Source organism: Rhodospirillaceae bacterium, from assembly GCA_018660465.1.
In the GTDB taxonomy this organism is placed as follows: domain Bacteria; phylum Pseudomonadota; class Alphaproteobacteria; order Rhodospirillales; family JABJKH01; genus JABJKH01.
The window spans coordinates 1-57,671 of the sequence record JABJKH010000004.1 but is presented as its reverse complement, the minus strand read 5'-3'; the positions used below and the strand labels follow the sequence as shown (position 1 = coordinate 57,671).

General features: G+C 51.3%; 54 protein-coding genes (1 of these 54 running past the window's edge). 37 read left to right on the top strand and 17 right to left on the bottom strand.

All coding sequences use genetic code 11. The annotated features are described in order from the left end of the window. Both HOM51_00835 and HOM51_00830 read left to right on the top strand, forming a co-directional pair. On the top strand, positions 1-354 hold the 3' portion of the coding sequence (locus tag HOM51_00835) for a hypothetical protein (GenBank protein MBT5033038.1). 192 nt of this gene lie to the left of the window's left edge; only the last 354 of its 546 coding nucleotides appear in the window; its start codon lies beyond the left edge, outside the window; the stop codon is at positions 352-354. Further along, complete coding sequence (locus HOM51_00830) at positions 351-1,712, top strand: hypothetical protein (protein ID MBT5033037.1); 1,362 nt, start codon at positions 351-353, stop codon at positions 1,710-1,712. Before HOM51_00835 ends, HOM51_00830 begins: the two co-directional genes overlap by 4 nt. 1 nt (position 1,713) lies before the next feature. Here HOM51_00830 and HOM51_00825 read toward each other — a convergent pair whose 3' ends face one another. Next, a complete protein-coding gene (locus HOM51_00825; protein ID MBT5033036.1) occupies positions 1,714-2,688 on the bottom strand; it encodes an OmpA family protein in 975 nt (324 codons plus the stop codon). A gap of 152 nt (positions 2,689-2,840) precedes the next feature. Between HOM51_00825 and HOM51_00820 the strand changes: the two genes are divergently transcribed. The 11 genes from HOM51_00820 to HOM51_00770 all read left to right on the top strand — a co-directional run bounded on the left by HOM51_00820 (position 2,841) and on the right by HOM51_00770 (position 12,665). After that, positions 2,841-3,413, top strand: coding sequence for a hypothetical protein (locus tag HOM51_00820; GenBank protein ID MBT5033035.1), 573 nt, complete (start codon positions 2,841-2,843; stop codon positions 3,411-3,413). A 24-nt stretch (positions 3,414-3,437) separates the two neighbouring features. After that, on the top strand, positions 3,438-4,337 hold the full coding sequence (locus tag HOM51_00815) for a hypothetical protein (GenBank protein ID MBT5033034.1): 900 nt from the start codon (positions 3,438-3,440) through the stop codon (positions 4,335-4,337). 16 nt (positions 4,338-4,353) lie between these two features. After that, positions 4,354-4,746: a hypothetical protein gene (locus tag HOM51_00810; protein MBT5033033.1), complete on the top strand. Its 393-nt coding sequence runs from the start codon at positions 4,354-4,356 to the stop codon at positions 4,744-4,746. A 1-nt stretch (position 4,747) separates the two neighbouring features. Then, a complete protein-coding gene (locus HOM51_00805; GenBank protein ID MBT5033032.1) occupies positions 4,748-5,284 on the top strand; it encodes a hypothetical protein in 537 nt (178 codons plus the stop codon). Further along, positions 5,281-5,889, top strand: a complete 609-nt coding sequence (locus tag HOM51_00800) for a hypothetical protein (GenBank protein MBT5033031.1) — start codon at positions 5,281-5,283, stop codon at positions 5,887-5,889. The genes HOM51_00805 and HOM51_00800 overlap by 4 nt, the downstream gene beginning before the upstream one ends. A 4-nt stretch (positions 5,890-5,893) precedes the next feature. Beyond that, positions 5,894-7,015, top strand: a complete 1,122-nt coding sequence (locus HOM51_00795) for a hypothetical protein (GenBank protein MBT5033030.1) — start codon at positions 5,894-5,896, stop codon at positions 7,013-7,015. A gap of 15 nt (positions 7,016-7,030) precedes the next feature. Then, positions 7,031-7,969 (top strand): hypothetical protein, encoded by a 939-nt coding sequence (locus tag HOM51_00790; protein ID MBT5033029.1) that lies wholly within the window; start codon positions 7,031-7,033, stop codon positions 7,967-7,969. A gap of 35 nt (positions 7,970-8,004) precedes the next feature. Next, positions 8,005-8,757, top strand: a complete 753-nt coding sequence (locus tag HOM51_00785; GenBank protein ID MBT5033028.1) for a hypothetical protein — start codon at positions 8,005-8,007, stop codon at positions 8,755-8,757. A 100-nt stretch (positions 8,758-8,857) separates the two neighbouring features. Further along, positions 8,858-10,435, top strand: coding sequence for a S8 family serine peptidase (locus HOM51_00780; protein ID MBT5033027.1), 1,578 nt, complete (start codon positions 8,858-8,860; stop codon positions 10,433-10,435). 8 nt (positions 10,436-10,443) lie between these two features. Next, entirely contained in the window at positions 10,444-11,094 is a 651-nt protein-coding gene (locus HOM51_00775; protein MBT5033026.1) for a hypothetical protein, read from the top strand. Next, entirely contained in the window at positions 11,091-12,665 is a 1,575-nt protein-coding gene (locus HOM51_00770) for a DUF4384 domain-containing protein (GenBank protein ID MBT5033025.1), read from the top strand. Before HOM51_00775 ends, HOM51_00770 begins: the two co-directional genes overlap by 4 nt. Before the next feature lie 2 nt (positions 12,666-12,667). Here HOM51_00770 and HOM51_00765 read toward each other — a convergent pair whose 3' ends face one another. Then, the gene (locus tag HOM51_00765; GenBank protein MBT5033024.1) at positions 12,668-13,576 is read right to left on the bottom strand and encodes a hypothetical protein; all 909 of its coding nucleotides are present in this window, start codon (positions 13,574-13,576) and stop codon (positions 12,668-12,670) included. Positions 13,577-13,656: 80 nt separating this feature from the next. Beyond that, positions 13,657-14,604, bottom strand: coding sequence for a hypothetical protein (locus tag HOM51_00760; GenBank protein ID MBT5033023.1), 948 nt, complete (start codon positions 14,602-14,604; stop codon positions 13,657-13,659). A 357-nt stretch (positions 14,605-14,961) separates the two neighbouring features. On the opposite strand from HOM51_00760, the gene HOM51_00755 reads away from it, so the two are divergent. From HOM51_00755 to HOM51_00740, 4 genes are all read left to right on the top strand, one after another. Next, on the top strand, positions 14,962-15,522 hold the full coding sequence (locus tag HOM51_00755) for an OmpA family protein (GenBank protein ID MBT5033022.1): 561 nt from the start codon (positions 14,962-14,964) through the stop codon (positions 15,520-15,522). A gap of 90 nt (positions 15,523-15,612) precedes the next feature. Then, positions 15,613-16,038, top strand: coding sequence for an OsmC family protein (locus tag HOM51_00750; GenBank protein ID MBT5033021.1), 426 nt, complete (start codon positions 15,613-15,615; stop codon positions 16,036-16,038). 10 nt (positions 16,039-16,048) lie between these two features. Then, positions 16,049-16,585: a hypothetical protein gene (locus HOM51_00745; protein MBT5033020.1), complete on the top strand. Its 537-nt coding sequence runs from the start codon at positions 16,049-16,051 to the stop codon at positions 16,583-16,585. A gap of 60 nt (positions 16,586-16,645) precedes the next feature. Further along, on the top strand, positions 16,646-17,542 hold the full coding sequence (locus HOM51_00740) for a diguanylate cyclase (GenBank protein MBT5033019.1): 897 nt from the start codon (positions 16,646-16,648) through the stop codon (positions 17,540-17,542). On the opposite strand, the gene HOM51_00735 is transcribed toward HOM51_00740, so the two are convergent. Next, positions 17,539-18,792 carry a D-amino acid dehydrogenase gene (locus HOM51_00735; GenBank protein ID MBT5033018.1) on the bottom strand — a complete coding sequence of 418 codons (1,254 nt, stop codon included), beginning with the start codon at positions 18,790-18,792 and terminating at the stop codon, positions 17,539-17,541. The genes HOM51_00740 and HOM51_00735 overlap by 4 nt on opposite strands. Positions 18,793-18,802: 10 nt before the next feature. After that, complete coding sequence (locus HOM51_00730) at positions 18,803-19,609, bottom strand: SDR family oxidoreductase (protein MBT5033017.1); 807 nt, start codon at positions 19,607-19,609, stop codon at positions 18,803-18,805. Between the two features lie 129 nt (positions 19,610-19,738). On the opposite strand from HOM51_00730, the gene HOM51_00725 reads away from it, so the two are divergent. The 4 genes from HOM51_00725 (at position 19,739) to HOM51_00710 (ending at position 22,681) form a co-directional block, all read left to right on the top strand. Further along, positions 19,739-20,638, top strand: coding sequence for a haloalkane dehalogenase (locus tag HOM51_00725; GenBank protein MBT5033016.1), 900 nt, complete (start codon positions 19,739-19,741; stop codon positions 20,636-20,638). 56 nt (positions 20,639-20,694) lie between these two features. Then, positions 20,695-21,738, top strand: coding sequence for an MBL fold metallo-hydrolase (locus tag HOM51_00720; GenBank protein MBT5033015.1), 1,044 nt, complete (start codon positions 20,695-20,697; stop codon positions 21,736-21,738). 163 nt (positions 21,739-21,901) lie between these two features. Next, the gene (locus tag HOM51_00715) at positions 21,902-22,444 is read left to right on the top strand and encodes a hypothetical protein (protein ID MBT5033014.1); all 543 of its coding nucleotides are present in this window, start codon (positions 21,902-21,904) and stop codon (positions 22,442-22,444) included. A 36-nt stretch (positions 22,445-22,480) separates the two neighbouring features. Then, on the top strand, positions 22,481-22,681 hold the full coding sequence (locus tag HOM51_00710; protein ID MBT5033013.1) for a hypothetical protein: 201 nt from the start codon (positions 22,481-22,483) through the stop codon (positions 22,679-22,681). Between the two features lie 2 nt (positions 22,682-22,683). Here HOM51_00710 and HOM51_00705 read toward each other — a convergent pair whose 3' ends face one another. From HOM51_00705 to HOM51_00695, 3 genes are all read right to left on the bottom strand, one after another. Continuing rightward, positions 22,684-23,295, bottom strand: a complete 612-nt coding sequence (locus HOM51_00705) for a tetratricopeptide repeat protein (GenBank protein MBT5033012.1) — start codon at positions 23,293-23,295, stop codon at positions 22,684-22,686. After that, positions 23,292-23,531, bottom strand: a complete 240-nt coding sequence (locus tag HOM51_00700; GenBank protein ID MBT5033011.1) for a hypothetical protein — start codon at positions 23,529-23,531, stop codon at positions 23,292-23,294. Before HOM51_00700 ends, HOM51_00705 begins: the two co-directional genes overlap by 4 nt. An 81-nt stretch (positions 23,532-23,612) precedes the next feature. Beyond that, positions 23,613-25,574: a sodium:solute symporter gene (locus HOM51_00695; protein MBT5033010.1), complete on the bottom strand. Its 1,962-nt coding sequence runs from the start codon at positions 25,572-25,574 to the stop codon at positions 23,613-23,615. Between the two features lie 464 nt (positions 25,575-26,038). On the opposite strand from HOM51_00695, the gene HOM51_00690 reads away from it, so the two are divergent. Next, complete coding sequence (locus HOM51_00690) at positions 26,039-27,511, top strand: CBS domain-containing protein (protein MBT5033009.1); 1,473 nt, start codon at positions 26,039-26,041, stop codon at positions 27,509-27,511. On the opposite strand, the gene HOM51_00685 is transcribed toward HOM51_00690, so the two are convergent. Next, positions 27,508-28,305 carry a hypothetical protein gene (locus tag HOM51_00685; GenBank protein ID MBT5033008.1) on the bottom strand — a complete coding sequence of 266 codons (798 nt, stop codon included), beginning with the start codon at positions 28,303-28,305 and terminating at the stop codon, positions 27,508-27,510. The genes HOM51_00690 and HOM51_00685 overlap by 4 nt on opposite strands. Before the next feature lie 203 nt (positions 28,306-28,508). Here HOM51_00685 and HOM51_00680 point away from each other — a divergent pair, with 203 nt between their 5' ends. From HOM51_00680 to HOM51_00625, 12 genes are all read left to right on the top strand, one after another. Next, entirely contained in the window at positions 28,509-29,234 is a 726-nt protein-coding gene (locus tag HOM51_00680) for a hypothetical protein (protein MBT5033007.1), read from the top strand. A gap of 65 nt (positions 29,235-29,299) precedes the next feature. Continuing rightward, the gene (ettA, locus tag HOM51_00675; GenBank protein MBT5033006.1) at positions 29,300-30,982 is read left to right on the top strand and encodes an energy-dependent translational throttle protein EttA; all 1,683 of its coding nucleotides are present in this window, start codon (positions 29,300-29,302) and stop codon (positions 30,980-30,982) included. Between the two features lie 4 nt (positions 30,983-30,986). Next, positions 30,987-31,970 (top strand): lysophospholipid acyltransferase family protein, encoded by a 984-nt coding sequence (locus tag HOM51_00670; protein MBT5033005.1) that lies wholly within the window; start codon positions 30,987-30,989, stop codon positions 31,968-31,970. A 155-nt stretch (positions 31,971-32,125) separates the two neighbouring features. Then, a complete protein-coding gene (locus tag HOM51_00665; protein ID MBT5033004.1) occupies positions 32,126-33,091 on the top strand; it encodes a metalloregulator ArsR/SmtB family transcription factor in 966 nt (321 codons plus the stop codon). 21 nt (positions 33,092-33,112) lie between these two features. Continuing rightward, the gene (metF, locus tag HOM51_00660) at positions 33,113-34,054 is read left to right on the top strand and encodes a methylenetetrahydrofolate reductase (GenBank protein ID MBT5033003.1); all 942 of its coding nucleotides are present in this window, start codon (positions 33,113-33,115) and stop codon (positions 34,052-34,054) included. A 14-nt stretch (positions 34,055-34,068) separates the two neighbouring features. Continuing rightward, complete coding sequence (gene metH, locus HOM51_00655) at positions 34,069-37,764, top strand: methionine synthase (GenBank protein MBT5033002.1); 3,696 nt, start codon at positions 34,069-34,071, stop codon at positions 37,762-37,764. 98 nt (positions 37,765-37,862) lie between these two features. Continuing rightward, a complete protein-coding gene (locus tag HOM51_00650) occupies positions 37,863-41,393 on the top strand; it encodes a PAS domain S-box protein (GenBank protein MBT5033001.1) in 3,531 nt (1,176 codons plus the stop codon). A 96-nt stretch (positions 41,394-41,489) separates the two neighbouring features. Next, complete coding sequence (locus HOM51_00645) at positions 41,490-42,443, top strand: hypothetical protein (GenBank protein MBT5033000.1); 954 nt, start codon at positions 41,490-41,492, stop codon at positions 42,441-42,443. A gap of 8 nt (positions 42,444-42,451) precedes the next feature. Next, positions 42,452-43,684 (top strand): beta-propeller fold lactonase family protein, encoded by a 1,233-nt coding sequence (locus HOM51_00640; protein ID MBT5032999.1) that lies wholly within the window; start codon positions 42,452-42,454, stop codon positions 43,682-43,684. Positions 43,685-43,746: 62 nt separating this feature from the next. Then, entirely contained in the window at positions 43,747-43,935 is a 189-nt protein-coding gene (locus HOM51_00635; GenBank protein MBT5032998.1) for a hypothetical protein, read from the top strand. A 17-nt stretch (positions 43,936-43,952) separates the two neighbouring features. Continuing rightward, positions 43,953-46,721: an ATP-dependent DNA helicase gene (locus HOM51_00630; GenBank protein MBT5032997.1), complete on the top strand. Its 2,769-nt coding sequence runs from the start codon at positions 43,953-43,955 to the stop codon at positions 46,719-46,721. Then, positions 46,718-47,605 carry an NAD(P)-dependent oxidoreductase gene (locus tag HOM51_00625; protein ID MBT5032996.1) on the top strand — a complete coding sequence of 296 codons (888 nt, stop codon included), beginning with the start codon at positions 46,718-46,720 and terminating at the stop codon, positions 47,603-47,605. The genes HOM51_00630 and HOM51_00625 overlap by 4 nt, the downstream gene beginning before the upstream one ends. Positions 47,606-47,822: 217 nt before the next feature. Here HOM51_00625 and groL read toward each other — a convergent pair whose 3' ends face one another. The 5 genes from groL to HOM51_00600 form a co-directional block, all read right to left on the bottom strand. Beyond that, complete coding sequence (gene groL, locus HOM51_00620) at positions 47,823-49,475, bottom strand: chaperonin GroEL (GenBank protein MBT5032995.1); 1,653 nt, start codon at positions 49,473-49,475, stop codon at positions 47,823-47,825. A 30-nt stretch (positions 49,476-49,505) separates the two neighbouring features. Beyond that, positions 49,506-49,850, bottom strand: coding sequence for a co-chaperone GroES (groES, locus tag HOM51_00615; protein MBT5032994.1), 345 nt, complete (start codon positions 49,848-49,850; stop codon positions 49,506-49,508). A 117-nt stretch (positions 49,851-49,967) separates the two neighbouring features. Then, positions 49,968-51,638 (bottom strand): glycosyltransferase family 39 protein, encoded by a 1,671-nt coding sequence (locus tag HOM51_00610; protein MBT5032993.1) that lies wholly within the window; start codon positions 51,636-51,638, stop codon positions 49,968-49,970. Positions 51,639-51,641: 3 nt separating this feature from the next. Continuing rightward, positions 51,642-52,364, bottom strand: coding sequence for a TVP38/TMEM64 family protein (locus tag HOM51_00605; GenBank protein MBT5032992.1), 723 nt, complete (start codon positions 52,362-52,364; stop codon positions 51,642-51,644). Then, positions 52,361-53,122: a glycosyltransferase family 2 protein gene (locus tag HOM51_00600; GenBank protein MBT5032991.1), complete on the bottom strand. Its 762-nt coding sequence runs from the start codon at positions 53,120-53,122 to the stop codon at positions 52,361-52,363. Before HOM51_00600 ends, HOM51_00605 begins: the two co-directional genes overlap by 4 nt. A gap of 261 nt (positions 53,123-53,383) precedes the next feature. Here HOM51_00600 and HOM51_00595 point away from each other — a divergent pair, with 261 nt between their 5' ends. The 3 genes from HOM51_00595 (at position 53,384) to HOM51_00585 (ending at position 55,997) form a co-directional block, all read left to right on the top strand. After that, positions 53,384-54,064 (top strand): TIGR00153 family protein, encoded by a 681-nt coding sequence (locus tag HOM51_00595; GenBank protein MBT5032990.1) that lies wholly within the window; start codon positions 53,384-53,386, stop codon positions 54,062-54,064. Positions 54,065-54,093: 29 nt separating this feature from the next. Continuing rightward, the gene (locus HOM51_00590; protein MBT5032989.1) at positions 54,094-55,359 is read left to right on the top strand and encodes an inorganic phosphate transporter; all 1,266 of its coding nucleotides are present in this window, start codon (positions 54,094-54,096) and stop codon (positions 55,357-55,359) included. A gap of 116 nt (positions 55,360-55,475) precedes the next feature. Continuing rightward, on the top strand, positions 55,476-55,997 hold the full coding sequence (locus HOM51_00585) for a DUF1993 domain-containing protein (GenBank protein ID MBT5032988.1): 522 nt from the start codon (positions 55,476-55,478) through the stop codon (positions 55,995-55,997). 32 nt (positions 55,998-56,029) lie between these two features. Here HOM51_00585 and purE read toward each other — a convergent pair whose 3' ends face one another. Genes purE through HOM51_00570 form a run of 3 tightly spaced genes read right to left on the bottom strand, consistent with a single transcriptional unit; the run spans position 56,030 to position 57,643 of the window. Further along, the gene (gene purE / locus HOM51_00580; protein ID MBT5032987.1) at positions 56,030-56,524 is read right to left on the bottom strand and encodes a 5-(carboxyamino)imidazole ribonucleotide mutase; all 495 of its coding nucleotides are present in this window, start codon (positions 56,522-56,524) and stop codon (positions 56,030-56,032) included. Between the two features lie 48 nt (positions 56,525-56,572). Continuing rightward, positions 56,573-57,007 (bottom strand): VOC family protein, encoded by a 435-nt coding sequence (locus HOM51_00575; GenBank protein MBT5032986.1) that lies wholly within the window; start codon positions 57,005-57,007, stop codon positions 56,573-56,575. A 15-nt stretch (positions 57,008-57,022) separates the two neighbouring features. Further along, entirely contained in the window at positions 57,023-57,643 is a 621-nt protein-coding gene (locus tag HOM51_00570; protein ID MBT5032985.1) for an NIPSNAP family protein, read from the bottom strand. Positions 57,644-57,671 lie beyond the last annotated feature (28 nt).

Below are 57,671 nucleotides of genomic sequence, written 5' to 3'. Positions count from 1 at the left end.
GATGATGCGCAATTAAGCGCCGATTTTCAGCGACTGCTTGCCAACACATCAATGTTATATATGCCGCAGGTCGCAGCTGCCAGTTCAGGTGAACGGCAGTATCGGGAAGCCGATGGCTGCCGAATCACGTTTAAGGAATCCCGCGCAGACCCAAACCAGATGTTTGTCATCTTCGAATTGGTCGATAAGCAGGCGACCCCGCCATCGATCATGTTTATCTGTCATACTGACAACAGCTGCCGCAGGGTGGTTCTATCGGAGGCGATTGAAGGACGAATTCAGTTGCTGGTCGATAAAGACTCTCATATCGTTCGAGGTCTTAGTGAAGTTTCGACCGAGGTATATCTCAGGTGACGCCAACCCGCGTTTTAATTGCTACAACCCAGGGGCCGGTAGAGGTCCAACGCATTACCGAGGAAGACCCGGAAGTAAATTCCGTCGTCTGCTTGGGTGGCAAGGCAGTCGCGTTGCCGATCAGTTCGGCCTACGACTCTTTTGTCCGGGACCCAACCGGCGTTATTCAAAAAAATTTCGGACATTCCGCCTATCGAGTCGATGTGGCGGCGCCGGTGGATGATGGCTTCAGTTGGCAACTGGGCGTATTCGCTGCCCATGCATTTGCGCAAGACGGGAACTTGGTGTCTGGCGGGAGCGAGCCGGGGCGAACAATTTTTACTACCGGCGAGGTTGATCGAGATTTAAACATCCTGCCGGTTGATCACGTTCCAGAAAAACTCGAGAAACTAGCCCTGGCCTTGTCAGAGGGACAGGTGGAGCACGCGGGCCTAAATCTCTACCTCCCGGCAGAAAATGCGGCTCAAATTGAGGAGTCGTGGCTGCAAGAAATTGGACTGGGACCTGACGTTTGTCGAATGGTATCTGTCGCCCGTGTCGCAGACTTGCTTGAAGACTTGGGCGTGGAAGAACCCTCTGGTTCAAGTGCACCCCGTGGCAGCCGAGACATTGCGGAGATCCCAGCGCCACCTCCTTCAAGTGCACCTGTGCGGGTGGTGAAGTGGGGCCTGGGCATCGCCATCGGCACGGCACTTCTTGCTGCGGGGTCGCTGGTCTGGTTCGAACAAGCTTTTGCCGGATGGATGGACCTAGTTGGCACCGGGAAGTATCAGCAACTGGAAACTGCGCTTAAGAAAGAAGGGCCCGGGACGCTAAAGGTGCGTTTATTCCATCGCTATCTTCAGTGGTCACGATCTGATGCGGTGAAAATCGTCGTTCTGGAAAAACGTCCGCCGCAAGGTCAATCTTGTGCGGCGGTCCGGTTTGGCAATGTAAAGTCCGAACTCCTCCCCGCAAAACAAAATTCCAACTTAATGTTTGAGCCAAGTTCGATGCGAGATTTATGCGGCTTGGAGATTCGCGCGACGGCGGAGAGTGGCGATGTTTTTCTATGGGGGCGTTATGAGCGGTGGGGCGATGACAGACCCACTGAGAACGAAATGCCTGTACGCTCTTTGCCTGCTGGTCCCCGGTCCGGGGCTCTTCGTTGGTCGGTCGATATCCCGCCGCGTGCTCAACCAAGTGCGGTGATAAGGATCGTTGTTATTGCCGCTGCATCACCAGTTGATGGGACGAAGGATTGGATGGCTGATCAGTTAGCCAAGGCGCGCAATGACGGGGCCTTGGACCAGATGGCGCGACGCCTGGAACGGTTGGGTATTACGCTCTTAACCATCCGCCATAAGATTTTGCGATAAATTAGTTTTTGCCCAAGTTTACGATCGTTACGCGACGGTTCATCGCCCGTCCGGCATCCGAATGATTGCTAGCGATCGGGGCCTTTTCTCCCAACCCATTAATTTCCGAACGACGAACATCAATGCCAAAACGCTTGGTCAGCATGTGCTGAACAGCGGCCGCCCGGCGTTGCGACAAGGTTAAGTTATATTGATCCGATCCAGAACTATCGGTGTGGCCTTCGATTAAGATACGCGCATTTTGAAGTTTAGCTGAATTCAGAGCCTTGGCGATTTCGCTAATTTGGGAGAGAGATTCTTTTTTAATCCCATCAGAATTGAAATCGAATAAAATTTGAAGGTCGATGGAAGGTTCTGTCCGAACCGCAAGACCCAGTCCCCGAAAGCGAGGTTTCTTAGGCTTAGTGGTGAGTGATCGCGTGATTGCTCTGGCCGTAACAATATCTTGTTTGGACGGAGGTGCTGGTTCATTTATTTGGGCTTGTTCCGGGGGCAAATGGGAACGCGCGGTTTGTAGACGTCGTTGGTAGTCAGCCTCGTAAGGCGCAAGTCCCGAGGGGTCCCCTTTTAATTTATCGTCCTTCAACTTGGTCAGAAAAGTCTGATAAGCCTCGGCTGCCCCGCTAAAATTCTTTTTCATCATCAAAATGTCACCCAGGCCCGCATAGGGGGCGGGCCCACTTGGCTCTGCGGTAATGGCGCGTTGGTAAAGCGCCAGCGCTTCGGCAAGACGACCTTGGGATTCTCGAATAACGGCTAGGTTATTCAAAGCCCCGGCATGGCTCGGACATTCTGAAATTGCTTTTTCCAGGAGGCGCTCTGCCTGCGGGGGGCGCACTTGCGCTGCTTTATAGTGAGAATCCGCCTGGCTGCAATTCGCTGCGTACGTGGATGCCGAGAAACTCGATCCCAGGAATGTTAATCCCAGGCCAACCAATCCAATTAAAGCCGCTGTTCGTCCACATTGTCTCAACATAACGGATAGACCTTTAGGTGCAGTCACTTATGAAGCTATGAAATTTTTAGCCGAATTTTTTATGAAAAGGTAATTTATTTTAGCAGATTTCTAGAAAAAACCCGCCCCGCCCTTTCATAGCTCCCTGCAGAAGCCATTAGAGGAGCATTATTATGCCAAAACCCAATCGTGCTATTAAGCCAAGCAGAACCGCCGGCGTTCTTGCCGTGGTCGCGTGCTCAGTGATCGTCTCGGCCTGTATTCCAGCGACCACCGCGGGCACCGAAGGCATTGGATTCCGTCAAGCTCGGTTCCAAGAACTCTCTGCCATGAAGTCATATCGGACCTGCGTTGATGATGCCATGGAGCGATCAACTCAAGCCCGTCAAAAAAGTCATCCGAGCGGCTATCTTGCTGCCGCCAGACTCTTGGAAAAATGCGAAGCAGGGCTAGGTCCTGAAGCCAAAACAATCGCGACCGAGGAACGCATGCGCGCCTATGCACTCGGAATTATCAATTATCTAAAAGCCGGCGACACGGCCACCGCCCGGAAGAACCTTGATATCTTCAGAAAGACTTTTGGCGAATACGACCTCGGCTTGCCCGGTGGTGGTTCTTTCGTCGATACGGTCGAAGTTCTGACCGGCGGAAAATCTGATGATCATCCTTTCGAATCAGCCATGTTGGATGTGAACGAAGACCTGCGCCGTGAAGTTCAGCGCATCCGCTTCTGGAAACGCAACTAGATAAAACACACGAGGAGATGGAACATGACCACGTTAAAAAGCAACAACTCGCAATGGCGCCTGCTTGGTTTTGCAGCAGTGCTTTTGGCGACGGCAGCGGTTATGCCGGTTGCACCTACCTATGCCGCGACGGGTGCGGAGCAACCCACATGGCGACCAGCTGTCAGTGAAAAACTGGTCAAGCTGCCGAACACTTATTTGAAGAAAGCCCTGGATCGAGATTTTTCGGATTCCCCCTTGGCCGGAGCGATTCGGTCGATGGACTCCGAAATAAAATTAAAGATGCAGACGTTGGCCGATTTACAGTCGGCAACTGACCAGGCGGAAGGCGAAGTGCTAACCGAACTGCGTCATCAATTTCTGGCCCAAAAACAAGAATACCTGGACCTGATGAAAAACCGGCAAAACCTGCGCACGAAGCATTTTAAGACGCGCATCAAAGTCTATCAGAGATTATTGAAAAAAATGTCTCGGGAGCATTCCGGCCAATCATCAGACAAGGCGAAACTGGTCGAGCGCCAGACGGAGGCCCGCACCCGCTTTGAGCAATCCGCCGAAGCCATCGATATGAAGATGTTTGCATCCACCATCGCGCCAGAATCACGGTATTCAAAGGAATACGCGAAAAACCTGTCAGCAGCTAATGCTTTGCTCCAGGCCATTAGCAGTCATCCTATGAGCGCCCAACAATCGAGTGCCGGTCCCTCTGTTAGTAAGCCTGATTACGTCCGCGAACTTCTCGCCAGTACTGAGGCCGAGTTGTCACTGATAAATCAAGAGGGCGAAATCGTTGGGTATATGGCGAAACTTGTTGCCCTGGATGCCATGGCCTTAGCCGAACAAATTGCCGAAAACGATCCCGACTTGATCGAGCCTGATAAGCCGGTCGGTGTGTCGTCTGCGGTCGACTTGTTCATTCACTAGAATAGGAGTTAAGAAAATGAAAAATAACCTGTCACTTTTAATTATGGCCGGACTAATTGGCCTCGGTGCAACTGCCTCTCCAGCAGCTGCGGGAAGCGTTGAAAATTTAGAACGCGAACGGGCGATCATGTTGGAGACGATGCTCAAGTCTGATCTCACGCCGCAAGAGCGCCACGAAAAGGTGCGTGTCTCCAAACGTCGGTTGATCGATCTGGAGCGCATCGTTCTGCGTGATAAATCCATTACCGGACGTAATTCACCCGCAGTGAAACGAGCGTTCGCGAATTATGATCTGACGTTTTTAGCGCATGCTTCAACAGAGAAAAACCTTCTCGTGACGGATCACTGGCTGGAACAGTTGGGGCTAACGTCCCAAAACATCATGGCCTCAGCACGCCGGAGACGTTGAGATGCGCGCGCTCCTGAATGCCACCGGTGTTGGATCAAAGGCGCTGAGCTACGTTCTTGGCACGGCAGCCATTGGCCTCGCCATAACGGTGATGAGTACGTCCATGGATGTTGCCGGGGTCATTGACTGGACGACCCGAATTTTTGGCAGTTTGTTCTTGGTCATGCTGGTGGGGCTTGTCTATGTGGCTGCGTTGAGCTGGGTCAAAATTAGCACCAACCGTGCCTCGGACCCAGGTGTTCAAACCTGGTTTGAGGCGGGAATTCAGGCGGCGAATGGAGTCGCAACGGTGGCGCTGACCTACACACTATTGGGAATTAGTTTAGGTATCGGGGGGCTGGCCGATCAAACTTTATCGCCGGCCACCATCCAAGAAGTTATCCGCGGCCTTACCGAACATTTTTCCATGGCATTCATGACGACAGTTGTGGGTTTGCCCATTTCGGCGCTGCTGCGCGCGGGACTGCTGGTGAGCTATAGCCGAGCGCAGGAGAGGGAGACCGCATCTTTCCAAATGATAGAAGGAGAAAGCTCATGAGATTTGTACTGTTTAATTTTGTTGTTGCGGCCGCGTTGATCTATCTGGTAACCGGCGGTTCGCCGGAAACGCTTACCGCGATTGGCGTACCGGAAACAGTCGTCGATGCCATTGAAGAAGTTAAGGGAAAGACGCTGAATACAAAGAAAGAACCTGTTAAAAATTTAAATGAAATTGCGGTGGTTCATGATCAGATTGATCCAAAACTGCAATCTGAACCAGAGCCGTTTGTGGCTCCGATTAAAAAACCACTGACGTTTAAGACCCCAGAAACTACGTTGCCGCCCCTGGCGGAGCCAAGATGGGTGTCTGAGAGCAAATCACAGAAGCCTGATGAGACTCTCATGGCAACCAAGCCCGGGATCAAACCCAGGACTACGTCCAGAATTGCGCCAAAAGAAAAACTGGCGCCTGAAATCAAACGCCGTCGGGCTGAGATCTTTGGGATTACGGCCAAGCCAGCAGAAAAGGCTGCTCCCAAACCTAAGAAAACATATGCGGTTAAGGCGGGTGAAAAAATGATGTCTCCAAGCCAGCGTCGTCGGGAACTTCGTGCCTTGGTCGAAGACATGGAACTGTTGTATCTGGACAAGGCAGGAGGCTGAGGCAATGCGGCGGTTTGGTCCCGGTTTGTCGATCCTAGTAAGTGGGCTCTTGGGCGCCTTCTTGCTGGCATGGATATGGCCGTCGGAAACAAACCGCCTGTCGCCTAAGGTGCCTAAAGTTAAGGCCATGGAAAAAGTAAAATCTTTGACGAAACCTGATGAGTCGACCCAAAAACCCAAGATGCTTTCCGTGACTCCCGTCTATTTACCGCCACCGCCGCCAGAGCCTGAAGTGATTAGAGAGCCAGAAGTAATTAAAGAGAAAAAGCCTGAAATAGAGCCGGTTCAAATAGCCGCCCTGAAACCAGCGAAAAAGGCTCCTGAACAAGCAGCACCAGAGAAACCAATCGCCGAAATTAAACCCATTAAGCCACAGCCGAAACCTGTGTACTTGGAACCAAAAGAAACCGAATTCACACCGCTGAAGCCCATCGTAAAGAAGAAGGCTCCGCCATTGGTCGAAAAGACTATTAGAGAGCCCATCAAAGCTCCTCTTAAACCGATCAAGATTAAGCCTGTCAAAAAGAGCAAGCCAAAACCTCTGCCCGAAAAACGTCCAAAGTCCCCAGCCGTTGTGGACGGCACCGATCCTACAATGGTGCGTTCCGGTCGGGTGATGCTGAAGTTGCTAGAACACGGCAGTGGCCCGAAGATAGAGATCATTTGGCCCGCTCAATCGCGGGATCGGGAAGCTTTGTTTCGGACCTTCACCCGTTGTTACGGAATGATTGTCGCAGTGATGGATGCCAAGGGTGGGTTGTTCATTGCTGATGGTGCACCCAGGCGGCCTTGGAAAATAAATCTAGACCGCTATAGCGGGTTTGTTCGTCAATCTGCCGGTCGAGACACAGGTGCACAGCACCAGGCCGTTCGGCAAATTCGGGCGCGTCATCGGTCCATGGCAGGAGGCCCCGCCATTCGTGTTTTCCCCCGCACTATGGACGCTGTGTTGCTAGGCGGCTTGAAGAAGTTAGTAGGTGCCGGCTATGCGAAGTCTGGCACCATCAAGGCCGATTATCGGTTGCGAGGAAACCAAGTCATTGTCGAACGGGTTCGAATTGATGGAACCCAAATTTCAGGGCGTATTGATTTATCCGGATCGCTACGCCCCAGTTGTTCAATTTAGAAAAGGAATTATCCCATGACCCTCAAAAAACTTATCGGTGCGGGACTAGGCTTGGCCCTTACTGCCAGCATATTTCACGGCCCGGCCCATGCGACGTCCGAAGCCCTCGTGGCGCTGTATGATGGCGGCAGTGGTTGGGGTCGTACAGGCCACCTTCAAGATTTATTGGAGAAGGAATATGGGTTTAACAAGGCCCGTGTTCTGATGAGCGCAACGCCGGAGGAAGTTCCGGCGATAGTTCACGAATTCTTATCCAAGCCGGGATCGCCCGGAGACAAGCGTTTTGTCTGGATCAGCGGCCCTGGTGCTCAGAACGAAAATACACCGTGCCCTGGCGAAGATGATCGCCACGTGCGTCCGCGCGTCGATACATTGGTTCTCGCCCCTGCTTGTTATTTGGATATGGTGGGGCTGCCGTTCGGTGCAAAGCATGTTGCCGTTGGAAGGTCTGATGATGGCGGGACTCAACGGTCTCGCCGTGGCAAGCGTGGCCCCGCCGTGGCCTTGCTCGCGTTGCCGTCAGATGAACCTAAATTTATTGAAAGCGCGGATAAGCTGGTTCTAAAAATTCTACAGCCAGGCACGTTTGATGATCTTCATCCATACCGACTTCTAGACGGCCTTCGAAATGGCTTCCGAGAAAACGGCAGCGACTACACACCAACCCTGGATATCGCCTCCTGGCGCAAAACATTTATCGTTTCCAAGCGGCAGAGGACGGGACCCGATATCCACCCGTCCCGTCGGCACTTGGGCTCAGCCCAGCCGGTCCGCCCTCTGGTGAGTGTGCTCAAACTTTACGGCGCGCCAAAAGACAATGCAGGGCCGGCATTTCGAATTTCCGGTGATCGTTCTGTGCGTATGTTCCGGTCTGACAGCAGCGGTCAGATGGCATTCGTTCGGGTGAGTGGCGGTTATTACGGTTGGGTCAATGCAAATGACTTGGGCAAATGATTTGGTCAAATGATTTAGAGTAAAGGGACCTGATCATGCGTTTTGTTTTAATGGCTGTTTTGTTTCTGTCTGTCGGCGCTTGCACCGAAGTTCACTATGTCGAGGAACCGTTGGTGACAGGCCAACCGGCACCCGCACCCAAGGTTGCAGATGCGGACGATGAACTGGATGAAGACGCCGAAGGCGTTGAGGGCATTGCAGACGAGGGTGGTCAAGAAGCCAGTGGCCTGTTTAGCCGAACGGTTAATTATAAATTGGCCGACGCCTTCTACCAAAATCCGCCCCGCTGTGTGATGGTCGCGCCGATTATGGGGAAAGGTATGACCGAAGCTGCAACCCTTATGATCGAAGCTGCCATAAGCCGTCACGCGTCGCAGCGGGTGGACCGGGTGATTGAGGCCCATAGGGCCTACCGAAAGCTGCGTGCGATGGCGCTGGATATAAAAAATCAGAAGCATCTTCGTCGTCTGGCAAGATCGTTCAATTGCGACGCGATCATGACGCCAGAGACGAAGGGGGCCCAGGGAGCTTACGCCGTTGTCTTTGCCCAGGTCAGTTTCGGCCTAAAACTTACCCTGACGCGGGCGAGCGATGGAGAGGTCATGTGGCGCGGCGCCCATCAGGCGAGCCGATCTGGGGGCGGCGTGCCCTTAGGATTGCTCGGCATTCCAATTATTGCCCTGAAGGCGGGACGATTTTCCAGCGATACCGATGTACTGCCGTCCATGGTCGACGACGTCACCCGTCGGATATTCGCTAGTTTACCTAATATGAGGATTGTAAGATAATATATTAGAGAATAAAAAAATACACTATAAGTAAAACAACAATGCAACGAATTTCTATGTGCTCAACGCACTGGACGGATTAATTGGGGGAATGTCACAAATGAACTGGGTTGCAAAATTTTCAATTCTTATTTTCACCACGGTAATTTTAAATGCGGGGCCCAATAGTGCTTTGGCTCAATCAGCAAACGATCTCCGTCAAGACACCGTTGCAGCAAATAAAATGGCCGCGCAAGCGAAGAAATATGGCGTCGTTCGACTTATTGTCACGACCAAGGCACCGCCATCGGTTCGGTCGATGACGCCAGATAACCAAGATAATTTGGTGAATTTAGTGGCTAAATCACAAAGTCAGGCGCTACAGACGGCGGGCGCTGGAAGCGTTGATTCAAATTCAGTGGTTAAGTTCAAATACACTGCAGCAATGGCCCTGACGGCTACTCCCGATCAGTTTTCAAGAATAATGGCGGATCCTGCGTTCACAGGGGTCTACGAAGATACTCTATTGTTCCCGAGCCTTGCAGATTCTGTCCCTTTAGTCGGCGGGCCAGTGGCTTGGGAATCTGAAGGTACTGGTGACGGCCAAGTCGTCGCTGTTCTGGATACGGGAGTTGATTCGCAACATCAATTTCTCAAGGATAAAATTGTCGACGAAGCATGCTTCGGAACCTACATGAATCACCCCTTAATGCGGGTGCGCCCAGCCTGCCCGAATGGTAAAAAAATGTTGGTAGGACCTGAAACAGGCAAGCCTTGCGTCGGTATATCTTCATGTTCTCATGGCACGCACGTGGCCGGTATTGTTGCTGGCAAAGGCCGCAAGTTCTCAGGCGTTGCTCCCGAAGCAAAAATAATTGCGGTGCAAGTGTTCTCTTTAATGAAAAGCCCTTTTTGTGTTTTCAGGACACTAAAACTTAAATGTGTCTTGGCTTTTTCATCGGATACTATACGAGCCCTCGAATGGGTTTATGAGCAACGTCGATTCTATAAAATTGCGGCTGTTAATTTAAGTTTGGGAGGCGGACATTTTGAAGAACCATGCGATGATAAAAGGCCTGCATTCAGCGCGATGGCACACCTTTTGAATCGGGTCGGTATAGCCGTCGTGGTGGCAAGTGGAAATGGCGCCAAGTCAACCGGCCTTTCTGCGCCTGCATGTGTAACCGAGGCCATTAGCGTTGGCGCCAGCACATTCGATGACGAGATCGCCAAATTTTCCAACAGCGCCTCCTTTCTGGACCTATTAGCCCCGGGAATAAATTCTCATACGGCTTCGGTTCGCGGGATTCAATCTGCAATCCCAGGAGGGTATTTTGAGCGCAATGCAGGAACATCCATGGCGGCTCCTCATGTCGCGGGTGCCTTTGCCGCCCTGCGATCAATAAATCCGTCGGCAAGCGTTGAACAAATACTGACCGTGTTGAAGGATACCGGGAAAATGATTACCGATTCTCGGAACAACGTTGTGACCCCGCGAATTCAGGTTGATAATGCGGTATCATCCTTAGAAGACAACGATGGGACGAAAGCTCAACGAATCTCATCCCGCAAGGTGAAAAAACCTGTTGCGAGGGCTGTGGTCCCAACGCCTCGGCAACCGGCACAACCGACAAAGAAGCCAATGCCGAAAAAAGGTGTGGAGAGTATTGGCGGTATTAAAATTTATGATAATCGTTGAAAGGTGAAATGAGAACAAACGCGCCCCTTACTTTTTTGTGCGCTACGGTCACGGCAGCATTTCTGTTTGCTGCGACCTCTGCATCTGCGGCTGTATTGATCGATATTAAGTCAGATGACAGTGCCGCTCAGGTCTTAGTTAAACAGACAATTTGTGAGGGTGCCGTTGCCTTGATCGTCGGCATACGTGCGGCGGATCAGCTCGATAGTGTGCTTGCTCGCTTGCCGGACAAGGTGGCAAAATCTGCCACAAAATTGGCACATACACGGCTCATGATCCTTCACGCTGACACAAAAACCGTCAAGCTATTGATGACTGATCAAGATGTCCTTACCGTGCATCAAAACCCAGACCCTAAACGTGCCAAAGAACAAGTTGCGAAGGCCAAGAGAATGAAAGAGTTGAAAGCAACTGTAGACCATATGCCCGTCCCGGTGATTGTGGCACTGGCGTTATCGGAAGATGCCCCCCCTGCTGACATTTCCAAAACCAGGAAGGCTCTGCTGGAGTCTCTTTCAGGCTTGGGCGTAAAGCATGTTAAAGCGTTTAAGTATATTCCCCACGTCGGCATGGTCGTCGGCAAACCTGCCCTGCAAGCATTGGCGGCATCACATTTGGTTTGCGGCGTTCACTTAGATCAACAGGCAAGACCCTTATGAATTTGGCACTTCGGCATGCTTTGGTTGTGGTCGTTTCTGTTGTTGTGATGACGGCTTTGGAACCCGCGTCCGGGTGGGCAGCGGAAAAGGAAGTTGTCAGCAAAGACCTCAGGCCAGAACAGGCAAAAAATATTCGCCAAGTGTCGCGGTCCCTGGCTCGAGAACTCTTGGAGGGTCTCAACGTTCGTCCGGTCGAAAAAAAGGGCTGGGACAAGTTCGTTGAAAAATCCCTTTGGACAATCAAAAAATTGTCCGATAAGAAAAATCCCCCACCTATAAAATCCGATCACAGAAAAGTTGCGGTATGGCCGTTCTGGAAGGACGAATTGCGGATCTCCAAGGATTTCGCGCGGGCGGTCAGTGAATCTGTTTTGGCAGAACTCGTCCGCGGCACCATTCCGTATAATCGGTTTATTGCGCGCGATGAGCTGACCAAGCTCACCCAGGATATTGACGATTTTAATTCTCTCAGGAATTCGGCAGAAAAGATCAACAAGCTGATGCGGAATGCGGGAGCCGATGCTATTATCACCGCTCAAATCCGCCCGGTGAATTCCAAAAACCTGGGGATCGCTTACAAAGCAGTTGAAGTCGGGACCGGCGTGATTCTGGCTCAGACACGTTTCCATGCACTGGTCTATGATTTTGATGTGGATAAGACGCTGACAATCGATGACGCGATAAAGGCGAGCGCCGCATATTTTGCCAAAGCTCTCGGCAGCATCCAGACCGTCCGTCCCCAGGGCATGCATTACCAGGACACCGGCGTGCAGACGACGTTTGGACGTTGGTTCGCAAAACGGTTTACAGGGGAGCTAAATCGCACGGCAGGTGGCAAAGGAAATTCTATTGAGATCGCCGATGCCATACTCAAGGAGTCAGAAATCCGCCGCCGGGGATTGGGTTTATCCGAACGCACAGCAAACTCCATCATGACCGAAAAGCCAACGGGCGATTACGTTTTTGGCGGTGAATATTGGGACTTGGGGAAGACCATCGATCTGCAAATTTCGATGACGGGGGGCGACGGCACGCGGAAGTCCTGGCAAGGCAACGTGCGGCGAAAATCTGTGCCCAAGGAATTAACTCTCAAGCCCAAGAAAGATTTTACAGTCGCGCGTAAAAACGATGGGGTTGGTCCTATAGCGCTCAGCCTTTCCAGTTCGCGAGGAAAAAACCCTGTGTTTCGTTTGGGCCAAAAAATGGTGTTGTATATTGAGACCAGTCGCGACAGCTATCTTTATTGTTTTTATCGCCAAGCCAATGGCAAGGTGATGAAAATTTTTCCCAACCGTCATCATAAAAGTGCCCGGATCGTCGGCTCATCACTTCGCAGCATTCCTGATAAATCGATGAAGTTCGATTGGGTGATCGAACCGCCCTTGGGGGCTGAATTGGTGAAGTGCTATGCCTTTGACCGTAACGTGTCAGCAGACCTCCCTAAGGCGATCAGAGACGTTGACTTCCAAACGCTCCCCTACCGTTCTCTGGACGGCATCACCCGCGCCCTCCGCCAAATCAAAAACGCCGCCATCGCCGAGAATTCGATGGTGGTGAATGTTGAGAAGTAGCATTAATACCGATATTTCCGATCACGCCGGTATTTACGGCGACCGCGGTTTGTTTGAATTTGGCGGATGTTGAATTCGTCGCCGTCGAAGTTTACTCGGGCGCTGATGTCGAGTTCGTCCAGCATGCGACGAAGGTTGCGCACGAGGCGGTTTCGTCTAATGCTGGAACGATAGTTGAATTCAACATGTCGGCTGAACGAAGTGGTCACACGGTGCGAATTATAGCCGCGGAAAATAACCAGATAGTCTTCGATGTCACGAATCTGGCGGTTGGAGAAATTATCAAATTCGAGGGCGTAGTCGACCATCAGGCCGTCATCGTCCCGATCGCGGTTCCGCCACCGGGAACGCCGGGAGGAATCGATCCTAGACCCTAGGCGATCCGCCAATTCCCGACCTACTTCGCCTGCGAGTTGCTTGGCGAGCCTGCTGGCGGCTTCTATTTCACAACTGCCGGTACAATTGGGTCGGATGTTTGCGGTTTTGGAAACTTCGAAGTTTCCTTGATGCCCGCCACCATGGACATCCAACAAGCGGCTTGCGATCCGCATGTGGAGCTTGCTCGTGTAGGCGCGCCGGGTGATGTCGGTATAGATGGTGAACAGGGCTGCGGTATCGATAGGTGGGTTCCTGACGCCCCGTGCCAAGTCAATTAGATCGGCGCTGGAGCGGCGGGAATGTCCGGGTGACCTTGAAGTCACAGCTGTTTCATCAAAAACGTGGAAGCCTAAGCTGCTTAATTCATCAGCGATTTCGTTTAGGGCTCGGGAATGGACGCGGCTGGACCGGGAAACGCTCCCCGAGTTCTGATCTTCGCCCATGACCAGCACAGTATGAGATCCATAGTTTCCTTGACCGGCGCAAGCCGACAAACCAAACAAAGCCAACAGGACGAATGCAAAACGTCTCATCGTACGTGTCCTCTATCAGAATAAATTAAAGAAACGCTAGGTTCCCAGTCTTGTACAGGGCTGGGAACCTAGCAGGTCAATTACCACTTGAAGCCACTGCCGCGACGGTCGCGGTCACCTTGTCGGCGGATATTTTTATTCCTCAGAGAAAACTTATTTCCCTGAAACTGAATCGTGTAATCCAAGTCTAGGACCTCCATCATCTTTTCCAAGTTACGCCGCAACTTAGACGTCCGGATGGTGGATTCGTACCAGAACTCGACATACTTGGTCATCGACGTTGTCGGACGGTGATCAATGTAGCCGGAGAAGATGGTCAGGTATTCTTCGATTTCACGGATGTCGCGGCGGTCAAAGCCATCAAACGTCAATGAATAACCTTTTTCCAAATTGGAATCCCGGCGACCACTTCCACCATAACGGCGTCCGCCGTCGGTCAGGTGTTCCAGCCGTTCAGCAAGCACAGAGCTCATGCCGGTGGCGATGCGTCGGGCATCCCGACCCACGGCTTCCAGCAGGCAATCGCGACGCACACCCTTGTCATCAGGGAAGCAACGGTTTGGCAGCGACCAGCGATCCGGAAGTTCTTCTTCCCAGTTGCCAAGTCGGCGGCCGTCATGAACGCTCAACAAGCGTCCAACAATGCGGAGGTGTAGGTCGTTGGAATATTTCTTGCGATCAACGTTGGCATAAACCGTGAAGAACACGACGACGTCGATAGGCGGTTTGCGAATGCTTTTTGCAATATCGATCAATTCGGCATCGGTGCGCCGGGTGCGGCCCTGCTTGTGGGTGTCAATGGTTACGGCCGTTTCGTCATAAACGCGATAGCGCCGTTGGTCGAGTTGCGTGACCACTGCGTTGAGAATGCGTGTGGAAATGCGGCTGTTACGCGCGACACCGTCGGCGTCTGCATCTTCAGCCATGATCAAAATATTTGGATCATCGGCGGCCATGACGGTTGTAGGCGTAACGGCCAATCCCAAGTACATAAAAGCGGCGCTGGCAATTAAAATTAAACGTGACATAGGTCCCCTCCTCTAAATCAAATTTCTGGCGAAATACAAATTTATCATTCGTATCCCAAATTCCAGTGTCTGACCCTGCTATGAACGGATTAGAGGCTTTTTTCTGTGTTTTGGTCTATATGCCTATGACCAAAAGAAAAATTTGCTCTAAATCGGTCCTTTCCCGGTTCTAAAGTCGAGTTTATCGCCATAATTATTAAGTTAACCACTAACGATATTAAATTTCCAAAATAAAATAGGAAAAATCGCCCCTATCCTTCCTTAATACTGGGATATAGTGGAGAAGCGATGGGTGTCGTACGGTAGGTGCTATTAGATATACCGAATGCGGCAAAATTTTGGAAGAGGCAGCAGAAGATGAAAATATTGCTCCGGGTTGGTTTGGTGTTTGTGGTGTCGGTTTGGCTCTCGTCTACGTTTGTACGACCTACAGTGGCCGAACCGTTGGATGCAGATGCGATCATTAAAAGCCTCGCGCCGATTAAATATTTGCCGCGACATGGTGGCCAGCCGAAACGTGCCGTTGATCTAGAGGTCCAATTTAAGGTCAATTCAGCAAAACTAACGGCGCGGGCGCGGCGTCAATTGGATGCCCTGGGGCAAGCACTTCAGGGTAGAAGGCTGAAATCGTCCTCTTTCGAAATCGTCGGACATACGGATGCCTCCGGAAAGGCGAGCTACAATCTAACCCTATCCCAGCGTCGAGCCACTGCAGTGGTCGCGTATTTAAAAAAACAGCATGGCATTAAGACGGCTCGCTTGAAAGCAGAGGGCAAGGGCGAAAGTCATCTTAAAGACCCGGTTAATCCCCGGGCCTCGGCCAACCGACGGGTGGAGGTAATCAATTTAAACCCAGTCCAGGTTCAGGCTAAACCCGACCGCGATAAGGAAATCAATAATATTTTGTTGGGCCGCTGATATCCCTACAATCGCGCTGAATTCCTTGACCCTAACCTGGGGGCCGGTAAAGTGCCGCCCGGAACCAAAAAATACATCAAGGCGGCAAAGATGAAGGCACGAATTAAGTGGGTTGAAGAACGAACCTTTCTTGGCGAGTCAGGCAGTGGGCATTCGGTCGTTATGGATGGAGCCCCTGACCAGGGTGGCAGAGACCTCGGTGTTCGACCGATGGAAATGCTGTTGCTCGGCATGGGCGGTTGTACGGCCTTCGACGTGGTTCATATCCTCGAGAAATCTCGCCAGACCGTTGAAGATTGTGTGGTGGACGTGAGTGCCGAACGGGCCGGGGATGACCCCAAGGTCTTTACCCAAATCGACATGCGATACCGGATTACAGGGCAGGGGCTCAGCCGGGAAAAGGTCGAACGAGCGGTTCACCTGTCGGCTGAAAAATACTGTTCAGCATCAATCATGTTAGCAAAAACAGCTGAGATCACCCACACTATCGAAATCGTCGATACGTCCGAAGCATGAAGAACGCTCCATGCTGATCATCGATCAAACCAATTGGCATTTTGTCCTCTATGGCATGTGGGCGGTGGGAATCATTTTAATTTTTATTGGCGCTACGTGGCTACGCTGGCGGCGTTTTGTGATTGTTGGCTTGATTGTCCCCGGGGTCGCAACTGCGATCATCATGCCCAAGGTTATCCAGAACCAAATGGATGTCTACGTCGCCACTGAAATAAATGGAAAAATCAGTGTGATGGAGAATTTGGGAATCTCTGGGGGACACTATAAATTTTCCTCAGAAAAAGTCATTCCCTTGCCGGAGCCTAGCCCGACTTTGCGAGCCGTGATCGTGAACCATACTGGTCGGGAGTTACGTCTGGTTCAGCTGGGCAATGCCCGTAATAAATGGCGCAAAAGTCCAAAAGATAAGATGGTTCTTAAGCTTACACCTGAAGCCATCAAGGGGATTGCCACCCGAGTCGATTTCACGGGTCAAGATGGTGTTGCCGTTAAAACGCTAAAGGGGCGAGAGATTTTTGATGAACGCCACTGGTTGACGTGGGACTAGACCATCGACAAGAGATAGCTCAGTATGGAGCTCAAATTAGCAATACGGTCTTAGAGTAAAATGCCTAAAAATATTGCGAGCCAGACGATATTGATAATTGATGATTCCCCCACAATTCGGGATTTATTGTCGTCCGTATTTATGAGCCTCGCAAATATAGAAATGGCTTTCGATGGCGCAGCAGGATTAGAAGCTGCAAATAAAATTAAACCGGATATCATAATTCTAGACGTACAAATGCCAGGCATAGATGGCTATGAAGTATGTCGGCAGCTAAAAGCCAATGATGAAACTGCACAGATTCCGGTGGTTTTTATCACAGGCCAAGACGACGATGAGGATGAGGAAAGGGGACTCAGTATTGGGGCAATCGATTATATACGAAAACCATTTTCATTCGGTATCGTACTGGCGCGTGTAAAAAATATTTTAAAATTGCAAGAGGTGACGAAAGAGCTAGAACACCTTGCTTATACAGACCCCCTAACAGGCGCATTTAACCGTCGTTATTTCTTGTCCGCAGCGAAAAAGGAAACTTCACGAAATATCCGATATGGCCATTCTTTAACTTTGTTAATGGTCGATATTGACCACTTTAAAAAGGTGAATGATACATACGGGCATGATATTGGGGACGAGGCTCTAAAAATTATGGTTACGACTGTTCTGTCGGCCCTTCGAAGCGAGGATGTGCTAGGACGCTTTGGTGGGGAGGAATTTATTGTACTGCTTCCTGAGACGGACGCAATTGGTGCAGAACTTGTAGCTCAGCGCGTACGGCAATTGGTTTCGGAAATTGTGATAGATACGGCACAGGAGCCGCTCAGTTTCACGGTTAGTATCGGCGTTGCAGAAGCTAAAAGAGATGAAAGCATAGAGGAAATTCAGAAACGTGCTGATGAAGCCCTTTATGAAGCGAAAAAGAATGGAAGAGACTGCGTTGTTACGGCAAGCTAGATAAATCGCTCCACGCCTAAGCCGTCCATATCAATTCCAGGTTCCTTACCACTAACAAGATCGGCGATGATTTGACCTGAGCCGCAACTCATCGTCCAACCGAGCACCCCATGACCCGAATTCACAAAAAGATTTTTGATCTTCGTTCTGCCAATGAGGGGCACATTATCAGGCGTCATTGGACGAAGACCGGCCCAAAATTCCGGGTCTTTTGTACCGTCCAAGTCAGGAAATAAATCCAGGGTTGTTTTCAGGATCGATCCCGCCCGGGTGGGATCCACCGATGTATCGAACCCAGCAGTTTCCGCCATTCCAGCAACGCGAAGCCGGTCGCCAAAGCGACTAAAGACGAGTTTCCGTTCGTTATCGACCAGACTGATTTCGGGGGCAGATTGATCTGGCATGACAGGCAGGGTGATTGAATATCCCTTAACCGGTTGAATCGGAAGCTTGAGCCCAAGCGGTCGCGTGAGCCGAGGGCTGTAACTTCCAAGTGCCAATACCACCGCATCTGCGCTCAACATCTTCTTGTTCGTTTCAACGCCCGTCACGTCTCCCTGTCTTGTGACCAGCGCGCCAACCGTCGTTCCAAACATAAATTTAACGCCTTGGGTTTTACAGAGGTCCGTCAGCTTCTGCGTAAAAATGTAGGCATCACCACTTTCATCCTCGGGGTAATGCAGGCCACCGGCGATTTGATCACGAACCTTGTTAAGGGCGGGTTCCAGGTCCGTAACTTCTGCTCGGTCCAGGGCGCGAAATGGACAGCCGAGTTCGGCCATGTGTTCGGCGCGAAGTTGGTTTTTGTGTAAATCCTTTGAGTTTCGATAAAAATGCAAAATTCCTTTTTGTTGGGCATGGTAAGAAATACCAGTTTCATCGCGCAGTTGGCTCAGGCAATCGCGGCTGTAAAGAGAGAGCCTGAGCATACGTTCGCCGTGGATCCTTGCCCGCGACGTACGGCAATTGCCAAGAAAATTTATGCACCAACTGAGAAATCCTGGATCTGATTGGAGCCGAAATCTAAACGGAGCGTCCTGGCGACAAAACCATTTGATGATCTGGCCCGGGGTGTCTGGCCCTGCCCACGGTTCTGCATGGCTGGGTGAAACCAGGCCGCCGTTCGCAAACGAAGTTTCCATCGCGGCACTTGGTTGGCGGTCGAGGACTGTAACGTCGTGACCTGCGCGCGCCAGATAATAGGCACTCGTCACCCCAATTACACCCGCGCCTAATACCAGGGTTTTCATCGTCACCCGATTATATGAACCGGTCAGCGCCGCCGGAAGCTTCAATGGTGGAACCGGTGACGAAGCGATTTCGATCCGATGCCAGGAAAGCGGCAATATCAGCGATATCCTTAGGCTGGCCGAATTGCCCAACGGGGGTTTTTTCTTTGCCTAGGCGCCTGACAAGTTCTTCCTCTGAAAGGTCTGCCAGATCATCCCGTGTTGCCCGAACGAGAGGCACCATATTGTTGGTCCAATTAGGGGTGGCAATGGCTCCAAGGCCAATGGCGTTGACCAAAATACCGTCGGCCGCAACTTCTAACGCCAAGCCCTTGGTAAAATTATTTATTGCGGCGCTGAGCGTGTGGGAGATCAGTAACTTCGGATTGGAATAAATTCCCCCGATGGATGAAATATTAACAATTCGGCCCCACCCACCTGCCCGCATGTGTGGGATTGTTTCCCGGCACAGACGAACAAGGGCATTGATCTTGGTGCCGATCATGTCATTCCAATCGTCATCGGTCGTATCCATGAGGCCTCCCGCATGCGCACGCCCTGCATTGTTGACCAAAATATCGACGCCACCGAACTGGGTTAGGGCCTCTTTGACCAACTGAGCGGGCGATTCGGATGCCGACACATCGGAGGGAACCGCGACAACGTCAGCCCCGGTGTGCTCGCGGATTGAGTTTGCGGCTGCTTCCAAGCGGTCTTTATTTCGGGCCGTGATCAGAACTCGCGCACCGTTTAGCGCCAGTTCTTGAGCAATGGCTTTGCCCACACCCGTGCTTCCACCGGTGACGATTGCTGCCTTATTCTCAATTCTTAAGTCCATTGGTTACCTCTGTTGTATTTCTGGCTACAGCTATAGCCAACCTTGTCGTAACGACAAGCAATCTTTTATAAACATAAGTATAAAGGGCCTTCACCACCTGAATGAAAACAATAATCTAAGAAGGGTACGATGACCGAAATTATTTCCGAAATGCGGTACTCAAAGGAACGCGCCCAAGTCTTGGGAAAATCTATGGCGTACGTGGATACGGACCCGGGCCAAAAAACGGGCCCGGATACCTTTGTCTTCTTTCACGGCAACATCACGTCGTCTTACATGTGGCGGAACATTATGCCGCATGTCAAAGACAAAGCCCGCTGCATCGCCATCGATAGCATCGGCCAGGGAGATTCTGAAAAACTTGGAAACACAGACGCAGGGTCCTATAGGCTAGAAGAGCACCAACGCTACGTGAATGGGTTGCTCGCGGAAATAGGCTTAGAAGGCCCGATCATTTTGATGATGCACGATTGGGGCGTGCAACTGGGGACCACCTGGGCGCGGGAAACCAGCGCCAACATTAAAGGCATCGCCTACACCCAAGGGGTGATGGGAAATTTCGGTTGGGACTATTGGCCGCCTCATGTGTCCGATTTGATGCGCCGGTTTAAGTCTGATGAAGGCGAGGAACTGGTTCTCCAACAGAACTTCTTCGTTGAGAAGATTCTTCCGGCGATGGTGATCCGCGATCTGCCCGAAGAGGTTTTGGAAGAATATCGACGGCCTTATCGGCAAGCTGGTGAGGACCGCCGACCAACCCTCACGTGGCCACGGGAAATTCCGGTTGAGGGAGAGCCCGCTGACGTGTTGGAAATCATCGAGACCAACAACGCTTGGCTGATGCAGAACCCGGTCGCAAAGCTGTTGATTATGTGCGAACCGGCGACTGTGCTGAAAGGGGCAATCCTTGAAAACGTACGACGCTTTCCCAATCAGACAGAGGCAATGGTCAAGGGGCTGCATTACGTTCACGAAGACAGCCCCCATGAAATTGGCCAGGCATTGGCTAATTGGTATTCGAAACTGTAGACATTAGGTCTTATAATTCTCGTGAATTACCATCCGCAACAAATAGAGATTGGACAATGATCTTCCGGCAACTGTTCGACAGCGTCTCGTTTACATATACCTATCTTCTTGGCGGTCATGCCGGAGGGGAAGCGATTATTATCGATCCAGTTTTTGATAAGGTCGATCGCTATTTAGGCTTGCTGAACGAATTGGACCTTCGATTGATAAAGACCGTGGAAACTCATGTACATGCGGATCATATCACCGGTAGTGGCGCGCTTCGCGATGAAACTGGATGTGTCACAGTTATGGGCAAGGAATCCAAGGTCGATACGGTTTCCATGCGGGTCGATGATGGAGACGTGATTGAAGTGGATAATATCCGCCTGGATGTCCTTTATACGCCGGGCCATACGGATGATTCATATTGTTTCAAGATGCCGGGAATGGTTTTCACCGGGGATACTTTATTAATTCGGGGGACCGGTCGAACAGATTTTCAGCATGGAAATTCGCGGGCTGGTTATGAGTCTATCTTCAATAAACTGCTAACCCTGCCTGATGAAACCTTAGTCTATCCGGGTCACGATTATAAAGGCGACACGGTTAGTACCATTGGCGAAGAACGTTCCTTTAATCCGCGTCTTCAGGTGAGCTCAGCAGATGAATATGTAGAGATCATGGACAACCTCAATCTCCCCAATCCGAAATTAATGGATGTGGCGGTGCCAGCTAACTTAAAAATTGGGCTGGCCCAAGACGATCCTTACATTAAGAATTGCACGTTGGCAGCGGATAAGCTGGTGGGCGCCTTTGGTACGGAGAATAGATTATTTGTCGACCTACGCGAAGACGGAGAGCGTCTGCAGCACGGCATCATTCCAGGATCAGTTCATATCCCGTACAACCACCTTGATAGCTATCTTAAACCGGGTGGCCTGCTAACAATTTTGGCGCAAAATGGGGGGCAGGATTTAGTGCTTTATTGTGCCTTTGGGGAACGCTCCGCTATGGCTTTAAAAGCAATGGAAAATTCGGGAATTAAAAACATCTATCATCTAGGTGGTGGAATTGATGCCTGGTCGAAAGTAGGGGGTGAGTTGAACCCACCACCATAACCGTGAGGGTTCAGTATTAAGCGTGGTTAATCTGAGGGGGATCGGTGCTCTAAATCCTCCTCACGGTGAATTGAGTAGAATTAGTCCGTAATTAAGACATAATCGATTGCTAGTATTCGAGAACGGACGGCATTCATTGCGGGCATTCTCTGTGGGAGCACACATGAATTTCTTTAAAGTTCTGATGAACCCTGACCAAGAAGAAAAAGAACTCGGCGAGCGTATGATTGTCGCCAAGGCTGCAAATCTATTGCAGGTTGGTGAATTCCAGTTGCTGCAACTGGCCTATGTTGACTGGTACGGTGAAGAACTCGGTGAAGAAATGTCGTCGTTCCTCTTTAAATCCTACATGATTGAACACCAGGTTCCGCCCTGGGCTCGGCATTATGCCCGAAAGATATTAGCGTTGAGCGAGGACGGACAGCTTGATGACCGGGAACCCAGCTATCATAGATATGATCGCGACTATCACGAAAATGGTCCGAGAGGCCTAAAGGCCTTTTGTCTGGCATCAGCAGCGTGCGTGTTCATGTTGGTTGGAGGATTGATGTTAGCTGACAAGACTGCAACCAAATCAGCGACATTACTGCCACCATATTTCGGCGAAGATGAACTCAAAATCTCCGACCAGGGGAAACAATCTTCGATGACTTGGGGGCGGTCGGATACCATTCCGCCCCATCGGGCACCGGCACCAATTCCCTGAGTTGCAAGGCAGCGACGAAGCGGCTAACGTTCATTTATGTTTGAATCAGCCGGCGAATACGAAGGTCTCGTTAACATCATTTTCCTAGCTGCGACGGCGGCCATCGCTTTTCACGCGATCCGTTTTCGTGATGCGAATGGCGAGTCCGATTGGGTTCGATTGCTGTTTGGAACGATCGCCGCAGTATTTTTCTTCAAGGTCTTGTTTGGCGATATGTTGAAGCTCGTAAGTTTCTAACTTCAAGGCTTATACATGCGCTGGTCTTTGTCTTTCTCAGGCACGCGCAAGAGACGCTTTTCGGGTGGTAGGGCCAACTGCTTCTCAAGATAGGTAGCGCGTTTACGAACCGTTGCCGGGTTTGGTGTGGCATAAAGGACATTAGAAATTGTGCCAGGGCCTTCGACAGTCTCCTCATCAGTTCTGAGCGCGTTGGCATAATCATAAAGCGCCTTTTTATATCTACCCGTGCGGTCGTATAGAATCCCTCGGTTGGTGTAGGCTGCTGCCAAGGTGCCGATGCCCGTCAAATCATCTGGAACCAAAGTCTTCTTGAGAAATCTTATAAGATAGGTGAATTCGGCCTCGGCTTCGGCCGTTTTGCCCATTTGCATATAGGCGATCCCTCGACCCATTAAGGCGCCACGGTGATCGGGGCTAATGTTTAGCGCCGCCCCAAAGCGTTCAATGGCCTTGTCATATTTTTTGTCACTCAGGAAGATATCGCCTTGGCGAACTTCGTAGTCACCGACGGGTGTCTCTACAGCTTCCCGGGTAAATGCCCAAAATATGAACATCACAACAGTGGCGGTGCCCATCAGAATGACATAGCGGCGAAGAATATTTCGGTTCATGGTTGGGGTGTCTGAAACAGGGTGTTTGTGTAGAGGATGGAGAATATAAAACACAAGAGGGCGGCCGTGACATACGCACGCTTCTTGAGTGCGTCACGCTTCTCTTCGTCCGTCGGTCCATGCTTGCGCTCAGCCCGGCGTACCGACATCACCCAGATCAGTTTGCGCACCGGGAAATAAAGACCGACTCCCAGAACCAAGGTCCACAGCCATTGTGCTTTTAACAAGTATTCCATGATTATATTTGTGCCACGATGCGGCGCAAAAAAAAAGGGGAAGGGCGTAAACCCTTCCCCAAAAATTGAGAACGCTCTCGGCTAGTTGCCAGGAGCCTCCAGCGTGGTGTCGCCGATATCCTCGACCAACGCCTCGACTTCTTTGTCCGGAAGTGTGGACATTTCCATCTTGAAGGCGAGGAACCACATCATGAAGACACCAAGAGCCCAGAACAGGATCTGCCAAGCCCAAATTGAGGGCATGCCAAATGTCCAAGCTGCATAGCCTGCATTCGGTGCACCGAAGATGTCATTACCAATGACAGCACCAGGCCCGACGCCGAAGAAGAACCACAACAGCGTGATCGCCCAAGCGACAGGGACAAGGCCCTTTTTCTCAGGTGACAAGCTGGCGTGTTCGCGCAAGAAGTTGTGATACTTCATCTTATGCGCTGTCTCCGCATCGTCTTGCGTCATCATCGACAACGGTAAGCAGACAGCCAAGTTGCAGAACATGCCCCAGAAAGCTGAGTGCATGGTCAGCGGCCAACGGCCCCAACCGAGTTCGATACCGAAGAATCCGGCAATCGAAGTGCCGAAGTTCTCAGTAAAGATAACGCCAAGACAACCAGCGGCCAGACCCCATGTGACGCCCTGACGGGTCATCCACGGGAACCAGGTAACCGAGGCCAATGACGGCCACATCTGGAAGCCGAAGGCAACAGCCAGACCACCCAACAGAACCAAAGCATCCTTGGAGAAGGTTGCCACAACCAAAGCGGCGAGAACGATAAAGGCAACGCCCATCCGTCCAAACAGCTTTTGCGTCGCGTGTGACGCATCTGGGTTCAGGTAGCGCTTATAGAGGTCTCTGGTCAGCATACCGCCAGCCGTTGACATATATGCGGCACCCGTGGACTGCATCGCTGCAAGTGCACAAACTGCCAGCAAGCCAACCAGCCAAGGTGATGACTCCCCAATCGTATTAAAGTAGTGGGGAACCAACCCGCCTTGTTTATTCGCGGTTAGGTCTGGAAGGATGCTTGCGATCATACCTGTCTCAGCGGTCACCGCGCCATTGGCACCCAAAAGATGTGCGCCCATGCCTTGGAAGGCCGTGAAGACAAACAGGATCAAGCCGATGCCGAACGAAGAAGCCCAAACCTGCTGCGTTGCAAAAGGTTTCGGATCGTTGTTTGCAAAGGACCACATGGTGAACGCCGGGGCGGAGTGAATGCCCATAAGCGCAAACATGTATGTCAACACCATGACGCCAGTCCAAAGACCGCCGACAGGAGTTTCTTTACCCAGACCGGCTGTCCACTGGATCACGCCGGGTATAGCAAAGTAAGCGTTATACCCCTCCGGAGTGGTCTTCCATTTACCGACACCGGATGCGCCCAACTTGGCAAAGCCTTGGTTCATCGCTTCAAAACCACCAGCCGCATTCAATGCGATCATACCGGTGATTACGATACCAAGGGCGAGCAGGACGCACTGCAGTGTGTCCACGTAAGCCACAGCGCGGAGACCGCCTGAAGCCACATAGATTAACACAACCGCAGACAAGACCCACATGCCGACTTCTACGTCGACCAAGCCGTCTGTCAGGACGTTGAACAAGAAGCCAGAAGCCCGAAGCTGTAGACCCAAATAAGGGATCGAGAACAGCAGAGCCACGACAACCGTCAAAATCCGGATCGCGTCGCCACGGAAATAATCAGCAAGCATCTCGCCCGGCGTTACATAGCCGAACCGCTTGCCCAACATCCATTGGCGCTTAAGGAACATAACTCCCGTGAACGGAATTGTAATTGCGTAGAATGAAGCATACGCGTATTGAAAGCCGTCACGATAAACCAAACCGGGATGACCCATGAAGGTCCATCCCGAAAACGAAGTTGCCGTTGCCGCTAGCACAAATACCCACATGGATATCTGACGTCCCGAAATAAAGTAATCGGTAGCGGTTTTGGCCATCTGGGCACATTTAATGCCCCAGAATATGCAGTAGGCCCAATAGAGCGCTACAAACACAAATAACCATATGACTTTAGGTGCCACGATAAGTCTCCCGTATTGCCGGTCCCTAGTTAACCAACGGTGCTTAGCGTATTAATTTTTTAGTCTTTGCCAAACACCACAAAGTAAAAAATCGACGGACCCGTTTTTAAACGCCGTGTCAGGTCTCTAAATTTTTGGCCTATCCCCCAATGGACATAAGCGGCACTGTAGAATCAATACCATGACCAATTTTTGGATACAATGGTCCAAAATCGCTACCTAGGTCATAAGGGGGGATGTGAATTCCGGGGATAAGTGCTGTTTATACGAGAAACTTATTAATCGCGAGCCTTCTGGTTAAATTACTTAATTCCTATTGAAATGCTTTAATTACAATGGTTTAATAGACGCATGAGGGCGGTTCTCATTGGCTATAAAAAGGTTTGAGTAAGACGTTAGAAGGATTGAATTAGGCCGTTATAAGTCGCAAAATTTTATAATTAAAAAACGAAATTGGGGGGGGTGTGCAGTCTCAAACCGCTATATTTAGCAAACTAGTCCGCGATTTCATGCGCGATTCGCCGGTCGTCGTGGCATCAGGTTGCCCGGTAGGAGAGGCCGTTGCCCTATTGGCAGCGTCAGAAAACTCCTGCGTAACGGTGATTAATGGGGTGGGGGTGCCGGTTGGCATTGTTACCGAAGCAGACGTCACCGACCGCATTGCCTTCCAGATCGATAAATTAACGACGATTGACACCGTCATGACATCGCCGGTCGCGATTATTGAAGCGGACGAATATTTATACCACGCCATCGCCCGCATGCGCCGACAAGAGATTCGACACATGCCTGTGGTTGACGTTGGCGGAACCGTTGTCGGTGCCTTGGACCTGCACGATGCCTTAGCCGTGGCGGGCGGGCAACTTATGGGCCAAATCGATAGCCTGACTCGGGACGACAGCGTTGAGGGCCTAACCCAAGTTAAGGCGGCCCAAGTGGAACTGGCGGATCAACTCTTCGCCGACAATCTATCGGCGACCGATATTCAGGAACTGCTGACCCACATCAATCGGGATATCTATAATAGAGTTGTTGAAATGAATTTGGCGGCGATGAAGTCGGAAGGATTGGGAGACCCACCGGTCCCGTTTTGCGTCATCGTCATGGGCTCCGGCGGTCGGGGTGAGAACTATCTGTTTCCAGATCAGGACAATGGCTTCATCTTGGATGACTATCCTGATGAGCATCATACAGAGATCGATGGATGGTTTATCGACTTGGCCGAACGCATGGTTTGGGATTTGGATAAGGTCGGGGTGCCCCTTTGCAATGGTGGGGTCATGGCAAACAATCCTTTGTGGCGGAAGACTTTGTCGCAATGGAAGGAGCAGATCAGCCTCTGGAGCCGTAAGCGCGACACTGCAGCGCTTCGACTTTGCGATATCTTTTTTGATTACCGTATCGCCTGGGGGGAACAACGTTTAGCCGACGAACTTCGCGAGCATGTCACTAAGATAGCGCATACAAGCCCGATGTTCCTTCGCCAAATGTACGAAGATGATGTTGAACACCGTGTCGCACTTGGGGTCATGGGAGGGCTGTTCCAGCGCTTTGTCACAGAAACCGAAAATGAAGACCACCTGGGAGAATTGAACCTAAAGCACACGGGCACCTTGCCCCTGGTCGAAGCCATTCGATTGTTGTCGTTGCGCGAAGGGATAGAGCAGGTTTCAACCCTTGGGCGGATGGAAGCGCTCCATAATATGGGAATTTTCGATAACGATGAATACGATTATCTCATCGGTGCCTTCCGCCATATTTGCCGTTTGTTGCTGCGCCAGCAGATTAAAGACTTTAAAGCCGAAAATGATGTTTCCAACTTCGTCGATCCAGACAGCCTGAGCGAGCGTGAAAAAGATATTCTCGTCGATAGTTTCAAGGCCATCCGTGAACTTCGCGGGCGGGTCAAAGGTGAATTTACGGGAGATATTTTTTAGAACCGCTGTTGCATCTTGCGCACGTGGACCATTTTGTTCGCCGCGCGGAGGGCCTGATAAAGCGTTGTTATGCCTCGGGCTTCTAAGCGGTCGAGCATTTGAGTAAATACCTTTGCGGTGACCAGCGAATCTCCTAATGCTGTGTGCCGACCTTCAATTTCAATCCCATATCGTTCGGCAATCGCATCCAATGAATGTTCGGACTCGTCGTTGTCCAAAAATACCGACAGCAACAGCGTATCCAGCACGATGTTGTTGAAGACCGCGCCGGTCTCTGCTTCTTTCAATTTTAAGAATTTCATATCGAACGCTGCGTTGTGTGCGATTAAAACCGAATCTTCAACGAATTCTCTGAATTGATGAAGCACTTCTGTCGCGGGGGGCTCTGCGGCGACCATGATGTCGGTAATGCCGTGAAAGCGAATGGATTCCTTTGGAATGGAGCGACCTGGATTAATGAGCCGCGAAAATGTGACTTCGCTTAGGACTTCATTGTGCGCAATGCGGACGCCGCCAATTGAGATCATCTCATCCCCCGCCGAGGGCCGAAGACCAGTCGTTTCTGTATCGAACACTGTGAACGAGAGGGTCTTCAGCGGCATGCCGTCCAGTTCTTCCACATTCATCGGCTGATCAAATAAATCAAAGTCGAAGAATTCAGGACGTGCAGGCAGAACCCGGTGGTCGTGTTCGTGAGCTGCAAAGCCACGCGACACAACTCGCCAAACCACAGCTTGGACCAGGACAATAAAAAGCCCCACCCAAACCCCCGCCCAGATGTTTCCGGCAAACATCCAAGTCAATGCGCCAACCGCCACGATGGCGGCAAGCCCAAGGACCCCAATTCCAATCAGAACGATGTTTCGAAGGCTCACGTGTTTAATTCCCAACTTCCTCTTATTTCATCGTAGCAGGGTTCGCGGCTGGATGAATGTCCTAAATCCGCCTATTGTGCGGCCCAACAGTTTTAGAATAATGCACATAAGGATTGCCATCCATGCCTGATCGCTTCGGCCCCCGAGGGGTCTTCGCCGTTATTATTCCCCAACAAAACGCCAACATGCAGCCTGAATATGAGCGCATGCGGCCAGACGGGATCAACAATCAAATGTATCGCTTCGATATTTCTGATCATGACCGGGTGGCCGAAGCCGTGCTGACTACAGTGCCGCAAACACTTGGCTGCTTTCCAGACATGATCATTACCGGAAATTCAATTGAGATGCGAAATTGGTCGGTGGACCGCCAACGCCTATATTGTGAACAGATTGCGGCGCTAACCGACGGTGTTCCATTTGTCACCGCGACAGAGGCAACGGAGAACGCGCTAAAAACCATGGGCGCGAAACGCATCGGCATTGTATCGCCGATGTCAGAGGAATATTCGAAAAGCGTTCAAGCATATTACGAATCTGCGGTTGAGATCGAGGTGCCCTATGCCTCGTGGCTCCAGGTCAAAGAATCAAAGGACATTATTAATGTGTCGGTCGAAAAAATACTCGAAGCCTTCAAAGCCATTGATCACGATGATGTAGACGCCTTCCTGCACGTCGGTGGGGCGCTTGGGATAACGGGAATGTTGGAGGAACTGGAGCAAAAACTGGGCCGGCCCATCGTGTCATCGAACGCTGCCACTTACTGGTACGCGCTCCGAAAGCACGGCATCTCAGATCCTATGCCGGGCTTCGGTCAATTGCTGATGAAGACGGAAGTCAGCGCTTAGATTCTTTACCAATTAGCCTCAGGTGCGTATTAAGAGGCGCAAATTAACATTTTAAAGGCGAAGTCATGGCCTCCTACCAATACATTTATGTGATGAAAAATCTCTCCAAGACCTTTTCAGGAGGCCGGGAGATTCTAAAAGACATTACACTTTCATTTCTTCCTGGCGTCAAAATTGGCGTTTTAGGCCCCAATGGTGCGGGTAAATCCACGCTTATGAAAATTATGGCCGGGCAGGATGAAGAATATAACGGCGAAGCCTGGGCGGCGGACGGTGTTACGACCGGCTACCTTGAGCAAGAGCCTGATCTGGACCCGGACAAGGATGTCATGGGCAACGTCATGGAAGCCATGGGCGAAACCAAGGCCCTTGTTGATCAGTTCAATGAACTTAGCGCCAAGTTTGCCGAGCCCATGGATGACGACGAAATGAATGCCCTGTTGGCCGAACAAGGTGAATTACAAGAAAAGATTGATGCCGTGAATGGCTGGGACCTGGAACGGACCTTGGACGTCGCCATGGATGCGCTCCGCTGTCCGCCGGGCGATGCCGAAGTCACCAATCTTTCGGGCGGCGAAAAACGCCGGGTCGCGCTCTGTCGTTTGCTGCTGCAAAAGCCCGATATCCTGTTGTTGGATGAACCCACAAACCATTTGGATGCGGAATCCGTTGCTTGGTTGGAACGCCACCTGGAAGACTACGAAGGCACAGTCATCATCGTGACACACGATCGCTACTTCCTCGATAATGTGACCGGCTGGATTCTTGAACTCGACCGGGGCCGCGGGGTTCCGTACGAAGGAAATTATTCATCCTGGCTGGAACAAAAAGAAAAACGCCTGCAACATGAAGATCGACAGGAAGATGCACGCCAGCGAGTTCTCAAGCAAGAGTTGGAATGGATACGGTCATCGCCGCGTGCCCGCCAAGCGAAAAGCAAGGCCCGGGTTACGGCCTATGATAATTTGGTGGCAGAGGCCAACGAGCAAAAATCTGGCACGGCGCAGATAATTGTTCCGCCGGGGCCTCGCCTGGGTGATTTGGTGATCGAAGCACAGGGGCTTAAGAAGGGTTTTGGCGACCGACTTTTAGTTGACGGCCTGGATTTTAAACTCCCCCCCGGCGGTATTGTCGGCATTGTCGGTCCCAACGGTGCCGGTAAAACGACCCTTTTCAAAATGATTACGGATCAGGAAAAACCGGATGGCGGCGAATTACGTATCGGCGATACTGTAGCCTTAGGGTATGTCGATCAATCGCGGGATTCATTGGATGATTCAAAGACAGTCTGGGAAGAAATTTCCGGTGGTTTGGATGAACTTGAATTGGGTAAGCGCTCCATTCAAAGCCGCGCCTACGTTGCCCAATTCAACTTTACGGGTGCCGACCAGCAAAAGAAAGTTGGCCAGCTTTCCGGCGGGGAACGGAACAGGGTCCATTTGGCAAATATGTTGAAATCTGGCGCCAATGTCTTGCTGTTGGACGAACCGACCAATGATTTGGATATGGAAACCCTGCGGGCCTTGGAAGCGGCATTGTTGGAATTCGCGGGCTGCGTGCTGATTACGTCCCATGATCGCTGGTTCCTGGATCGGTTGGCAACGCACATCCTTGCATTCGAAGGCGACAGCCAAGTGGTCTGGTTCGAAGGCAACTACGAGGACTATGACGCAGATCGACACCGCAGATTGGGTACGGAAGCGGACCAACCGCATCGCATTAAGTACAGACCTTTGACACGGAATTAAGATTGTGTCCGCCGATCCGGCAAATAACCCCGAACGACTGCACGACAAGCCGACAGGGTTGATTTCGATCAGTGATATTGGTGTTGTTATTGGGTTGCCGATCCTAACGACAATTTCCTGGTTGGTACCCGCGTCATGTTGGCCAGGGGTTTGCCGATTTATTTCTGGTCTGGCGATGGCGTTTCAGCCGGATCGTTGGGGTGAACGGGCCAAAATCATCGAGAACTGGGCGCATGGCGCCGAATCTGATGAAAAACCGTCGGCACGGGCGCTGGCTCGGGCCGCGATGGCGGTGGAAATAGAGCGCTCTTTATTGATGCTGCGCTTGCACCGGCCCTTTAAACGCTGGTGCGATGTGACCTTGGTCGGCGCTGAGCATATTGATGCGGCGCTTGCAAAAGGCAAAGGCGCGATCATCTGGGACAGTCATTTCGCTTTAGCAACAACTGGCACCAAGATCGCTTTGTCGCGCTCAGGTTACGGCCTTCACCATCTCAGTAATATTTATCATGGCTATTCCAGCACATCTTTTGGAATCAGGGCTTTGAATCCGATTTGGGTCGCGGCGGAAATGAAGGCGATAGCAGAACGTGTTGTTGTCGCCTATGTTAACCCCCGTCCCGCGTTGGATGCTTTGCGCGCCCGATTGGAAGAAAATTCAATTGTCTCTATCGTTGTCCGGAGCGAAGCCTCCCGGGTCGTTACGACTCCGTTCTTTGATGTCACCTTGGCATTGGCCCCCGGCGCACCTGTCTTGGCCGCAAAAACCGCTGCACAATTGCTGCCCGTATTTACCGTTCGCGATAAAAGTGGAAAGGTCGTCACGACAGTCGAAGCCCCTATCGACCTCTCTGGCTATGAAGAGAACAGACCTGCTGTACAGGCAGCGGTGGATGCCTACGCCAAAAGGCTGGAGCCCTGGCTGCGGCAGTATCCAGACCAGTGGTTATCCTGGGGCCAATTAATTCAGCGGAAGCCGCGGACCTGACGAATTTTACAATATTGCGATAACGATACAAATAGTATTTGCAGGGTTGCTTCAGAGTCGTCAGGCTTAAATGAAAAACATCCCTTGACATAATCACATAAATATATACTTATATCATTACTTGATTTAATATCTCTCGAATACGGTCGATTAATATGGATGCATTACTTACCGCTTTACGCGCAGTTGCGGAACCAACGCGACTTCGCATATTTGCTTTGTGTGCGGCAGGTGAACTCACGGTCAGCGACCTCACACGCATCCTCGGCCAAAGTCAGCCGCGGGTCTCGCGACATCTTAAACTATTGACCGAAGCGCGTGTCCTTGATCGGACGCCGGAAGGCAGTTGGGTATTTTACCGATTAGCCAGGGATAGAGGCGGCGACGGTCGCGTGGACAAACTCCTTGATCTTCTGCCGATGGATGATGAGACCTTGGTCCTTGATCGCAACCGGTTGGCGGACGTTAAGGCAGACCGGTCACGGGCCGCAGCGGATTATTTTCGCCAGAATGCCACGGCCTGGAACAGTCTCAGATCCTTGCATGTGGATGAGGCTGAAGTGGAAAGTGTTATCGCCCGTCTGTTACCAAAAAGCGGGCTGGGTCGTCTTCTGGATGTCGGCACGGGAACAGGCCGCTTGCTTGAGCTGTTTGCCGACCGGGTGGAAAATGCGATTGGCGTTGATATGTCACCCGAAATGTTGGCGGTGGCCCGGGAAAATTTATCGCAGGCGGGCATTACGAATTGTTCAGTTCGTCAGGCCGATATGTTCCAGCTTCCGTTTAGTGCCGGAACATTTGATGTCGTGACGATTCACCAAGTTTTACATTTTGTCGATGCACCAGAATTGGCGCTGGCTGAGGCAGTTCGCGTATTGCAATCAAATGGTTGCTTGTTGTTGGTTGATTTCGCCCCACATGAGTTGGAGACCCTTCGCAAGGATCATCAGCACCGCCGTCTCGGTTTCAGTGAGCAGGAAGTCAGGGCGTGGTTTAACACGGTTGGTCTCGAAGAAATGGAAACGGTGCATCTATCCGGAGACCCATTAACGGTCACGGTTTGGTTGGCAGGAAATACCGCTCATGGATATGACCGAGACATCGTTTCGGCAAAAGGGTAAAGAAGAAGAAAAGGTATGGATATGACGACGACCCTTAAACATTCTCAGGATCTACCAGGTCCTTATCTTGCATCGCCGCTACCGCGCGATGTGACGGTTTCGTTCGAGTTTTTCCCGCCGAAAACGGAAAAAGCCGAACGATCTCTGTGGACATGCATCGAGCGCTTGGCACCCGTGTCGCCGTCTTTTGTGTCGGTAACCTATGGCGCGGGAGGGTCAACCCGGGAAAGAACCCACGCGACGGTGTTGCGCATCAGACAGGAAACAGACCTTGAGCCCGCCGCGCACCTGACGTGTGTTGGGGCCACCAAAGACGAAACAAAAGAGGTTGCCCAGCAATACTGGAACGAAGGAATTCGCCATATCGTCGCTTTGCGGGGGGACCCCCCTGACGACGCAACAAAGTATGAACCACACCCAGGTGGCTATGCTTATGCGGCAGATTTAGTCGCAGGCCTAAAGGAAGTCGGCGATTTTGAAATTAGCGTTGCGGCTTTCCCAGAAGTTCACCCCGAAGCTGTAAGCGCCGAAGCGGATTTAGATAACCTGAAGCGCAAGATAGATGCCGGCGCAAGTCGGGCCATCACGCAGTTTTTTTTCGATGTGAATGCCTATCTTCGGTTTATGGATAAAGCCCGAGATGCAGGCATAATCGTTCCAATAGTCCCGGGCATCCTGCCGGTTACTAATTTTGCCCGCGTGGTGCAATTCGCGGCGATGTGTAACACATCGGTGCCGGGCTGGATGGCAGAATTGTTTGATGGGCTTGATGATGACCCGGAAACCCGGTTGCTGGTATCTGCGACTGTTGCTGCGGAACAATGCCGGGTATTGTACGCCGCAGGTGTTCGGCATTTTCATCTTTATACCTTGAACCGGGCCGACTTGGCGTATGCCATATGTCACATGTTGGGCGTTCGCCCGCCCGCGGAATTGGAACCTTTATTAGACGATAACTTATAAAACGGAATCGAAAATTGCTTAAATCAAACGAAGATAAAACCGCCCTATTGGAAGACCTTCTTGCCAAGCGCATTCTCGTGCTGGACGGCGCCATGGGCACGATGATCCAGGGCCATAATTTGCAGGAAGCCGATTATCGGGGCGAGCGGTTCAAGGACTGGCCGTCGGATGTGAAGGGCAACAATGACCTGTTGATCCTGACCCGCCCGGAAATCATCAAGGGCATTCACGCGGCGTTCTTGGATGCCGGCTGCGATATTGTCGAGACCAATACATTTAACGCGACGTCGATCTCTCAGGCTGATTACGGGATGGAAGAGATTGTCTTTGAGCTGAATAAAGAAGGCGCGCGCCTGGCCCGTGAAGCCGCTGACGAAGCGCAGGCGAACACACCGGATAAGCCGCGGTTCGTTGCGGGTGTTCTGGGGCCGACAAATCGCACAGCGTCAATCTCACCCGACGTCAATGATCCGGGGTTTCGCAATGTAACCTTTGATGGCTTGGTAGAAGCTTATACGGAAGCCACGCGAGGACTTGTTGAAGGCGGGGCCGATATCATCCTAGTGGAAACAATCTTCGATACGTTGAATTCCAAAGCAGCACTTTACGCTGTCGCCAAATTTTTTGATGACGAAGGCATTCGCTTACCGGTAATGATTTCGGGCACCATTACCGATGCATCGGGTCGGACCTTGTCAGGTCAAACACCGGAGGCATTTTGGTATTCGGTCTCTCACGCAAAGCCAATTAGCATTGGATTTAACTGCGCCCTCGGGGCCAAGGATTTACGCCAGCACGTGCAGTCTGTTTCAAGGGTCGCGGGTGTTAACGTTAGCGTCCATCCCAATGCCGGGCTGCCCAATGAATTTGGTGAATACGACGACACGCCAGAATATATGGCGGAACAGCTTCGTGAATTTGCCGAAAGCGGTTTTGTTAATATTGTCGGCGGATGTTGCGGCACGCGGCCTGAACATATCAAGGCCATTGCGGCTGCGGTGAGTGACGTTGCACCGCGCAAAACTCCCGAACTGGAAACGACTTGTCGACTAAGTGGGCTTGAGCCGTTGGCATTCAACGATGTGACCGGCTTTGCCAACGTTGGTGAACGCACCAACGTTGCAGGCTCAGCGCGTTTTGCGGCGTTAATCCGCGAAGGCGAATATGAAGAAGCGCTGAACGTCGCCCGCCAGCAAGTCGAAAATGGCGCTCAGGTCATCGATGTCAATATGGACGAAGCGATGCTGGATTCCGAAGCGGCGATGGAAACGTTTCTGAAAATGGTTGCTTCAGAGCCGGACATCAGTCGGGTGCCTGTGATGATCGACAGTTCAAAGTGGTCGGTGATTGAGGCCGGGCTAAAATGTATCCAAGGCAAGGGCGTGGTCAATTCGATCAGCCTTAAGGAAGGTGAAGAACCGTTTATCGAACAAGCCCGAGAAATTCTCCGCTACGGTGCCGCGGTCATTGTCATGGCATTTGATGATAAAGGGCAGGCGGACAGCCACGCCCGCATGGTGGAAATCTGCACGCGGTCCTATAAGGTCCTCACTGAAAAGGTCGGCTTTCCGCCACAGGATATTATTTTCGACGCTAATATTTTCCCGATCGCGACAGGTATTGAGGAGCACAACAATTTCTCCGTTGACTACATCAACGCTATTCGCGATATCAAAAAGACTCTGCCTCATGCATTGACCAGTGGCGGTGTCTCCAACATGTCGTTTTCATTCCGCGGAAATAACCCAGTGCGGGAAGCCATGCATTCGGTGTTTCTTTACCACGCGGTCGAGGCTGGTATGGACATGGGCATTGTTAACGCAGGTCAATTGGCAGTCTATGCCGATATTCCGGATGACTTGCGGGAACGGGTTGAAGACGTGGTTCTCAACCGACGCGAGGACGGAACTGAACGGCTACTGGAAGTTGCCGACCAAGCCAAAGGCCAGGCCAAGTCAGAAACGGAAACGCTCGCGTGGCGCGAAGGGTCTGTTGCCGAACGCCTCAGCCATGCCCTTGTCAAAGGCATTACAGAGTTCATCCTTGAGGACACTGAGGAAGCGCGCCTTGCCGCTGATCGTCCGTTGGAGGTTATCGAAGGCCCGTTGATGGATGGCATGAACGTGGTTGGCGATCTGTTTGGATCGGGTCAGATGTTCTTGCCTCAGGTTGTGAAAAGTGCGCGGGTGATGAAGCAAGCGGTGGCTCACTTGCAGCCCTTCATCGAAGCTGAAAAAGAAGCGCTCGGCGACGTGTCCTCCAAAGGTAAGATTCTGATGGCGACGGTTAAGGGTGACGTCCACGATATTGGGAAGAACATCGTCGGGGTGGTCTTGCAGTGTAATAATTATGACGTCATAGACCTCGGCGTCATGGTGCCGTATTCAAAAATTATTGAGACGGCGCGGGCTGAAAATGTTGATATTATTGGGCTGTCCGGCCTGATCACACCATCGTTGGAGGAAATGACGACGGTGGCGGCTGAGTTAGAGCGCGATGGATTTGATATTCCGTTGCTCATCGGTGGGGCAACCACATCTCGGGTTCATACGGCAGTGAAGGTCGCGCCAAATTATAATGGGCCGACCGTGCATGTGCTTGATGCTTCACGTTCGGTGGGGGTTGTCAGCAACCTGCTCAGCGATACTGCAAGGGATACGTTTGTTGAAGAGGTCGCAACCGAATATCAGGAAATCCGAGACAAGCGCGCCGGTAATGAACGGGCAGATAAACACCTGTCATTAGCAGACGCGCGTGCCCGAGGTCCAAAAATCGATTGGTCAGCCTCACCTTCCCCGAAGCCCAAGTTTGTCGGCATTAAGTCATTCGACAATTACCCTTTGGCCGAAGTCGCGACGCGCATTGATTGGACGCCGTTCTTCCGAACATGGGAATTGAAAGGCACCTACCCAACAATTTTAAAGGATGAAAAAGTTGGGGAAGCAGCACAATCCTTGCTTGATGATGGCTTGGATATGCTGAAAGAAATAGTCATGGAGAATTGGCTGAAGGCAAAAGCCGTTGTTGGGATATTCCCAGCCAACTCCGTGGGACATGATGATATAGAAGTTTATACCGATGATACCCGGACTGAGGTTTTGACCAAATTCCATTTCCTGCGCCAACAAATGGAAAAATCTGAAGGCCGCAATAATTATTGCCTCGCTGATTTCGTAGGCCCCAAGGATACTGGAGCTTCTGATTATATTGGCGGGTTCGCGGTCACTGCTGGATTAGGGATTGAGAAAAAGCTGGAAGAATTTGAACGTGAACACGATGACTACAAAAGCATCTTGTTAAAAGCACTGGCGGACCGACTGGCCGAAGCCTTTGCCGAGCGCATGCATGAACGCTTGCGTCGGGAATTCTGGGGCTATGAAGACGGCGCAGATATGCCCAATGACGATTTGATTAAGGAACTCTATCAGGGAATCCGGCCGGCACCTGGCTATCCGGCCTGTCCAGATCACACGGAAAAGGCCACTTTATTTAGTCTTCTGGATGCGGAAAAGAATGCATCAGTTGAGTTAACCGATGGCTTCGCCATGATGCCGGCGTCATCGGTTTCGGGCTTCTATCTGTCCCATCCAGAAAGCCAATATTTCGGGATTGGGCGAATTGGTCGTGATCAGGTTGAAGACTATGCCACCCGCAAAGGTATTCCCCTAGAAGAAGCGGAAAAGTGGTTGGCGCCTAATTTGGGCTATTAGTTTTAAATAAGATCGTCTAAAATAATTTGACGGACACATCCAGTTATTATGGATGATTATTACTTTCGCAATTTGGCGAATTTGGAATCTAATTAATTATGACGGCTACTGAGGGCGCTAAAAAAGCGCGAATTCTCTGCATTGAAGACGAACCCGAAATCGCAGAACTGATTTGCGTGGCGCTTCGCGACCGGGGCCACGATGTAGAAGTCGCTACAACCGGTAAGGCGGCCATTGACGCCTTTAAATTAAACCGTTTCGATTTAGCAACAATAGACTATCAACTTCCGGATATGACCGGTCTTGATATCGCTCGGAAATTTATCGCCGAAGCACCGGATGTACCCATAGTAATTGTTACTGCAAGCGGAACCGAAGAGGTCGCAGTGGAGGCCTTGCGACTGGGTGTAGCCAATTACATCGTAAAAGACAATGTGAATAGTTTTCTCAGTCTCCTACCTGTAGCCGTTGATCAAGCCATTGAAAATAAATCGTTAATTAAAAATAATAAAGCGTTCCAGGCGCGGCACAATGAGCAGAAAGATCACCTGCAGGGGATTTTGGATAGTGTCGTGGATGGCATTATCACAATCAGTGAAAAAGGAAAAATCCAATCCTTTAATAAAGCGGCGGTATCTATCTTTGGATACGATATAGATGAAGTGATTGGCAAGAATGTTAGCGTTCTCATGCCCAATCCAGACAAACGAAAGCACAATTCCTATCTGAAAAATTATCATTCATCGGGCGATGCAAAAATCATTGGAATTGGCCGTGAAGTTGTGGGCTTGAGGAAAGATGGCTCAAAATTTCCCCTATCGCTTGCGGTGAGTGAACTCAAGCGGGATGGAAAATCAGTTTTTACCGGAATTGTCCGTGATATTACGAAGCTCAAGCAGGCTGAAGAGGCTTTGCGAGAATCGGAAGAACATAACCGGCTACTTCTCGATTCCGTTGGTGATGGAATTTATGGTGTCGATATTAAGGGCTGCTTCACTTTTGCAAACGCTGCAGCGTTGACAATGCTTGGGTATACGCTCGAAGAATTACTTGGTCAAAATGCGCATAACCTAACCCACCATAGTTATGCAGACGGGTCGCCCCACCCGAAAGAAGCATGCCCGATGTTCGCCTCCCGTATCACTGGCGAACTCCACACCGAAACTGATGATGTGTTTTGGCGCAAAGATGGAGGTAGTTTTCCGACCGAATATACCTGTACGCCTATCAAGAAAGGTACAGAACTAATCGGCACGGTGGTGATTTTTAAAGACATTACGGAACGAAAAATATCGGAAAAACAAATTGAAACCTTAGAAGACCGATTCTTCGATGCCATCGAAGCGATCTCCGAAAGCGTCTATTTGTATGATAAAAATGACCAGTTCGTGATGGGTAATTCGAAAATATACGAAGAATTTTCTGATTTTTCTCATCTCTTGGTTCCTGGAACCCCAACCAAAGTAATTGTTCAAGCAATTTGGGATGGTCTTCTTCATCCTGATGCCAAAACGGATCATGAAAGCTGGCTGAAAGAAATTATGGCTTTTCATGACCAGCCACGTTCCACGGTTGTGCAGCACCTAAAGGACGACCGCTGGGTCGAGGTTATTCGTTATCGAACGGTAGACGACAGCACCTTAGTAATTCGAACGGATGTTACGGAACGTAAAAATGCCGAGGCCGCCTTGGCTGAAAGCGAAACCCGTTTCCGCGCTCTAATTGAGAACAGCCCTGCGATGATTATCCTAAAGGATTTAGATGGGCGCTTCATTATCGCGAATGAGGCTTTCAAGGAAATGATGGGGCTCACTGAATCAGATATTATTGGCAAGACAGCTGTTGATGTTGGTTGGCCAGATGACGATCACAATAAGGGTGTTAATGGTTACAGAATACAGGTTATTGAGAAACGGCAACCTTTGACTCAAGAAAGAGATATGAGGTCACCGGAGGGGCGTATGCGTCCCTGCATTGTTACAAATTTTCCAGTTTTCAATGATGCAAATGAGGTCGTTGCCGTCGGTCAAGTTTTAACTGATATCACTGATCGAAAACGCGGCGAGGAATTGCTTCGAATTAGTCAAACGGCGACGGAAGAAGAACGCCGAAAGCTCCAAACCGCGATTGACAGCCTTCAAGAAGGTTTTGCCTATTTCGATGCGGAAGACCGTCTCATTAATTTTAATAAACATTTTGCAGCCCATCACAAGGACATAGGGTTTGAACTAAAATCAGACTTAATGTGGGAGGATTTAGTTCGGGCTCGGATCAAGCAAGGACACATCCACCGTGCAGTCGGGCGAGAGGAGGAGTTTATCGCCGAGCGGAGGGCTCTACATCTAAATCCACAGGGGCCTAATATTAATAAACAGGGGGACGGCACCTGGAACATGGTTACCGAGCAACGTACGCCGGATGGTGGATCAGTGGTCTCCATCCTCGACATCACAGATCTTAAGAATACGGAAGAGGCGCTAAAGAACGCGAAAACTGTTGCCGATGAAGCCAACCGGGCTAAATCGGACTTCCTGTCGACCATGAGCCACGAACTCCGTACGCCCTTAAATGCAATATTAGGATTTGCCCAATTGCTGGAATCCAATCCGAAAGAAATACTTACCGAAATTCAGACGACTTCAGTTGCTCATATCAGGAAGGGCGGCGACCATTTATTGAAATTGATCAATGATGTTCTTGACCTCGCGAAGATCGAAGCCGGAAAGGTAGACCTTTTCAAAGAAGACGTGGCAGTCAAAGAAGTTTTAAATGAATGTATCTCTTTGGTTAATAATAACGCAGCGAAACTAAAGCTCAGTATAAACCAGCATTACGCTTTCCCTGGGAACCCATTTATTTTCGCAGACAAAACACGCCTTAAACAGGTTCTTCTAAACCTGCTTTCCAACGCTGTGAAATATAATACAAAGGACGGCGAGGTGATTGTTACATGCGAGAAAACACTGGAAGGAATGCTCAAAATAAGTATTGCCGATACAGGTGTCGGGATTGCCAAGGAAAGACAATCCGAAGTCTTTCAGGCTTTTAACCGACTGGGGGCGGAAACATCAACAATTGAAGGTACGGGTATTGGCCTCTTGGTGACCAAACGCTTGGTTGAAGAGATGGGTGGAAATATTGGCTTTGAGAGCGAGGTTGGCAAAGGCAGTACATTTTGGACGGAATTTCCTCTGGCCGTATTAGGCGATGATTCAGAGGAAAAGTCGGATAATGATGAAGCAAATGTTCAATCCAAAAATCTCTCTGGCAAGGTTCTGTATGTGGAAGACAACCGCGCAAACCTTGAACTGATGAAAATGATCGTTGATCGCATTGATGGCTTGACCATGATCTCCGCACCCAGTGCTGAATTGGGTTTGGACTTGGCAAGCGCAGAAAATCTCGACCTCATTATCATGGACATCAATTTACCGGGAATGAACGGCTTTCAGGCGCTAGAGAAACTCAAAACGATGAAACAGACCATCAATACACCGGTCATTGCCCTCTCAGCCAATGCGACAGACAATGACATTGAATTAGGAGAAAAAGCTGGATTTCACGAATATCTAACCAAACCAATTGACGTCGCTGAAGTCTTTAGTTCAATTGAAGCAGCTTTAAAATAATTACCATAAAGTCCTGAAGATTTGCCCAAAGTCGGGCAGTGTTGTGATAAGCTACAAAAAGACAATAATAATTAGTGCCGGGAGGATCAGATTGTCATGCGAATTCTATTGCTTGCCATTTTACTCATAGGGACTGCATCGCCCGCAAGTGCCGATCAGCATTACTCAGCGTGGCAGAGTCCAAGCGCTGCATCGGAGCAATCGCTAAGTGGTGGGGAGGATACGAGGCTCCAAGAACTTATCGATAAAATTAATAAATTGGTAGATGAAGCGGAAAAAGCACGCGCCGCTGATCCTTTGTTTATGCGTGATATTAGGGAACTGACCCGGATTTATGATTGGCCGTGGCGGCATAAATTATTCTCCGAGCAGTTCGCCGACGACGAATACAAAACCAATCCAACATGGACGGTTTCGGCTGGGCGGTTTTGGGTCGAGCGCGGATGGGGACTGCGCACGGTGGTCGAAAACGACGAACGGTATCGCCGTGAGAGTGAATATTCAGAGGACGCTACTGACAATGCCACGGGCGGTGATGACGTTGCGGCAAAGATTTTTGGAGAATTCTTAAATCAAGCTTTGGGCGGCGATAGCCGAAGGTCACAGCGCCGACGGCATCGCGAACCTGCACATGCGGTAATCTCTTCAGCTGTGCCGATACACCAAGCGTTTGCCATTTCATTTGAATTCAGTTCTTGGCAAGAAAAGAAAGGGCGATTGATGTTTGGCCCCTATTTAAGAGATTTGCCTAACGCTGGATATAGATTGTCTTATAGTCCTGGTGGAACCTATCAATTGTTGCGAATTACCCGCCGCGGTGCGTCTGTAATCCAAAGCGTTGAAGGCGAGGCTAAATTAGAAGACCGCCGCAAACATCAAATTCAATGGACCCGGGACCATGACGGTCAAACGAAAATAAGCATCGATGGCAAACCGATCATAGATGCCAAAGACCGAGGATTCCGCCGAGAATTTGCCGGCTTCCAATTGTTCAACCAAGGTGGAGATTATATCATCAATAAGGTTATGATTTCGGGCGCTGGAAACTAGCGTTTTTCATGGACGTCTTAGATTTAAGAGGCGAGCCGGTTCCCAAGATTGGCCTGGGCATCGTTAGGCATTATAACGGGCTCGAACCCGGCAGCCAGTTTGATGTGCTCAGCGACATCTATCCAACTGGGCTTTGCATGTGGCTAATCGAAGCCGGCATTCTTCATGAGACTGCCCGGGACAGTGATGCGTGTTGGCGAATTTCGATCACGCGTTCCGGCTCACCAGGCCAAGGAACAATTCCCGGGCTCCATCATGTTGTTGCCAAAGCGGACGGCTCAATCTTTACCTGCGAGCGCGGCGAACGGGTGGCGCGTGTAGACGGTAAATCCGGTAAAGTTGAAGCCGTAAATTCTGTCGGTAAAAAGACGTCTCATCTGGCTGTTCAGCCTGAGGGCGAGCATCTTTATATTTCTGATTTTCTAGATAATTCCATAATCGCCGTTAGGACTGAAGATATGACGGTCGCCCATCGGTGGCCCGCCCCAGGGGGACCTCAGTTACCGATCGTCACCGAAGGTGGAATTGTCGCTGTGACAGGGCCAGGCGGTGGCACCCTAACCATTGTTCGGCCTAACGGTGGAGATGCCGATGTTCAAACGATTAAGATCGGAAGCTGCCCACACGATCCCGAGGTTTCGGCTGACGGTAAAATTATCTACGTGCCCTGCGCTGGCGATGGCGTGGTGGCAAAGGTGGACCTTAGCAATGGGCAAGAACTGGCTCGCATTCCGGTTGGTAACGGGCCGTCGCACATGGCGCGCCATCCTGATGGGGATCGGTTCTATGTAGCCAATTCGTTCTCGGGCGATGTGACCTGCTTTTCTGAAGAAGGTGACGTTTTAGCCCGTGCCGACAGCGGCCCCTGGGCGCACGCGATTTCAATCACCCCGGATGGTCAAAAACTCTATGTCGCTAATTTTTATGACAATACCCTCGCCATCTTCAATCCTGATAATCTAGATCGATTGGCGGTCTTGCCGACGGAAGCCTACCCCCATGGCCTCGACATATCGCCGGATGGGCGGTTCGTTGTTGTCACCGGGTTCTCGTCTGAATTTCTACGCATTCACGATGCCGCGACCGGCGAAGAACGTCATCAAACAGAAGTTGGCGGTGGATCATCTCATACAGCTTTTTTGCCAGACGGTAAGACAGCGGTTGTCGCGTGCTCTGTCGCCGATCATCTGGCCTTCATTGATCTGGAGACAGGGGCGTGTTCAAGGCGGGTTGGCCTTTAGCCTACGTGCAAGAAATGCTAAGAAAGCGCCTCAGAAATTCCTCAGAAAATAATGAGGCCCGTATGACCTGGACTGTTCTTCCCGTGCCCTGCCCAAAATGTGGCGAAGCGCAAAATACGACCCCTGGTGATTTTGATCCGAATGATGTGCCTTTCGGCCCGGTCAGCTGCATGGTTTGTGGTTATGAATTCATGCAGGGCGAGTATCTCCAGGGACTAAAAACCCGGCGCCGTGAATTCGGCCTCGAGTAACAGTCATCCCAGTGTCCATGTCCGTGTCTCAAGAAAAATCCATTGCTCTTCCTGATGTGCCGGCTCTCGTGGTGGGGGTTAAAAAATGTGTGTGGCTCACATCGGATGGGGAAGTGGAAACCTTAACACTTGCCGATGCGGCGCGTCGGTTGCCGGGTAATCTGGGGGCTGCGCCAATGGTCTGCCATCGGGCGTCTTGTGGGCGTCGGCTGAGGACCGGAAGTTTTGCCGGGTTCGATGTATTGGAATTGTTTGCCTTCGTGCGTCCGGCTCGGTTCTGCTTGCCGACAGTACGCGGGATTGCAGAAATCTTGGGTCTCCCCTTGCCACAAACTTTGGAGCAAGAAGCCGAAACCTTGTTTGCAGCAGCGGCCACCCTATTGCGGGAATTGGCCGACCCGGACCGACCGCAAGGGGCCGATGCCGGGCCGGTGGCGCAAGCCATGTCGCGGGCTGGATGGCCCTGGGGGGCAGCGGTATTGGCAGCCCTTGGAACAGCCGAGGCTCCGAAGGATCGCAACCCGGCACGGGGCTTTAAGGTCTGGGAACGGCTCAAGGATTGGGGCGACGTTCAGCACGAAGAACCGCTTGGTAATTGGCCGGTGGAATCTGTCGAAGCCCGTGCGCGGTTGGTTCAGCTATTAGGAGAAAAATCTGAAGAACGACCGCAACAAGTCGATTATGCCTCGAATGTCACGCCAGCGTTTGCGCCCTTGGAACATGAAGGTAACCCCCACATGGTCTTGGCCGAAGCGGGCACAGGTGTTGGGAAGACCTTGGGCTATATCGCGCCCGCCAGTGTGTGGGCGGAAAAGAATGATGGTGCTGTCTGGGTCTCCACCTTTACCCGCAACCTACAACGTCAATTGGACGCGGAACTGGACCGGCTCTATCCCAATCCAAGTGAGAAAGCTCAAAAAGTTGTCATCCGCAAAGGCCGGGAAAATTACCTGTGCCTGCTGAATTTTGAAGAAGCCGTGTCCCGCCTGCCGCTTAGCGGAACGGAAGAGGCCGTGGCGCTTGGACTCATGGCACGCTGGCTGCGCCATACCCGGGACGGCGACATGGTTGGCGGTGATTTTCCGGCGTGGATTGCAGACCTTCTGGGCCGCGGCAGCACGGTTGAATTAACCGACACCCGCGGCGAATGCGTTTATTCGTCGTGCACCCACTACCGCAAATGTTTTATCGAGAAATCTGTCCGTCGGGCGCGGCGGGCGAATATCGTCGTCGCCAACCATGCCTTGGTGATGGTGCAGGCAGCGCTGCATGGGGGCATCGATGGCGCACTGCCGACGCGCTACGTTTTCGATGAGGGGCATCATTTGTTTTCAGCCGCCGACGCAGCCTTTTCTGCACACCTGACCGGACAGGAAGGTGCAGAACTCAGACGCTGGCTTGTGGGTGTGGAAGAGGGCAGCAAGTCCCGGTCGCGTGCCAGGGGATTAAAAGCCCGAATCGATGATCTAATTGTCGATGATCTTAAGGCGGATGAAATGCTCGACGAGGTATTGCGCGCCGCCCGAACTTTGCCATCACCCGGTTGGCGCCAACGCTTAGCGGATGCCCGGCCCGATGGTGCGGCAGAACATTTTTTCCAATACATCCATCAACAGGTCTATGCCCGTGCCGGCGGCAAGGACGCACCCTATTCCATAGAGACCACGACCCAGCCCTGTGTCGACGGGCTCCTCGACGCTGCCGATGGATTGGAAGCTGCCCTTGCTCGCCTTGCCAAGCCGTTGGCTGAACTGCGAAAAATTCTTGCCGCCCAATTGGATTCAGAGGCGTCTGACTTGGATAGTTCTCAGCGCCTTCGAATAGAAGCTGTGGTCCGCAGTCTAGACCGTCGTGGAACCCAACAAGTTCAGGCGTGGCGGTCGATGCTGCAGTCCTTACATCAAGCGACACCAGGTGAGTTTGTCGATTGGTTCAGTGTTGAACGCATTGATGGACGAGACTTTGACATGGGCCTGCATCGCCATTGGGTCGATCCCACCCAACCGTTTGCCGAGGTGGTTGCCGAGCCCGCCCACGGAATTTTGATTACGTCGGCCAGTCTGCGTGATTCAACCGGTGATGATGATACGGACTGGGCCGCGGCGATGGGAAGAACCAGCGTCAATCATCTTCCGTCGGAACCGGTGATGTGGAAAACGCCATCGCCGTTCGATTACGCGGCGCACACCCGCGTTCTGGTGGTTGGTGATGTAAACAAGAACAGTGCGGATGATGTTTCGGCTGCGTACCGTGAATTGTTCCTTGCGGCAGGTGGGGGAAGTCTGGGCCTGTTCACCGCCATCCATCGCCTGCGCGCGGTTCATAAAAGAATTGAGAGCGCTTTGGATGATGCCGGATTGCCGTTGTTAGCGCAGCATGTGGATCGGTTGGATACGGGCTCCTTGGTGGATATATTCCGGGCCGAGGAAAACGCCTGTCTGTTGGGAACCGATGCGGTTCGTGATGGTGTTGATGTGCCGGGAAGGTCTCTTCGATTGATCGTTTTTGATCGGATGCCCTGGCCTAGGCCTGATATACTGCACAAATCTCGCCGTAAGGCTTTCGGTGGACGCGGCTTTGATGAAATGCTCACGCGGCTTAAGTTAAAACAAGCCTTCGGGCGATTGGTTCGCAGGGCGGATGATAGAGGAATTTTTGTTCTTTTGGATCGCGCGATGCCGTCCAGGTTGGCAAGCGCATTTCCAGAAGGTGTGGAACTAGAACGTATCGGGTTGAAGGAAGCAATTGCCGAAACCCGTTCATTTGTTAACAACAAGGTAGAATGATTATGACAGCGCTTGAAGGACACAAAATTGGATTTATCGGCTTAGGTTTTATGGGCGGGCACATGAGCCGCCATGTCATGGAGACTGGAGCTGAGATGATTATCTACGCCCGAAGCGCTGAGAAAGTTAAACACCTCACTGATGCGGGCATGACCTTGGTTGAAAGTCCCCAAGCGGTGGCTGAACAGGCAGAAACGGTGATCATCTGCGTTTCCAATACCGATGCGGTCGAACAGGTTTTGCTGGGCGAAAACGGTGTGTTGGCAGGAGTTGATACAGGCACGCTCGTTATCGACATGGGAACGACTGCGGTTACGAAAACCAAAAGCTTCGCCAAGGTGGTGATGGATATGGGGGGCGACTATGTGGATGCGCCGGTTTCAGGCGGGGCCGTTGGGGCAGAGAATGGATCGTTGACGATTATGGCTGGTGGCAGCGATGAAATGATCGAACGTGCACGCCCTTTGTTTGAAGCCATGGGCTCGCGCCTTACTCATATTGGGGGAATCAGCACGGGCCAAGTCGCTAAGTCCGCCAACCAAGTTATTGTTGGACTGACCATCGGTGCGATTTCTGAAGCGCTGTATCTTGCTAAGCGGGCAGGTGCAGACCCCGCCAAGGTAAGAGAAGCCTTCACAGGTGGCTTTGCAGATTCACGGATTATGGAACTGCACGGTAAACGCATTATCGATGACGATTTTACGCCGGGGGGCACCTGTGTGACACAACGCAAGGATATGGCGGAAGCTTGTTCGCTTGCGGAGGAATTAGGTTTCGAGTTACCCGCGAGTGCATTGAATGGCAGTCTGTATGAAGAGGTGATCGATGCGGGACTGGGCGGGATCGATCATGCGGGGCTTTATAAGTATTACGACCGAGACTGAGGGGTTTCTACGAACCATGTAGCGTCCTTCGAGACGCCGCTGTCGCGGCTCCTCAGGATGAAGTTTTTATTTTAGTTTTAAAATTTCTTCATCCTGAGGAGCGCTGGAAGCGCGTCTCGAAGGACGTCCGAGTAATACTCATAATTCGCTTTACTCATAGAAAAAGGGCCACCCCATCGAGGACGGCCCTTTACTATTTAGCTAAAGCAGCTCGGCGTTACATTCCCATGCCGCCCATACCGCCCATGCCACCCATTCCGCCCATATCAGGCATGGCGGGGGCACCTTCGTCAGGGATTTCAGAGACCATGACTTCGGTGGTGATCAAAAGACCCGCGATGGAGCCTGCGTTTTGCAACGCTGTCCGAACCACTTTGGCAGGATCAATGACACCAGCTTTGACCAGGTTTTCATACTCACCACTTTGGGCGTTGAAACCAAATTCAACGTCTTTTTGTTCCAGCATTTTCCCGGCAACCACGGCACCATCATAACCTGAATTCTCAGCAATCTGGCGAATAGGCGCTTGCAGGGCACGACGGATAATGTCGATGCCGACGTTTTGGTCGCTGTTCGCCCCTTCCAACTTATCGAGAACTTTGGTTGAGTACAGCAATGCGACGCCACCACCGGCAACGACACCTTCTTCAACTGCAGCCCGGGTCGCGTGCAGCGCATCGTCAACCCGGTCACGACGTTCTTTAACCTCGATCTCAGTCGCACCACCGACATTGATAACAGCAACACCGCCCGCCAGCTTGGCCAGACGTTCTTGCAGTTTTTCCTTGTCGTAGTCGGATGCTGTTTCTTCGATCTGCGAACGAATTTGATTGCACCGGGATTTGATCTGCGACGTCTTGCCAGCACCTTCGACGATGGTCGTATCATCCTTGGTGATGATGACCTTCTTGGCCGTACCGAGCATGGTCAGGTCAACATTTTCAAGCTGAATTCCAATATCTTCGCTGACGACTTGAGCGGAAGTCAGGATGGCAATATCTTCTAGCATGGCTTTGCGACGATCGCCGAAGCCGGGGGCTTTGATGGCGGCAATCTTAAGGCCAGCGCGGAGCTTGTTAACCACCAAAGTAGCAAGCGCTTCACCTTCGATGTCTTCAGCAATAATGATCAACGGACGCTGTGATTGAACCACGGCTTCCAACACAGGCACCAAGGGCTGCAAGTTGGTAATCTTGGCTTCGTGGATCAAGATATAAGGCTCATCCATCTCACAGGTCATCTTGGCTGCGTTGGTCACGAAATAGGGGGACGTGTAGCCGCGGTCGAACTGCATGCCTTCGACGACATCAAGTTCCGTGCTCATGCTTTTAGCTTCTTCGACGGTGATAACGCCTTCGTTGCCGACGCGTTCCATGGCGGACGCGATCATCTCACCAATTTCCGCATCACCGTTGGCCGAAATGGTGCCGACTTGAGCGACTTCGGCGTTGCTTTTCACGGTCTTGGACCGTTTTTTGATGCTCGCTGTGACAGTTTCTACAGCCAAATCAATTCCCCGTTTCAAGTCCATCGGGTTCATGCCAGCAGCGACAGCCTTGGTTCCTTCGCGGACGATGGATTGGGCCAGCACGGTTGCTGTTGTGGTGCCGTCGCCAGCGGTGTCACTGGTTCTGGAGGCGACTTCTTTGAGCATTTGTGCGCCCATGTTCTCAAACTTGTCGTCCAGTTCGATTTCTTTGGCGACGGTGACGCCGTCTTTGGAAATGCGGGGCGCGCCGAATGATTTATCCAGCACAACATTCCGACCCTTGGGGCCCAAGGTCACTTTTACCGTGTCGGCCAGAACATCCACACCCGCCAATATGCGAGAGCGGGCATCGGTCCCGAACTTTACTTCTTTAGCTGCCATTTTTTTTGTCCTTTTATCAAACGTAAAACGTTATTTCTTTTTCTTCTTGGTCGTTTTCTTAGGTGCTTTCATCTTTGTTTTCTTGGTGGGCTCGAGAATGCCCATCAGATCAGATTCGTTCATGATCAACAGATCTTTGCCGTCAACTTTGACCTCTGTGCCGGACCATTTGCCGAACAGCACCAGATCACCGGCCTTAACAGCCAAGGGAACGATGTCGCCATTTTCGTTGCGGGCACCGGAACCGACAGAAACGATTTTGCCTTCCGAAGGCTTTTCCTGTGCGGTATCAGGCAGGATGATGCCACCCGCTGTTTTGCTTTCGGATTCAACGCGCTCAACTAGAACGCGGTCATGCAACGGCCTAAACTTCATGCTTATTCTCCATATATTAGGTGACGAAAATTTCGGGTCATTAGCACTCAGCTAATGAGAGTGCCAAGGGTCTAAGGGGGAATGGCCCCAGAGTCAAGAGTGAGTCAAGTTATTGCTTTATCGCCTCTTTTTGCGCTGGGTCCGGTAAGCGACGCTGGGATCGGTGAGAACCTGGTCACGATCCCAAACCGTAATAAAAATGCGCCGGAAGCGATGGACGAACTTTGGCTTGGCGGTGGTGGGAATTGTCCCTTGGTAAGTGATGACTTTGCCTTTTGGTGTCCGTTTCGCCCAGTCCAAAATTCGCGAGTCATTGTCTTGGCCGATGACAGCGATGGGATTTTTCAGTTTGCCCATAAAATGGAATTGGCCGTGATACTTGGAAACGTGAGCTAAGCTGTAGCCTTGGGATTCTAATCGTGCCAATTCACGGGCAAGGGGAACCAGGTCATAAGCCTTGTCCAACATCGGTTTGAGCGCCAAATGAACCGAGATCGCCATGGTGCAGGATAAAATAGTCAGGACGCTAAGTACGCCACCATAGGTGCTGCGGGGAATGGCAATCGCCGCAATTCCAAGGATCAACGGCAGGATCATCCAATTTTGAGCAAGGTCTTTGATATGCTCAGGCAGACGGATCACACCATCCAATACTGGCGCAAGAAGAACGATGCCACTAATGACGATGAAAAGTGTGATGGGAATCCTTTGATGGAGGGTGGTGGTGCCGGAAAGTAGAAACGCCAGCATCAACGCCAAGGCAGGAAAGATCGGCAATAGGTAATGAAGCTGCTTTCCGCTAATCACAGAGAATGCGAGGAATACGGGCACGAACCATGCTAGGCAGAATTTAATGCCAGAGTCTTCGAGCGCCAATCTAAGACCTTGATTGTTCCGCCATGCGGCGCGCCCGCCAATGGCTTTCCAGACCGCAGGCCAAATCAGCCACGGCAGGACCAAGGGTGGGGTCACCGCCAGATACCACCACCAAGGCTTAGCATGGGCAAACGATTTGACCATGCGGCCTGCCGATTGCCCCCAAAAGATCGCTTCGGCGTAAGCATCTCCCCCGGCAATGGCAGCAGGGATGGCCCAGGTTAGAGCCAGGGCAGCGCCGACTAACGTGGCGGCTATAATTCCTAGATACCAGGATCGAAGGTCCGGCGGTTTAAGACTCTGGGGTCTAGATGCGCCCCAAACTGGTGCCAGCAGCGCTACGGGTAGGACATGCAGTAAGATTGCAGGCCCCTTGGCCAGGACGCCGAGGGCGATGGCGATTGCCAGTATGCCAAATCCCGACCATCGCTGACCCTGCCACGCCCGGAGAATCCCAATCAGACCCATAACCGTGAACAGCGCCAGCATCATGTCGAACATGGTTAAGGTCGTGAACAGGGTCCAAAAGATGCAGCCAAGCAGGATGGTTGGTCCGGCGGCGGCAATGTCTTCGCGTCCCGGCCACAGGGTGCGGGCCAGTGTTGCTGTTAGGTAAAGACTTCCCAGCCCAAATAACGGTGCGACCAATCGTGGCCACCAGTCGTTCAGGCCGAAAATCGCCCAGCCTAAATTCATCAGCCAAAATAACAGGGGGGGTTTGTGGCTGTAGGTTTCGCCATTTAAATGCGGGACCAGGAAGTTTCCGTCTCGCCACATTTCCCACGCGACGGCCAGATAACGGGTTTCATCGACTGGCAAGAAAGGCCGGGTCCAAACAGCGACAGCCATTAGCAGCACCCAGAGCAAAGCCCAAAGCAGGCGAGGTGCCATGGGATATCCTGTGGGAGCCATGGCTTAAGCTCCGCTCGTATTGGATTGGTCGGGACTTCCGTTCAAATCTCCCAACTCCCGATCAATCGCATCGTCGAAGCGTTTGCCGTGGCGGTGTTTACGATAGAGGTGAATGCCAAGCAGGCTCGATATGATAAAAAGCACGACGCTGATCGATATCCGGAGTTCCGGCTCGACAGCGATGCCGCTGCCGATCAAGGCGAAGACAACGGTTTGCGGAATGTAGCCGAGCGCTGAGCCACTAAAGAACGGCAGGGGTTTTACGCTGGAAACACCGGCGACCAAATTGACCGCAAGATTGCTGCCAACTGGCAACATGCGAATAAGCAGGGTCATGGTGAATGGATTGTCATGCAGAAAATCGTCGACCCTGCGCACTCTGTTGGGAAACTTTGTGGCCACGAACTCTCTGCCCAAAAGCCGCGCATAAAAGAAGGCGCCAATGCAACCGATGACTGTTCCGCTAACAGCAAGAACGCTACCAAAGATAAATCCAAAAGCATATCCGCCTAAAAATGAAACCACTTGGCGGGGCAGGCCAAGCCCGGTGAAGACGGTTACCACGCCGAGGAATATCAACTCTCCGGTTATGCCGTTGCCGCGAACCGTTTCATCGATCCAAGATTTATCGAGGGAAGATCCAAGTTGAGTTGTTTTAAAGAGGATCACCACCCCAGCCAGAGTGGTGATCAAAACCAATCCGCGAAGCAGGACGCGAAAGCTCATGAATTCACGTCCGCTTCGATCTCTTCAACGTCGGGCTTGCTGGCGCGACGCAAGAGCCACATCACCCCCATCAGATCGCTGATGCCGACCCATAGCCGGTCCAAAGTTCCGTAATTGGAGGTGCCACGTTCTCTCGGACGGTGATTGACGGGCATCGATACGGATCGTCCGCCTCGCCTGATCATCAGGGCGGGAAGGTATCTATGCATGTGGTCGAAGCGCGGCATGTCCATGAAAGCAGCGCGGGTGAAGACCTTCAAGCCGCACCCTGTGTCAGGCGTTCGGTCATTAAGCAACCCGGATCGAATCCGATTGGCAATACGCGAAGATAATCGCTTGATTGCCGTATCCCGGCGTTTGGTCCGGTGGCCAGTTACCAAAAGAAAATCAATGGGCCCTTTGTCCACTTCTTCAAATTTATCCAAAAGCAGCGGAAGGTCTGCAGGATCGTTTTGGCCATCACCGTCCAGGGTCGCGATCACGGCGGCACGTGCCGCTTTAACGCCGCTGGCAATGGCGGCACTTTGTCCCATACTTTTTTCATGATGCAAGACACGCAACGTTGCGTGTTCGGACATGAGTTCAGTCAGAGTGTTCAGAGTCTCATCATCGCTGCCATCGTCGACGAAGATCATTTCAAACGATCCGCCGTTCTTCAGGGCGTCCACAATCTCAGCAATCAGCGGCCCGACATTAAGCATTTCGTTCCGAACCGGAACGACAACTGCCAAGTCTGGGGTATCAGTTGAAGGGGCCATGAGAGTTTACTTATAAAGAGTTGCCATAAATATTAACGGAAAACAGTTCATAGCCTCGCTTATTACACCGGGGATGTCTTCAGAGCAAAGTTCTTTCAAGGGAAAGGTCGCCTCCGCTTAAAGGGATGGCAGAGAATTTAACGCCCTAATTTGATCGGGATACTGGATTGTAGCAAAAATGTCGCTATGGTTAAGAATAATGGTTGGCCCATTATTGGCCTATTGTTGTGACGAATGCGGCAGTGTATAGGGGGCGTGCTCATGGCTACTAACACAACATTTACCAATTTGTTCGGTCGTTCGCCGTTTAAGCCGTTGCAAGAGCACATGCTCGTTATCAAAGAGTGTGCGCGAGAAGTTCCTAAGATATTTCAGGCACTCTGCGATGGCGACGCGAAACGGGTCAAAGAAGTTCAAGCCAAAATTTTCGAACTTGAGAGCAAAGCCGATACCATCAAGAACGACCTACGGGCGCATCTGCCGAAAAGCTTGTTTATGCCGGTGGATCGCCGGGATTTACTAGAAGTTCTGGACCTTCAAGACACAGTCGCGGATACGGCACAGGACATTGCCGGTCTGTTGGTAGAACGCTCCATGGAAGTGCCTAATTCCATGAAATTGCCCTTGATGAATATGGTATCGCGCTGCGTTGACGCTTGTGTTCAAGCTGCCCGCATTATTGGCCGGTTGGACGAATTGGTTGAAACTGGGTTCAGAGGCCCAGAATCAGACGCTGTTTTGGCCATGGTTGATGAACTCAACATGATTGAATCTGATACGGATCGGATGGGGCTTGAATTATCACGCAGTCTATTCGCGCACGAAGATTCCATGAAACCTATTTCTGTCGTGCTCTGGTACGATCTTATTAAAATGATTGGCTCCCTTGCCGACGATGCTGAAAAAATCGGTAATCGTCTGAGGTTGCTGTTAGCACATTAAAATCTTTCAACAAAACATAGAGAAAATATATGGAAATTATCCAAGAATTTGGGACGGTTTTTATCGTCATTGCTATAATATTCGGCCTTTACATGACGTGGGGCATTGGTGCCAACGACGTGGCCAACGTAATGGGAACGTCGGTTGGATCGGGCGCCATAACTGTTAAGACGGCAATTATCATTGCCGCGATATTCGAATTTGCCGGGGCTGCATTGGCCGGCGGTCATGTGACCAAAACCATTCGCAAGGGCATTATTGACCCAGCACCCATCACAAATAATCCTGAAGTGCTGATCTTTGGCATGCTGGCGGCGCTGTTGGCAGCTGCCGTGTGGCTTATGATCGCCTCAACCCGGGGGTGGCCCGTTTCAACAACCCATTCAATCGTCGGCGCAGTCGTCGGTTTCGCGATTGCGGGGATTGGTTTGGAAGCTGTGGCGTGGGGGAAAATTGGACAAATTGTTGCGAGTTGGGTGATCTCGCCGGTACTGGGCGGTGCTGTAGCATTCGTGCTGATGATGAGCATTCGGAAACTGATCCTTAATACCAGCGATCCTTTTGCCATGGCAAAACGATGGGGACCGGTCTACGTGTTTCTCGTCGGATTTATCATTTCCTTGGTGACAATGTTTAAGGGGCTGAAGCATCTAAATTTGGAATTAAGTGTTTCCATGAGCTTCGTAATCGCCGTCGTGTTCGGATTGCTGATTGCTATCTTCGGTTGGTGGTTGATCCAAAAGGTTGAGGTTGATCCAGACGCGGATAAGGAATTCCATTTTGCCAGCGTTGAAAAAGTCTTCGTGCCAATGATGATCTTTACGGCCTGTGCCATGGCGTTCGCGCACGGCTCCAACGATGTTGCAAATGGCGTTGGTCCGATGGCGGCGGTTTATGGGCTGGTTAAATCCGGTGGTGAGCTTACTCAGAAATCGGAAATGCCAATTTGGATTTTGATGGTTGGCGGCGTTGGCATTGTCGTAGGGTTGTCAACGTACGGTTATAAGGTCATGCGCACCATCGGGACGAAGATTACTGAACTCACACCGACCCGGGGTTTCTGCGCAACAATGGCAGCGGCGGCGACCGTTGTTCTGGCGTCGCGCACAGGCATGCCTGTTTCGACAACCCACATTGCAGTCGGCGCCGTGATCGGTGTCGGATTTGCGCGCGGCATCGGCGCCCTAGACCTCCGCGTCATCGGCGGCATCGTCATGTCGTGGATCATCACTCTGCCGATTGGCGGGGTGTTGGCCGCAGTGTTTTATTTCATGCTGCGGGGGATATTTACTTAAAGCGGTGGTTTTAAATTAGGGTACTGCGGTCAGGCTTTACCCGAAGAAAAAATAACACTAGGTTTTTTGAAACCTAATTCTTTAGAGTTTATTTTTCTTGGGGGGAGCCAAATACGATGCCGATGTCCATGTATCATGCGTCCGTGCCAGTTTTTATTAACTTTCTCGGAAACCTACTCGAAATCCAGAAATATGCCGCCGAACATTTTGCTGAGCAGAATGTTGATGAGTCTATTGTCCTTGGCACGCGATTTTTCCCGGATATGTTCCCCTATAATGCCCAGGTACGTCAGGCAACCCAGCACGCCGCTCGCTGTCCGGCAACGTTGGCAGGAAAAGATGCGCCCGAATTACCCGAGGATTATTCCAGCTTCAGCGGCCTAAATGAACGCATCAGCGCAGCAGTAAGTTTCTTGGATGGTTTAGATCCTGCTGACTTTGAAGGCACAGCAGATAAAGACTTCAAATATATGGTCGCTGGCGAAGCTCGTGATTTCAAAGGCGAGCGACTGTTAATGGGCCACTGCCTGCCCAACATCTTCTTTCACGTGGTCACAGCCTACAACTTACTCCGCCACAATGGGGTTAATTTAGGCAAGGATCACTTCATGGGCTATGCTAAGCCCGGCGCTAATTGAACCAGGCTGATTGAACCAGAACGTATAGAATCTTACGACTCCGGCGTTTCCGGTTGTCTTGCCGTCATTGCTGCACGCCATTCCACAAGACGTTGGTCGATGTCATCATCACTCAGTGCTAATATGGAAATCGCTAAAAACGCCGCATTGGCGGCTCCTGCTCGGCCGACGCCCAGTGTGCCGACCGGTATGCCACCCGGCATTTGCACAATCGACAGGAGTGCGTCCATACCGCCCATGAGATTGCCTTCCAAAGGCACGCCAAGAACCGGCAATGTCGTTAAACCAGCGGCGGCACCCGGCAGGGCTGCAGACATACCCCCGGCTCCCGCGATCAACACCTTAATCCCCCGCGCCTTAGCAGACGTCACATACTCTTCCAGCCGTTTTGGGGTGCGATGGAGGGAAACCATTCGAGTCTCGTAAGGGACGCTGAGTCGATCTAGAATTTCACCACTGTGGTTCAATGTTTCCCAATCGTCCTGACTGCTTACGATAATGCCGACAACGGGTTTGGGTTCGGCCATTTTTTTGTCCTCGTTTGGTGTCGTAATTTTGAATTCTACAAGACGAGCCTAGGGTATGTATTCTTCTGCACCCAATTCTTTCGCATCTTGGTCGTCGCCCCGGAGCTCTATAACATTTAGATCAGGATCGCGGATGAAAATGGAGACATGGCCACTGGAAAACACCACGGGACCTTGGCGAATTTCAATACCGTTTTCGGCCAATGTTTCCATCGTTTGTTTCAGAGACTCTACGTTCCAAGCGACGTGGGTATAGCCGGGAATTTTTTCCGGCACATCCATGAGTATATTTTTGCCGCCTTGGTCATCGTTCCCATTGACCACCAAGTTGATTTCAACATCAACGTCGTTCTTAATTTTGACCACGGCGTCGCCGGTCGCACGCCAAAAAAATTTAAAGCCAAGCACTTCATAAAATTTTAATGCGCGTTCTTCGTCGGCGACGCGAATTCCAACGTGATCTACATTTTTAATTTTAATCATCGAAGACGTGTCTCCCTACTGCAATGGAGAGAACGGTGCCGCTAGGCAGAGTTTGTTCTCCTGATACCGCAAGCCGCCTTTTGGCGAGCCCTTTGGCGGCCAGATGCCTTTGGCGAGCATGTCAGCACGAACCTCGGCGCGGTGGGCAAAATCTCTGTAGGCCCAAATATGAACATATTTGCTAAGCACGCCGGTGTCGGTTTGCATGGCAATGACGAGGGTCGATGCCTTGCGGCGTTCGTCGATTGATTCTTCCCAGCCCTTCATAACCGCCGGCATCATTCCTGTGGTCACTGTATACTCGCGCCACTCGAACAGCGGTCCTAAGTTGCCGGTACCAAATTCGCCCACAAAGGGAAATGGCGTAAAGATCTCCGACTTTTGATCGACGATGAATTCCGCCCCTTTAGGCGGCCAGTGGCCGGATTTAACGGCTTCAGCACGAATGCGATCACGCTCTGCGTAACTTTCATAGGGCCAAATGTGAATTACTTCGTTTAGAGGCCCGACTTCGGTGAAAAGAAACGCAGACAATGGAGAAAATTCTTTACGTTTTTCATAGGCCTCGCCAAAGACATCAAGGAATTGCGGGACTGACCGTGGCTTCAAGCGATAACTTCTTACTTCGTAGATCATGTTTCATTCTCCGAATTATGCGTTGTTT

Coding starts and splice junctions, on each gene's coding strand:
- HOM51_00825 (MBT5033036.1), bottom strand. CDS start 2,688: ATGTTGAGACAATGTGGACGAACAGCGGCTTTAATTGGATTGGTTGGC.
- HOM51_00820 (MBT5033035.1), top strand. CDS start 2,841: ATGCCAAAACCCAATCGTGCTATTAAGCCAAGCAGAACCGCCGGCGTT.
- HOM51_00815 (MBT5033034.1), top strand. CDS start 3,438: ATGACCACGTTAAAAAGCAACAACTCGCAATGGCGCCTGCTTGGTTTT.
- HOM51_00810 (MBT5033033.1), top strand. CDS start 4,354: ATGAAAAATAACCTGTCACTTTTAATTATGGCCGGACTAATTGGCCTC.
- HOM51_00805 (MBT5033032.1), top strand. CDS start 4,748: ATGCGCGCGCTCCTGAATGCCACCGGTGTTGGATCAAAGGCGCTGAGC.
- HOM51_00800 (MBT5033031.1), top strand. CDS start 5,281: ATGAGATTTGTACTGTTTAATTTTGTTGTTGCGGCCGCGTTGATCTAT.
- HOM51_00795 (MBT5033030.1), top strand. CDS start 5,894: ATGCGGCGGTTTGGTCCCGGTTTGTCGATCCTAGTAAGTGGGCTCTTG.
- HOM51_00790 (MBT5033029.1), top strand. CDS start 7,031: ATGACCCTCAAAAAACTTATCGGTGCGGGACTAGGCTTGGCCCTTACT.
- HOM51_00785 (MBT5033028.1), top strand. CDS start 8,005: ATGCGTTTTGTTTTAATGGCTGTTTTGTTTCTGTCTGTCGGCGCTTGC.
- HOM51_00780 (MBT5033027.1), top strand. CDS start 8,858: ATGAACTGGGTTGCAAAATTTTCAATTCTTATTTTCACCACGGTAATT.
- HOM51_00775 (MBT5033026.1), top strand. CDS start 10,444: ATGAGAACAAACGCGCCCCTTACTTTTTTGTGCGCTACGGTCACGGCA.
- HOM51_00770 (MBT5033025.1), top strand. CDS start 11,091: ATGAATTTGGCACTTCGGCATGCTTTGGTTGTGGTCGTTTCTGTTGTT.
- HOM51_00765 (MBT5033024.1), bottom strand. CDS start 13,576: ATGAGACGTTTTGCATTCGTCCTGTTGGCTTTGTTTGGTTTGTCGGCT.
- HOM51_00760 (MBT5033023.1), bottom strand. CDS start 14,604: ATGTCACGTTTAATTTTAATTGCCAGCGCCGCTTTTATGTACTTGGGA.
- HOM51_00755 (MBT5033022.1), top strand. CDS start 14,962: ATGAAAATATTGCTCCGGGTTGGTTTGGTGTTTGTGGTGTCGGTTTGG.
- HOM51_00750 (MBT5033021.1), top strand. CDS start 15,613: ATGAAGGCACGAATTAAGTGGGTTGAAGAACGAACCTTTCTTGGCGAG.
- HOM51_00745 (MBT5033020.1), top strand. CDS start 16,049: ATGCTGATCATCGATCAAACCAATTGGCATTTTGTCCTCTATGGCATG.
- HOM51_00740 (MBT5033019.1), top strand. CDS start 16,646: ATGCCTAAAAATATTGCGAGCCAGACGATATTGATAATTGATGATTCC.
- HOM51_00735 (MBT5033018.1), bottom strand. CDS start 18,792: ATGAAAACCCTGGTATTAGGCGCGGGTGTAATTGGGGTGACGAGTGCC.
- HOM51_00730 (MBT5033017.1), bottom strand. CDS start 19,609: ATGGACTTAAGAATTGAGAATAAGGCAGCAATCGTCACCGGTGGAAGC.
- HOM51_00725 (MBT5033016.1), top strand. CDS start 19,739: ATGACCGAAATTATTTCCGAAATGCGGTACTCAAAGGAACGCGCCCAA.
- HOM51_00720 (MBT5033015.1), top strand. CDS start 20,695: ATGATCTTCCGGCAACTGTTCGACAGCGTCTCGTTTACATATACCTAT.
- HOM51_00715 (MBT5033014.1), top strand. CDS start 21,902: ATGAATTTCTTTAAAGTTCTGATGAACCCTGACCAAGAAGAAAAAGAA.
- HOM51_00710 (MBT5033013.1), top strand. CDS start 22,481: ATGTTTGAATCAGCCGGCGAATACGAAGGTCTCGTTAACATCATTTTC.
- HOM51_00705 (MBT5033012.1), bottom strand. CDS start 23,295: ATGAACCGAAATATTCTTCGCCGCTATGTCATTCTGATGGGCACCGCC.
- HOM51_00700 (MBT5033011.1), bottom strand. CDS start 23,531: ATGGAATACTTGTTAAAAGCACAATGGCTGTGGACCTTGGTTCTGGGA.
- HOM51_00685 (MBT5033008.1), bottom strand. CDS start 28,305: ATGTTTGCCGGAAACATCTGGGCGGGGGTTTGGGTGGGGCTTTTTATT.
- HOM51_00680 (MBT5033007.1), top strand. CDS start 28,509: ATGCCTGATCGCTTCGGCCCCCGAGGGGTCTTCGCCGTTATTATTCCC.
- ettA (MBT5033006.1), top strand. CDS start 29,300: ATGGCCTCCTACCAATACATTTATGTGATGAAAAATCTCTCCAAGACC.
- HOM51_00665 (MBT5033004.1), top strand. CDS start 32,126: ATGGATGCATTACTTACCGCTTTACGCGCAGTTGCGGAACCAACGCGA.
- metF (MBT5033003.1), top strand. CDS start 33,113: ATGACGACGACCCTTAAACATTCTCAGGATCTACCAGGTCCTTATCTT.
- HOM51_00650 (MBT5033001.1), top strand. CDS start 37,863: ATGACGGCTACTGAGGGCGCTAAAAAAGCGCGAATTCTCTGCATTGAA.
- HOM51_00645 (MBT5033000.1), top strand. CDS start 41,490: ATGCGAATTCTATTGCTTGCCATTTTACTCATAGGGACTGCATCGCCC.
- HOM51_00640 (MBT5032999.1), top strand. CDS start 42,452: ATGGACGTCTTAGATTTAAGAGGCGAGCCGGTTCCCAAGATTGGCCTG.
- HOM51_00635 (MBT5032998.1), top strand. CDS start 43,747: ATGACCTGGACTGTTCTTCCCGTGCCCTGCCCAAAATGTGGCGAAGCG.
- HOM51_00630 (MBT5032997.1), top strand. CDS start 43,953: ATGTCCGTGTCTCAAGAAAAATCCATTGCTCTTCCTGATGTGCCGGCT.
- HOM51_00625 (MBT5032996.1), top strand. CDS start 46,718: ATGATTATGACAGCGCTTGAAGGACACAAAATTGGATTTATCGGCTTA.
- groL (MBT5032995.1), bottom strand. CDS start 49,475: ATGGCAGCTAAAGAAGTAAAGTTCGGGACCGATGCCCGCTCTCGCATA.
- groES (MBT5032994.1), bottom strand. CDS start 49,850: ATGAAGTTTAGGCCGTTGCATGACCGCGTTCTAGTTGAGCGCGTTGAA.
- HOM51_00610 (MBT5032993.1), bottom strand. CDS start 51,638: ATGGCTCCCACAGGATATCCCATGGCACCTCGCCTGCTTTGGGCTTTG.
- HOM51_00605 (MBT5032992.1), bottom strand. CDS start 52,364: ATGAGCTTTCGCGTCCTGCTTCGCGGATTGGTTTTGATCACCACTCTG.
- HOM51_00600 (MBT5032991.1), bottom strand. CDS start 53,122: ATGGCCCCTTCAACTGATACCCCAGACTTGGCAGTTGTCGTTCCGGTT.
- HOM51_00595 (MBT5032990.1), top strand. CDS start 53,384: ATGGCTACTAACACAACATTTACCAATTTGTTCGGTCGTTCGCCGTTT.
- HOM51_00590 (MBT5032989.1), top strand. CDS start 54,094: ATGGAAATTATCCAAGAATTTGGGACGGTTTTTATCGTCATTGCTATA.
- HOM51_00585 (MBT5032988.1), top strand. CDS start 55,476: ATGCCGATGTCCATGTATCATGCGTCCGTGCCAGTTTTTATTAACTTT.
- purE (MBT5032987.1), bottom strand. CDS start 56,524: ATGGCCGAACCCAAACCCGTTGTCGGCATTATCGTAAGCAGTCAGGAC.
- HOM51_00575 (MBT5032986.1), bottom strand. CDS start 57,007: ATGATTAAAATTAAAAATGTAGATCACGTTGGAATTCGCGTCGCCGAC.
- HOM51_00570 (MBT5032985.1), bottom strand. CDS start 57,643: ATGATCTACGAAGTAAGAAGTTATCGCTTGAAGCCACGGTCAGTCCCG.